Source organism: Hymenobacter lutimineralis (assembly GCF_008271285.1).
GTDB classification, from domain to species: domain Bacteria; phylum Bacteroidota; class Bacteroidia; order Cytophagales; family Hymenobacteraceae; genus Hymenobacter; species Hymenobacter lutimineralis.
In genome coordinates, this window is record NZ_VTHL01000014.1 from 57195 (window position 1) to 113721 (window position 56527).

The following is a 56527-nucleotide window of genomic DNA, read 5'->3' on the forward strand; positions in this document are numbered from 1 at the left end:
GTCATCCTGAGCGGAGCGAAGGACCTTATCACGTTGCAACGATTCATGCAGGCGTGATAAGGTCCTTCGCTCCGCTCAGGATGACAGTCCTTATATAGCACCAGCACCACAATCCATTTCCGCCCGACAAGCGGTAGCCATAATTCCTACGGCCTCTCCCGGTAAACTACTATTGTCATCGGCGGCTTTGGGCCTGCTTTACCTATGCTTTGGATAGAGGAACGATAGAGACACGATAGACGCAAGATAAAGACACCGTATAGCTAAAGTACAACTACCTGCTACCTGGAATAAGGGAAATAGCGGTGGAGTTGCCGGCCTGCCCGCGGGTTCCTTGTATCTTCGGCGTCCCGTTCTGCTGCTACCCTGTTGCCCCGCACTGCCTTGGCTCGTATCCCGAAAGAAACCGTTGATCAGATTATCCACCACGCCGACATTGTGGAAGTGGTGGGCGACTTTGTGAGCCTCAAGCGCAAGGGGCAGAACATGTGGGCCTGCTGCCCGTTTCACCACGAAAAGTCGCCGAGCTTCTCGGTGGCCCCGGCCAAGGGGTTGTACAAGTGCTTCGGGTGCGGCAAGGCCGGCGGGGTGGTACAGTTCATCATGGATATTGAGGGCACCAGCTACGTGGAGGCCCTGAAGTACCTGGCCAAGAAATACGGCATCGATGTAGAGGAGGAAGAAAAGACCCCCGAGCAGCAGCTGGCCCAAAACGATAAGGACTCCCAGTATATCGTCTCGAACTGGGCCAAGGACCACTACCACCGCCTCCTGCTCAACACCGACGAAGGCCAGGGCATCGGGCTGAGCTACCTGCGCCAGCGCGGCCTCAACCAGACCACCATCAAAACCTTTGAGCTGGGCTACTCGCTCGACCAGTGGGACGACCTGCTGAAATCGGCCACGGCGGCGGGCTTCGAGCAGAAATACCTGGAGAAGACCGGCCTCATCATCCGCCGCGACGACGACCAGGGCCAGGACACGGGCCGCCGCTACGACCGGTTTCGGGGCCGGGTGATGTTCCCGATTCACAACGTGTCGGGGCGCGTCATTGGTTTCGGGGCGCGCACGCTCAAGCCCAACGACAAGTCGGCCAAGTACCTGAACTCCCCGGAATCGGACATCTACCACAAGTCCGACGTGCTGTACGGTCTCTACCAGGGGCGGCAGGCCATTCGCACCGAGGAGCTCTGCTACCTGGTAGAAGGCTACCTCGACGTGCTGAGCCTGCACCAGGGCGACATCAAAAACGTGGTAGCCTCCTCGGGGACCTCCCTCACCGACGGCCAGATTCGCCTGCTCAAGCGCTATACCGACAACGTGACGGTGCTCTACGACGGCGACGCGGCCGGTATCCGGGCTTCGCTGCGGGGCATCGACATGCTGCTGGAAGGCGGCCTGAACGTGCGCGTGGTGCTGTTCCCCGATGGCGACGACCCCGACTCCTACATCCGCAAAGTAGGTGACCAGCGCTTCCGGGAACACCTGGAAGTCGCCAGCCAGGACTTTATTCAGTTCAAAACTGAGCTGGTAAGCCGCGAGGCCGCCCACGACCCGGTGAAGAAGGCCGAGGCCATCCGGGACGTGCTGCAGAGCATTGCCAAAGTGCCCGACCCCATTAAGCGGCAGGTGTTCCTGCAGCAGACATCCCAGTCGTTCGGCATCGACGAGCAGGTGCTCATCACCGAGTACAACAAGCTGGTGCGCAATGCCAGCCAGAAAGCTCCTACGGCGGGGGGGAGTTCGAGCGGGGCTGCGAGCAGCAGCGGGAGCAATACTGCGCAGCCAAGAGCCAGCAACCAATCAGCCTCCAGTCCTCGCCAGCTGAGCCCCGAGGAAGAGGCCGAAGCCCTTATGTACGGGGCCTCGCCGGACGACCTGATGGGCGGGGGCGGCGACCTGGCGACGCTAACCCGGGAAGACCTGGAGCCCGTACCCGATGTGCTGCAGCAGTGCGAACGGGAACTGGTGCGCCTGCTGGTGCTTTACGCCGCCCAGCCTTTGTCGCCGGACGTAGCGGTGGCCCAATACCTGCTGGCCCAGCTGGAGGAAACACCCTTGCGCACGCCCATCTACGCCGACGTGCTGCACGTGTGCCAGCAGGAGATGGAGCAGGGCCGCTGGCCCGAAGTGCGCACCCTCATCCAGCACAGCCGCTCCGATATCCGCGCCCTCATCGGCGACCTGGCCACGGAGCGCTACGAGCTCAGCCCAAACTGGACCACCCACCAGATTTACGTGCCCCGGGAGCTGGATCTGATTCAGGAAGCCTGCGACAACGCCATCCTGCGCCTGAAGAAGGAAATTGTGCAGCGCGAGCTGAACAGCTTGCAAAAGGAGCTGCGCGACGCCCGCGACCCGGCCGCCGTCGATAAAATTCTGGAAGCCCTCATGCTCTACAAGCGCCTCGACAACGAGCTGGCCGCTCACCTCGGTACCGTTATTCCGCGCAACGTGGGGTAAAGGTGAAGGAGTAATTTCAAGGAACAGCAGCCAACTTAGTGCGTCATGCTGAGCTTGTCGAAGCATCTCTACCGCTTCGTCTGAATACCATTGCAACGAAGCGGTAGAGATGCTTCGGCTCCGCTCAGCATGACACGGTTTCTTTAAAGTCTCTATTTCACCACCTCACCATTTCACCTTCATGTGGAAGCGCTTTAACCTGAGCCGATTTGTACTGGCAGTGACGCTGTCGATGTTCAGCCTGGCCAGCGGCGTGGTGGGTTTTATGCTGATTGAGGACTACGGGTTTCTCGATGCGGTGTACATGACGATGACCACCATTTCGACGGTGGGCTTTGGGGAAATACACCCTTTTTCGCCGGCAGGGCGGGCGTTTGTATCGGTTTACATTTTCTTCAACCTGCTGGTCATTGCCTACCTCGTATCGGTGCTGACAACCTATATCTTCGACGGCGAACTGCGCAACCTATTCAAGATGTTTAAAACCGACCAGGAAATCCGAAGCTACGCCGGCCACATCATCGTGTGCGGCTTTGGGCGCAACGGCAGCAAAGCTTACCACGATTTGCGGGCCAATGGGGCCCGGGTGGTCATTGTGGAGCAGGACGAGTCGTTGCTAAAAGCCGCCGCGGAAACCAGCCAGGAAGGCATTCCGGCCGTGTTTGGCGACGCCACCGCCGACGAAACCCTGCGCGCGGCGGGCATCAGCCGGGCCCGCGCCCTCATCACGGCCCTGCCCAAGGATGCCGACAACGTATTCGTGGCCCTCACGGCCCGGGAGTTGAACCCCAACATCAAAATCATTGCCCGCGCCTCCCTCAAAACCAGCGAGGCCAAGCTCCTGCGCGCCGGCGCCGACTCGGTGGTGATGCCCGACGAAATCGGGGGCTCGCACATGGCCAACCTGGTGGTGCGCCCCGAGGTTATCCGCTTCCTGGATATGATTTCGGGCCTCGGTCCCGACAAGCTGCGCCTGGAAGAAATGCGCTTCGACGAAATCCGGAGCGAGTTTCAGGGCCGCAGCATCCGGGAGCTGGACATTCGTTCCCGCAGCGGGGCCACCGTCATCGGCCTCAAGCAAAGCACCGGCGAGCTGCTGGTGAGCCCTAACGCCGACATCCGCCCTGCCCTGGGTGACGTGCTGCTCTTGCTAGGCACCGAGGAGCAAATTCACACGCTGATCGGGCAGTTCCGGGCGTAGGGCCTTAGGATATCCAGGTTCCTATAGCTTGCTTGATGTGCCAGCGCCCGCCTAATTTTTCAACGAACAAAACCTCCCCGTAACCGCACTTGCTACCACAATGCCAACCATAAGCTAATAAGGCTTGGTTTTGGGTTTTACTGAATACGATTTTGGAAATCGTAAGCACTCCAACTCCTTTCTCTGGGCGATAAGGACGGTGCTCTTCGTACGAGAGGATTCTGGCAGTACATAGCTGAAAATTATCTGGCTGTATACTATTCTGTACACTATTGAGGCTATCTAACGCAGCTTGTTCCTGCTGTGGCGCAATGGCTTTTATCCAATTGCCGATTCTACTGCCCGGTGCATAAGCAGAGAAACGGTTGGGTAAATCGGCTATCTGATAGATACTCTGGGATGACGTGTTCAGATAATAGGTTTTAAACCGAGCAGAGTCCTGGAAAAGCCGGTTATGAAAAATAGCCTCCTGGTTATGTAGCCAGACTGAATCATGATGAGAAGGCTCATTGGGCCAGTTTCCGGCGTAGACTTCCTGAAAATGCCGCCAAACAAATTTTCTATCTTCATCAGGGAGATACCCACGTCCGAGTTGTTTTTCTATTATTTCAATCAGCACATCATTGTACAGCTGCTTGATCGGGTCGGTGTGCGTGGTAGGGCACTGGCGGAACTTCGGTTCACAACCGGCAAAACTCAGCAGCGCGAATAGCAGGAGGGTAGTAACAGGCCGCATACCGTTTGATGGGATACAAGGGTGTGACGGACTGGTAACGGGCAGCCTGTTGATTCTGGTGTGGCAACTAGCAAAAGTCGACCGTTGCCGCATATCTGCTAGCTTTGCCAGCCCCTTACCTTTGCCCCGTGCGTATCCTGCAGCTCTGTCCGCGCGTCCCGTTTCCGCCCCACGATGGGGGCGCCATTGCCATGTACGACGTGGCCGCGGGCCTTTCTCAGGCCGGTCACGAGGTTACGGTGCTGGCCGCTAACACGCCCAAGCACCGTCAGCCGGCTACTGCTCTCAGCCACTTGCCCGCGGTGCGCCTCGTCACCGTGGACGTAGATACGCGCCTTTCGCCCTGGAAAGCCCTGCGCAACTTGGCAGTGGGCAAAGTGCCCTACAACGTGGAGCGGTTCATCAGCCCGGCCCTCACGGAGAAGCTGCGCGAGCTGCTCACCACGGAATCCTTCGACGTAGTGCAGATTGAGGGCACCTTCGTGGCCTGGTACGTGGACGTGGTGCGCCAGGCTGCCCCGCAGGTACCGGTGGTGCTCCGGGCCCACAACCTGGAATACAATATCTGGGAAATGCTGGCCGGGCGGGAGCGAAACCCACTGAAAAAGTGGTACCTGCACCACCTGGCCCGCGGCCTGCGTACCTTCGAGCACCGCTACCTTCCGCGCTTCACGGCTGTAGCAGCCATCACCGAGCCCGACCAGCAGCGTCTGCGGGCCGTAGGCTGCCCGGAGCCGGTGGCGTTCGTACCCGCCGGCGTCGACCTAACCCGCTTTCAGCCCGAGCCCGCCGTGCTGCCCCAGCCGCGCACGTTGTGCATGATTGGCTCCCTGAACTGGCTGCCCAACCTCGAAGGCCTCGATTGGTTTCTAACCCACGTGTGGCCCCGCCTGACGGAGCGCCTGCCCGAGCTGGAGCTGCACGTAGCGGGCACCGGCATGCCTGAGCGCCTGCGTCAGCTGCGCCTGCCCGGCGTGACCATGCACGGCTTCGTGGAGTCGGCGGCCGACTTTATGCGGGCCTATGAGCTGATGCTGGTGCCGCTGCTTTCGGGTGGGGGCATGCGGGTGAAGATTATTGAGGGTATGGCCCTAGGAAAAGGCATCCTGAGCACGGCCCTGGGGGCCGAGGGCATCCACTGCCGCCCCGGCCACGACATCCTGCTGGCCGACGACCCCGAGGAATGGGTGCGCCTGCTGGAAGACTACTACCACGGCCGCCTCGACGTGGCCGGCATTGGCGCCCGGGCGGCCCAGGCCGCGGCCGAACTGTACGATAACCGCCGGGTGGTAGCGCGGTTTGAGCAGCTGTACCAGCAAGTAGCCGCCCAGCGGCCGGTTTCATGCTAGACGCGGTGCTTATCGGTGCCTTCTGGCTGGCCCTGCTGCTGGTGGCCCATACCTACGTGCTGTTTCCGCTGCTGCTGAGCTGGCGGGCCCGGGGCCGGCACCACAACGTGCAGGTGTACACGCCCCACGACGAGGAACTGCCCCAGGTGGACATCCTACTGGCTGCCCACAACGAGGAGCAGGTTATCGAAGAGAAAATCCGCTCCACTTTCGCCACCACCTACCCGCTCGATAAGCTCACCCTGCACATCGGCTCCGATAACTCCACCGACCGTACCCACGCGCTGGTGGAAAGACTGCAGGCCCAATATTCCGGCGTGCATCTGCGCGTATTCGGGCAGCGCACCGGCAAGCCGGGCATTATCGAAGCGCTGGCCCTGGAAACCAGCGCGCCGGTGCTGGTGCTCACCGATGCCAACGTGTTCTTCGTGCCCGATACCATTTACCAGCTAGTAAAGCACTTTCGGGCACCGCAGGTAGGTTTGGTAGGCGGCAATATCCTGAACCCCGAGCACCGGCAGGAAGGCATATCGGGCCAGGAAAAAGCGTACCTGGAGCGTGAAAACCTCATCAAATACCAGGAAGGCGTGGTGTGGGGTGCTATGATTGGCGCCTTCGGGGGCTGCTTTGCAGTGCGCAGCAGGTGCTTTCATGCCGCCCCGGCCTCGTTTCTGGTGGATGACTTCTACACCTCCATGGCCGTGCTGCGCGACGGATACCAGGCCCTGAACGAGCTGGCCGCGGTGTGCTACGAAGATGTGTCGGACCGACTACCGGAGGAGTTCCGGCGTAAGGCCCGCATTTCCACCGGCAACTTCCAGAACCTGCGCGAGTTCTGGCAGCTGCTCTGGCCGCCGTGGCGGGGGCTGAGCTATGCTTTCTGGTCGCACAAGGTGCTGCGCTGGCTCACGCCGCTGCTGTTGTTGCTGATGCTGCTTGCCAGCGCGGCGCTGGTGCTGCGCGGGGCGGGCTGGTTTTACCAGTTGCTACTGCTGGGCCAGGTAGGGCTGCCGCTCCTGCTCCTGCTCGACGCAGGCCTGCGCCGCGGCAACCGTCATGCCCGCCTGCTGCGCTTTATCACGCACTTCTACAGCATGAATGCGGCCTTGCTGGTGGGCCTTTGGCGCTACCTGCGCGGGGCCGGCCCCGCTACCTGGCAGCCTACCCAACGCTTCCAGAAGGCGGGGGGGAAGTGAGTTATAAGGCGTAATCGGACGATGTAGAGACGCATACTTGCGTCTTGCCGTTGAACAACCCGAAACGCGCCAGATAAGAAGTTTCCTGAATTGGATTGTCAGCGGAGCTAACAATAAGACGCAAGTATGCGTCTCTACATCGTTCATCTATCATTCAACGGCGGAGAATCCAGCTGTTACGGCAGTGCAGGAATACGCCACAAAAAAGCGGGGCGCAGATGGGTTTCCCATCTGCGCCCCGCTTTTTGTTAGGCTTGGTCAGCCAGCTTTACATTTTAGCCAGTTTGTCCAGGGCAATCTGCTTGGCGACGGACTCTACCAGGGCCAAGTCTTTTTGCTTGTCGGCTTCAATCTTTACGAGGAAGCGCCCACCCAGCGTAAGCGTGAGCTCAGCCCGGCCATCTTTCTTGTGGAAGTTTTCCATGCCCGAAGCCCCCTCAATGCCCAGTGAGGTGGATTTAACCAGTTCTTCGTCGTTTTCGCTTTCCATGCCCAGCGCAAACATGGCCGCCGCGCCCTGGTACAGGTCGTGGGCGCCGTTGTAGTCCATCAGCTCGGTTTTGATGGTCACGCTGTCCTTGGTGAACTCGCGGCTGGCCGTTGAGAAAGCAATGCTGCCCATCTTCGTCGACTGGCCTTCAGGGTTGCCGGCGGTAAAGCCGCTGATGCTGGTGGGCAGGTAGGTTTGCAGCTCTTTGTAGGGCAGGGAAAGGGTGTCGCCGCGCTTTTCGCGCTCCTCGCGTTGGGCCTTGGCTGCATCCAGGGTGTTTTCGATGTTTTCGCCGGCGTCCTTGAGCTTGGCCAGGTTGTCGTAGGTTTCCTTGGTTTTCTGGGCCTGTTCGCAGGCCGAAGTCAGCAGGGCCCCGCCGAGCACGAGGTAGGTAAGTTTTTTCATAGGGGAAAGAAAGAGAAATCAGTACGGCTCAAAAGTAGCTGGTATTTCCAAACTATAGCGGGGCATGAATATACAGTTCAGCTCCGGCAGCCTGCTGCTTGGAAATCGTAGGGGCCGACCGGGCAAGGAGGGTGCTTTCCGGTTTCCTGCTTATGTTGTCGGCCGCAGCAGGGGCACATAGGCCGCTGCTTTATCCTAGTTCGAGCTTCATGAAAAACCTGCGAATAGCCATTCTGGGCTGTGGCAATATGGGCCTGGCCTTCGCCAAGTCGTTTCTCCACTACAACCTGGTGGAGCGCCAGGATTTACTGCTGCTGGGCCGGCACGCCGACCACTGCCAGCGCCTGCGCGAAGCCCACCCCGGCCTGCCCACCGGGGAGCTGGATGCTCAGGTAGGTACCTACGACATGGTGCTGGTAGCCGTGAAGCCCCAGGATTTTGGCCGGGTGGCCGAGGCGCTACAGGCCGTGCTGCAACCCCAGCAGGTGGTGCTGTCCATCATGGCCGGTATTCCCATTGCCCGCCTGCAGCGCCAGCTCCGGCACCAGGCCGTGATGCGCGCCATGCCCAACACGCCGGCGCTGCTGGGCATGGGCATTACTGGTTTTTCGGCTGCCCCGGAAATCGACCGGCTCCGCCTGCACCAGGTGGAGAACCTGCTGAACGCCACCGGCCGCTCCCTGTTTCTGGAAGATGAGAGCATGCTCGACGCTGTAACGGCCGTGAGCGGCAGCGGCCCGGCCTACTTCTTCTACATCGTGCAGGCCATGATTGACGCGGGCCGCCAGCTGGGCTTTTCCGATTCGGTGGCCTCGCTGCTGGTCAAGCAAACCATGCTGGGCGCCTACCACCTGCTCAACAACTCCGAAAAAAGCCTGCCCGAACTTATTGCCAACGTAGCGTCGAAGGGTGGGACCACCGAGGCTGCCCTCCGGGCCTTCCAGGCGGGAAACCTCACCGAAACCCTGGCCGCCGGCATTCAGGCTGCCCAGGTGCGCGCCACCGAGCTGGCCCGGGAGTAAGCCGCGAAGGAACGAATTATAGAGGGCACCCATGTCACCCGTGCGCCATTTCGTAACTTCGCGGCGCCGATGCGGTTTGTAGCGGCAGCAGGCGTTTAGCGGGGCGCCGCGCGGTTCTACACCATCCGTAGAATCCGTTTAAAAAATCCGTAAAATCCGAGTTCCATGCTGGATTCTATTGAAGATGCCATTGCCGATATCCGGGCCGGCAAAGTAGTCGTGGTCGTTGACGACGAGGACCGCGAAAACGAAGGCGACTTTATTTGCGCAGCCCGCTGCGCCACGCCCGAGGTTATCAACTTCATGGCCACCCACGGCCGCGGCCTCGTATGCGCTCCGCTCATCGAGCAGCGTTGCGAAGAGCTGGGCCTGGAACTGATGGTAGGCCGCAACACGGCCCTGCACGCCACGCCCTTCACCGTGAGCATCGACCTGCTGAAAAACGGCGTAACCACCGGCATTTCGGCCTCCGACCGCAGCAAAACCATTCTGGCCCTCATCGACCCCGAAACCAAGCCCGAGGAGCTGGGCAAGCCCGGCCACATTTTTCCGCTGAAAGCCCGCAAAGAAGGCGTGCTGCGCCGCGCCGGCCACACCGAAGCCGCCATCGACCTGGCCCGGCTGGCGGGCTTCGAGCCGGCCGGCGTGCTAGTCGAGATTCTGAAAGAAGACGGCGAAATGGCCCGCCTGCCCGAGCTGCGCGAAGTAGCCAAGCGATGGGACCTGAAGCTGATTTCGGTGCAGGACCTGATCAAATACCGCCTCGAAAAGGAAAGCCTCATTCAGCGCGAGCTGTCCGTGAAGCTGCCCACCGAGCACGGCGACTTCGACTTGGTAGCCTACACCCAGCAGTCGACCAACGCCCAGCACCTGGCCCTGGTGAAGGGTGACATCTCAGGCCCCGAGCCGGTGCTGGTGCGCGTGCACAGCTCCTGCGTGACGGGCGACATCTTCGGCTCCTGCCGCTGCGACTGTGGCCCCCAGCTGCACCAAGCCATGGAGCAGATTGAGCGCGAAGGCCGCGGCGTGCTGGTGTACATGAACCAGGAAGGCCGGGGCATTGGCCTGCTCAACAAGCTGCGCGCCTACCAGCTACAGGAACAGGGCCGCGACACTGTGGAAGCCAACCTGGACCTGGGCTTCCAGATGGATGAGCGCGACTACGGAGTAGGTGCCCAGATCCTGCGCGACCTGGGCGTGAGCAAGATGCGCCTGCTTACTAACAACCCCCGCAAGCGCACTGGCCTCATCGGCTACGGCCTCGAAATTGTGGAAACGGTGCCCATTGAAATTGAAGCCAACGAACACAACGAGCGGTACCTGACCACCAAGCGCGACAAGCTGGGTCACACCATCCTCAGCAAGCTGCGTCCGGCCTAGTGCTTCGCTAAATCCTGGGCCGACGTGTAGCATGCCGACGGCAAAGCTTGGTTGGCAGCTTACAGATAGGAACAGCCTGTTGAACCATATAAAAAGAGGGTTGCCCCATGCGGGCAACCCTCTTTTTATGCTTTTTGAATTAATTCTTTCGTCTAAGAACGGTTGCTTACAAGTCGCGGCGCAGCAGCAGGTAGCTCAGGCCCCAGAATAAGGCTACGTAAGCTAGGGCAAAGGGCAGGGCCTGCGTGGGAAGCAAAGTGCCGCTGGGGCCGGCTACGGTGTCCAGCAGCTCCTGCCCGGGGGTAGGCGTGAGGCTGCCGAGCAGCTTGCCCGGAAAATAGCGGTCCAGTGAGTCCGGAACCTGGGAGCGTACCAGGGGCTCGACTACCCAGCTATACAGCAGAAAGGCAATGATGGCCAAACCACTTTTGCGCAGGGCAAAGGCCAGCAGCGCGGCCAGGCTCAGGTAGCCCAGGGCCTGCACCCCGTAGAGCCCCACGGCCCCCAGCTCGGCCGTGACGGCACCCGCGGCGGCCTCCGGTCCGCGGGTTAGGCCGAAAAACAAGCCCACGCCTAACACCACCAGCGTGGCGTAGCCCGTCAGCCCTAGCGCCACGCCTAGCTTGCTTTGCACCAGCTCGGCCCGGGAGGCTCCGTTGAGCACCTGCTGGCGAAACGTGCGGAACTGAAACTCGTCGGCAATGAGAATGATGAGCAGAATGCCCAGCAGCAGGTTGAAGTAGCTGGCCACGTACGTGAGCTTGCCCCACACGCCCGGAAACGCATACAGCGTATTGCCCAGGGCCTGCCCATTGATGACGGTACCGCTGCTCATACCCACAAAGCCCGCCAGCAGCACGGCGTAAAGTGCCAGCAGAATCCAGACGGTGCGGTAGGGCAGGAGCTTGCGAAGTTCAGCGCGGAAAAGCATAAGGGAAAGAGAAAAACAGAAGAGCTGACGGGCCTGCTGGCTGAACAAACGGCAGCAGCTGTGCCTTAGCCGAAATGGTGTGTGGGAGTTGGTCTGCTAGCTCGTTAGAGCCAGGAACTGACTTTCCAGGCTGCGGTGGCGGAGTTCCAGCCCCGCCAGCACGATGCCCTGCCGGAAAAGGGCCTCATTCAGGGCCGCCGGGTCGTGGGCCGAATCCAGGACGACACTCACCCGGCCTTCGGCTTCGGCCTGCACATCCGATATCCAGGGTAGTTGGGCCAGGGCTTCGCGGAGAGCTTGCAGAGAACTGGCGGGGCCGGGGCGCAGCACTACCCGGTCGGCGCTGGTGAGAATGTCACGCACGGCCCCGGCGGCACGTAGCTGTCCGCGTTGCAGCACCGCCACGTGGGTGCACACTTTTTCTATCTCATCGAGCAGGTGGCTGGCCAGAATGATGGTTTTGCCCTCGGCGGCCAGGCGTTGCACCAGCGTCCGTACCTCGGCAATGCCCTGCGGGTCGAGGCCGTTGGTGGGTTCATCCAGCACCAGTACTTCGGGCTGGCCCAGGAGCGTGGAAGCCAGAGCCAGGCGCTGCTTCATGCCCAGGGAAAACCCCTGAAAAGCGTCGTGCTGGCGGTTGCGCAGCCCAACGGTTTCGAGCACTTCGTCTAGCTGGCTGGTTGGGGCACGCTTTACTTCAGCCACCACTTGCAGGTTCTGGCGGGCCGAGAGGTAGGGATAAAAATTGGGCGTTTCGAGCAGCACGCCCACGCGGCGCTTACTGGCCGCCGACAGCGCCTGCCCAAACCACCGTACCGCGCCGGCCGTGGGGTTCAGCACTCCCAGGGCCAACCCCAGCGTGGTAGTTTTACCCGAGCCATTGGGCCCCAGCAGGCCATACACGCTGCCCGCCGGTACGTGCAGGGTCAGGTCACGCAGGGCTTCGGTGCCGCCGTAGCGCTTGGAAAGGTGGTCGAGTTCAAGTACCATAAGGCTAATGGGTGGCGCTTCGCTAACGTGGAAAAGGTTCTGAAGCCCGCCTACATGCCCAGCCGCCGCTTCAGGGCCGGCAGCAAATGAGCCGGCCGGAAGCGCTGCGCCAGCTCGGCTATCAGCACCTGGTAAGGTAGCTTGGCTGCCTGGTCCTGGGGGGTAAGCTCTGCCGGCAAAAAAGGCGAGGAAGGAATGGACTGGTAAGTAATGGTGGCCGGTTGGGCTGGATTAGGCTGCGCCCGTCGGCCGCTGGCTAGGATAGCCTTGCGCGAAGGCCATTCAGGAGCGGGAACCGGAAAGCGCAGCAGCTCCAGGTGCTCGAAGTGGGGCGCCATGAGGCGCAGCAAGTGGTCAGGATGAGGGGAAATCAGCTGCTTGTGCAGCTGCCCGGTTTCGTACTCGTGCCAGTCCCATACGGAGGCAACCATCCGCGTCAGCCCGCCAAAGCCGATAACCACCTCCTCGTATTTGGGCATCGGCCGGCTCATGTCCTCCCCATCGATGACGGGCAGGTAGACGTGCCCACCGGGCTGGGTCCAGGCAATGAGGTTGGCCACTACCTGCTCGACTTCCGCCACGGAGTCGACGTAGATGTAGGCGCCCCACATGCAGGACACCAGGGACCAAGCCTCCCGCCATTCGGGGTGGGCATCACGAAAGTCGCCTTCTTGCAGAAACAGCGCGTCGGGGTTGGCGCGCTGGGCCTCGCCGAGCATCCCCGGCGACTTGTCGAGGCCCGCTCGGGGTACACCGGGAAACTGGCTGAGCATATTGCATACGCAGCATCGTATACTTCCAGGAGGGCTTCAGGTTTCATGGGCAAGGAGAAACGTACAGGTTAAACAACGCGAAAGAGCGTCCAATACCGGATAGCGCTGGTTTGGCCAAGGTAGCGCCTTTCCTTGATGTTGTTGTCTGACCGGGCCGGTAAGCCAACCGGAAATGGCCGGTACAAGAAAAGCGGCCTGGCAAAGTCCGGCAGGCCGGGCGCCGGTAAGCGCGGGGGCCAGGCGGCTTAATCGCCCGTCGTGTTCAGGGCGCCGCCCTGCCAGCGCACCACCGGGTAGCGCAGGTGGGAAGGCTCGCAGTAGGGCGAGTGGCGATATACAAACTCCAACTGGGCACTGGCGCTTTTGGCGAAGGCCGGGTCAGCTTTCTTCCGCTCCTCCAGCTGCTGGCGCAGCTTAGGGTCGCGGCGGAGCAGGTCGGCGGCCACATCTTCGAATACGTAGTCGGAGAAGTGTTCTTTTTGCTGCAGCACGCTGTCGAAGAAGCCCCAGGCAAAAAACGAGTCGGTGGCCTGGGGCTCCAGCGTTTCGATGGCAAACCGGCGGTGGGGCTGGTCGAGGCTCACCACGTAGTCGCCGCGGTAAAAGCGCTGCTTCTGCTGCTCTTGGCGCACCTGTAGGCGGCTGTGCAGGTAGTGGCCCTCGTAGGGGCGGGGCACGGTGGCAAAGTCGCCTAAGTAATATACTTCGGCTGTAAGGGTGGTGTCGCGCGACAGGCGGCGCAGTTGCACGCCCCCGCGCCGCAGCCGCTCGGCTACTTCCCCCCAGGCCTGGGGCAGCACGTAGGCTTGCGGGGCCTGCACCTGCACGGCGGGCCGGAAGGTATTAAAGTACTTTACCGGTTTGGTGTACGGGGCCTTCTGGTCGTAGTAGAGGCGGGGCAGGCCGCTGACCTCACTGGCTTTGGTGCGGCCCTCATAGCCGCGGAACTGGAGGGTCTCGGCGCGGGTGGTGTCCAGCTGCCACACCAGCGGGAAGGTTTGCTGGGCGGCAGTCTGGCGGTTGGCCTCGGCCCGGGCCTTGCCCAGCTCCTCCGCGCTCAGGTGCAGCTGCTGGAGCAGCAGATACAGAAAGTCGTAGGTGGCTTTTACGCGGGGCCGGTAGGCCTTCAGCATATGGGTTTCGGTGATAAACCCAATGGTGTTGAACAGGGCCGCGTAGCCGGAGGAGTAGCGTGGCGTTTCCAGAAAGCCCTGCAGGCCCCGGGCATCGGGGGTGCGGCCCTCAAAGTCTACGTAGGGCGTCAGGGGCCATTGGCGCTGCTCCATGCCCTGGTAGAGGGAGGGCAGCAGGCGGCCGGTGAGGTAGGCACTCAAGGCCGGGTGCAGCTTGTCTTTCTGCGTGGCAATGAGCGTCATGGTATACTGGTAGTCGGCGCCGTTGGAGGTATGGGTATCCACAAACACCTCGGGCTGCCATTTCTGAAACAGGTCGGCAAACGACTGCGCATTGCGCGAGTCTTGCTTTACGTAGTCGCGGTTCAGGTCGAGGTTGCGGGCATTGCCCCGGAAACCGAAGCTTTCCGGCCCGTTCTGGTTGGCGCGGGAAGTGGAGTTGCGGTTCAGGGCCCCATCCACGTTGTAAATAGGAATGATGACGACCGTGAGGTGGTCGAGCAGGGGCCGCAGCGCCGGCTCCCGCACCAGGTCGCGGGCCAGCATCATGGAAGCATCAATACCTTCTGGCTCGCCGGGGTGAATACCATTCTGAATAAGCACCACCTGGCGCTTGGCCGCCCGGGTGCCCACGGGGTCATTCTGGCCGTCGGCCGAAATAACGACTTCGTGCAGGGGCCGGCCCGAGTCAGTGGTGCCTGCCCGGCGCATGGTTACTTCCGCGTACCTGGTATCCAGGCGCTGGTAATAGTCGATGCACTCCTGGTAAGTAGCGGTGGTGTTGCCATTACCTTTCTCAAAAGGTGTAAGCCAGTCAGCAGCTGCTACGGAACTAGTTGGTTGAGGAAAGGGAACGGTGGCAGTCGGGGAGCCCGCCAGCAGGGCGGCAAGTAATACTGAAAACATAGTGGAAGGGAAAGCGCCGAAAAAATTGAGCTTCGGCGCACAGCGGGGCAAAATACCCGGATAGGCTAGTAGCGGCGGCGGGGTGCCGGAAACAGGGCTTGGTCGAGGCTGTAGCGGCCGGGGCCCACAAAGAGCAGCCCCGCAAACACAAACGCCGACTCGAGGGCGTGGGAGTAGCCGGAAAACCCTTCGCCCTGGCTGAGGTGGCTAATGGTGGCCATGATCATGGTGCAGAGTAAGAGCAGGCAGGCCACCCGGAAAAACAACCCCAGCGCCAGCAGCTGCCCGCCCACGGCCTCCGCAACGGCCGCCAGGAAGCCCCAGAAAGCCGGCGCGAAATGGATACCCAACGTCCCCATGGTTTCGCCCAGTGAAGTCCAGTTTTCCGGACCGCCGATGAGCTTGGGGTAGCCGTGGATGGTGAACATTACGCCCAGTCCTACCCGCAGCAGCAACAGCCCAAAATCCTGTAAGCGGTAGATGTTGGAAAAGAATTTCATAGGGAAATACGACCGGCGGAACGGTGGGAAGAGCGAGGTGGGAAGCCGGCGCGGCCAAAGTACACGTTTTAGGGCGGAATGCCGCGCCGTGCCCCACAAGCCTAGCGGAAAAGTAATACCCCGCGGATGGGCGTGGCGGGGGGCAGGTCGCGGGGCTGTCGGGGCACGCGGTCCAGGTCCTTGCCATCCAACTGCCAGGACATGCGCACCTCGTCGGAAACGGCTACCAGCCCGGCGTCGGCCAGCTCCACCGTGTTGATACCGTAGCGGGAGCGGGCCAACCCAACCGGGGAGCCCACGCCCACGCCCTCGGCCGTACGGTAGTGGGGGCTGGTTACCTGCACGCGCCAGAGGCGGTAGCCTTCTTCCTCGTCGCCGACCAGCTCCAGCAGCAGGGGCGGGGCCGTGGGGTGCTCGGGGTCCTGCAGCTCATACCCGGGGTAATCGATGCCTTCCAGCTGCCGGGTAGTGCGGCGCAGCAGGTGGGCCGGAACCAACTCCCGCAGCGCACTTTCCCGCATGTTGAGGCGCAACATACCCACCCGGCCGGGAGCCAGCAGGTGCAGAGAGTCGGGCGCGGGGGGCAGGGCGGCGGGGGCTGGGGTAGGCGTCGGCGGCATCTGCTGGGGCGTGGCAACGCCGGGCTGGGTTGCCGGGGAGGCGGGGCGGCGGGAGGCAGATTCTTCGCAGCCGATGAGCAGCGCGCCCACCGCCAGCGCCGCGGCCAGGAAGGTCAGGGTAGATTTCACGCCCCAACATACGCACCGGTTGGCACGTTGTTGATACCAGGGTAGCGGACCAGGTCTGCCTGCGTTCTACCTTTGCTTCGTCTTTTTTGCCTTATCTACTGATGCTCATGCCTGACTCCGCCGCTAAGCCCCTGATTCTGATAACCAACGACGACGGCATCACGGCCCCCGGCATTGCCACCCTGGTGCGCGTGATGCGCCGCCTGGGCGAAGTGGTGGTGGTAGCGCCTAACTCCCCGCAGTCGGGCATGGGCCACGCCATCACCATCGGCCACCCGCTGCGCCTCGACCGCAGCACCATTTTTGCCGATATCGAGGCCTATGAATGCAGCGGCACTCCCGCCGACTGCGTAAAGCTGGCCAAGCACCACGTCCTCAAAGACCGGCGCCCCGACCTAGTGGTATCCGGCATCAACCACGGCTCCAACTCCTCGGTAAATGTGCTCTACTCGGGTACGATGTCGGCCGCCATTGAAGCCGCTATTGAGGGGCTGCCGGCCATTGGCTTTTCGCTGTGTGAGTACGGGCACAACGCCCGGTTTGCCCACACCGAGGAGTGGGTAGAGCACATAGCCCGGCAGGCGCTGGCCCAGGGCATTCCGGCGGGCGTGGCCCTGAACGTGAATATTCCCAAGGTTTCCGACACGCCCATTGCAGGTATCCGCCTTTGCCGGCAGGCCCGGGCCAAGTGGCAGGAAGAGTTTGACCTGCGCCACGACCCATATAACCGCCCCTACTACTGGCTGCGCGGGGCCTTCGTCAACCACGATCAGGGCGAAGACACCGATGAGTGGGCGCTGGCGCACAACTTCGTATCGGTGGTGCCCTGCCAGTTCGACCTGACGGCCTATCGGGGCCTGGCGCAGCTGGAGGAGCAGTGGCAGCTGCACCTGCCCGGTCACCCCGAGCCTGCTTCGTTGCCGCCGGCCCGGCCCATTCAGCCCGAGGACTACGGCGTGGTGAACCCCTGACACTGCCGGCCCGGGGCCGGTGGTTAGGAGGTGTGATGCGGCCGACCTACGTGCTTGCGGGGGTGGAGCGGGCCCGGGTGCTTGCGCACCACGGGAATATGGCGCACGAGGGGGCGCGGGAGATGCCCGGCCGTGGGGCGGGCGTATTCCAGGCTCAGGGCCAGCCCCAGCAGTGCTAGCAGGAGCAGGGCCGGGGCCAGCAGCAGGAAAGAAGATTTGGGGAAACGCGCCACGGGTGGGAGGCAGGAAAAGGCCAGAGACCCGAATATGCAAGGGGCTCTATGAAATCAGCATGAAGCTGGTTTATAGCTCTTCCGAACCAAACGTCAGGACAAACGTGGTACCCTGGTCTACCGTTGATTCTACGGTGAGCGTGGCTTCGTGGAAAGCCGCAATGGTGCGGGCAATGGGCAGCCCCAGGCCGTAGCCTTCGGGGGCTCCGGTACCGCCGGCAAAGCGCCGGAACCGGTCAAACAAGTGAGGCAGGTTTTCGGGCGCAATGCCCGGCCCCGTATCCTGCACGCGTACCGCGTAGCCCCCGTTGGCCGTGGGGCGCCCCAGCACCGCAATGCTACCACCGGTACGGTTGTACTTCACGGCGTTGCTGAGCAGGTTGAGCAACAGCGTGAAAAGCAAGGTGCGGTTGGCCCGCGGCACTACGTACTCGGGCTGCAGGTCCACCGTCAGGCTGATGTCGCGCTGCTGCAGCCGGTCGTCCAGCTCTTCGGCTACTTCGGCCAGCACCGAGGCCAGGGGCACGGCCTCGTCGCGCAGGTAGCGGGCATTTTCAATGTTGGCAATCAGCAGCAGGGTTTTTACCGTGTTACGCAGTCGGTACAACGTCCGCTGCGACTCCACAATCTTGAGCGAGTGAGCCTCAGGCAGCGTGGCGTCCTGCAGCATGTTCTCGAAGCGTGACTGCAGCACGCTCACCGGGGTGAGCAGCTCGTGGGAGACGTTCGACATAAACTCGCGCTCCTTGGCAAAGGCCGATTCCAGGGCCCGCATCATGGTGTTCAAGCTGTCGTCGAGCCGCCGGAAGTCGGTGGTGGATGTCGTAACCGGCTCAAATGTGAAAGCCGATGGATGACGTACCCCGCGTAGCTTTCGGGTTATCAGGTAGCGCAGGGGGCGCAGCAGGTAATGGGCAAATACCGCGTCGGTGCCAATGGTAAGCGCGGCCCCTACTACCAGCACCCACAGGGCCATGCGGCGCAGGGTGGCCGTGAGCAGCTCCACCGTAGCCAGGCTGCTGCCTATTTCAAGGCGGTAGGTGCGCTGGTCCGGCCCCAGAAAAGTGTAGCTCAGAATCCGGAAATCCTCGATTTCCTTTTCCACCTGGCGGGGCTCATCAAAAATTCGCTCGTTGGGTACGGCGGCCGTGGTTGTTTCGGGGGTGATGGAAATGTACTCCTGCTTCAGGATGTTGTAGTCGGCGTAGGCTTCGCTCTGCTTTTCGCGCACGAAGGCTACCAGCCCGTCGCGGCGGATAAGGGCCAGCATTTCCTCTTTTTTCTGGTGCAGGTGCTGGTCGGTATGCGCATTGGCCACACGCCCCACAATGGGCGGAATCACCAGGGCGCCCAGCACCACCAGCAGCAGCTTGGAGAGGGCATTGAACAGGGCCAGCTTGGCTTCTAAGCGCACGGGAAAGAGAAAGTGAAGAGGTAGTGCTTTTTATTAGGCCGTCCTGCGGAGCGGAGTCGAAGCATTTCTCCCGCTTCGTTGTAGCGCTGTTTGATTTGCCAGAGCTAGCGCTGCTTCGACTTCGCTCAGCAGGACAGTGCACGGAGGAAATCAATCCAAAACTTCTACGGTTGCGTGGTAGCTTCCACGCGCTGCAGATCCAGGTCTTGGAAATCGTAGCTGAAATCGGTGAGCGGGGAAATGGGCTTCATCTTGAAGCCGGTGGCCCGGCCCTGCTCGTCGAAGGTAAAGGAGGCAAAGGCATCGGCGTTGAAGCTGCGCTCCTTCCAGCGCACCACGTAGGTATTGCCGCGGTAGGGCAGCACTTGGCCCAGCAGGCGCGGGGCGCGCACGGAGCGCAGCCACAGCTGGGGGCCCTGGGCCGTGAGGGTCACGTCGCCCAGCCAGGCATCGTGGTAGCGGCCGGCCAGCGGGGCGTAGTCGGGGCGCTTGGGGGCGGCTTTCTGGGCGGCGGCTACCTGCTTCCACACGGCGGCAGTAGCCAGCATGTCGGCGCCCTGCGCCTTGCTCATGCGGTCTGCCATTTCCTGCACGCGGTCCAGGCCCTGCACGCCCAGGTAGTGGTCTTCGATGTGGTTGCTGACGGCGGTGAAGGCCGCGCCGCTTTCCTGGTTGGTCAGCACAATGATGCCCAGCCGCAGCTCCGGAATCAGCAGCACTTTCGTTACCATCCCAATCTCGCCACCGGTGTGCGATACTTCCTTGTAGCCGCGCACGTCGCGCAGAAACCAGCCCAGGCCGTAAGCTGCGAAGTGCGTATTGTAGGGCGAAGGCGCCGCGCTGACGGGCAGAATTGTCTGGGGCGTCCACAGCTCGCGCTGGGTGGTGGGCTTGAGCAGCGAAGCTGGGGCGCCAGGGCCGCCGAGCAGCATCAGGGCCCACTTGCTCAGGTCATTTACGCTGCTGTACATGCCCCCGGCGGGCCCGATGAGCGTGTTCAGGTCGCGCCGCACTACCTGCACCTTGCCATCCACCGGCCCATGCCCGTCGATGACGTTGGTGCGGTCGGGCAGTCGGGCGTACAGGGTGGCGCTGCGGCTCATACCCAGGGGCTTGAGCAGGCGCGTTTCCACGAAATCGGCCCAGGGCTGCCCGGCTACGCGCGCCACAATCTCGCCGGCTACCAGATAGAGGTTGTTGTCGTAGTCATACTTGCTGCGAAACGACGACACTGGCTTGAAGTAGCGCAGGTTATGAATCACGTCCTTGATGGTGAAGTCGGCCGAGTCGGGAAACATCATCAAATCCCCGGCACCCAGGCCCAGGCCGCTGCGGTGCGTGAGCAGGTCGCGCACCGTAAACTCGGCCGTCACGTAGGGGTCGTACATGCGGAACTCCGGGATGTGGTCGGTCACCTTGTCATCCCAGCGCAGCTTGCCTTCCTCCACCAGCAGCCCCAGGGCCGCCGCCGTGAAGGCCTTGGTATTAGAGGCAATGCCGAACAGCGTGTTGGCATCCATAGGCGCTTTGGTAGCCAGGGAGCTGACGCCGTAGCCCTTGGCCAGCACCACCTGCCCGTCTTTCACTACCGCCACGGCAATGCCGGGCACATCGAAGGCCTTAAGCGTGCGGTTGACCACGGCATCCAGGGCAGCCTGGTCGAGAGGCGGGGAAGTGACAGGCGAAGCAGGCGCCTGGGCGGCAACGGGCTGCGCAAGCAGGAGCAGGCCCAGCAAACTGCCGAGCAAGGAAAGTCGATACATCAGGAAAAGCAAAAAGGATGGGCAAGACTCCGGCAGACCGGTCCGGCAAAGTAGCGGGTTTTTCGCCAGCGCAACAGTTTCCCGCACGATGTAGAGACGCGACATTTCGCGTCTCCACGTTGAACGGTAATCATTGGAACTGCGCGGCCGACGAGACGCGACACTTCGCGTCTCTACATCAACCTGGCTGAACTCGCCTATTCGCTCATTCACTCTTGGCCCGGTAACCGATGCCGCGCACGGTTTCGAGGAAGTCGGCGGGGGAGTACTGGGCCAGCTTTTTGCGCAGGTTTTTGATATGCACGTCGATGTAGTTGGAGTCGGAATCGTCTTCCAGCACGTTGCCCCACAGATGCTCCCCCAGCTGCAGGCGCGTGAGCACGCGGCCCCGGTGCAGCAGCAGGTAGTGCAGCAGGTCGAATTCCTTTTTGGTTAGGTTGATTTCCTGGTCCTGGTAGCGCAGGGTGCGCCCGGTGGCATCGAGCACGAAGCCGGGGCCGAAGGTCAGCTCTTGGCGCTTGAGCCCGAACTTGCGGCGCACAATGGCCTGCATGCGGCTGGTGAGCTCCAGCAAAGAAAAGGGCTTGGGCAGGTAGTCGTCGGCGCCCAGGTCGAGGCCCCGGATCCGGTCGTCGAGGGCACCACGGGCCGTGAGGATGATGAAGGCCGCTTCCTGCCGCTCGTTCTGGCGGGCTTCGCGCAGCAGCTGCAGCCCGTCGCCGTCGGGCAGGCCCAGGTCCAGCAGCACGAAGTCGTAGCTGTTGACGTAGATTTTCTCCGAGGCCTCGGCGTAGGTGTAGGCCGAATCGACCAGGTATTGGGCCTCGCGCAAAAACTGGCGCACTTCGTTGTGGAGGCTTTTTTCGTCTTCGACGAGCAGAACGTGCATGGGGTACAGGCTAGGTGGGTGGGCGGGTAGCGGCCGGGCTACCCTTGCAACATACGCACCCCGTGCGTGAAATGTAGATGAAGCCCCCGGCCGAAAGTGCCGCCGAAGGCTTTATCTTCCCGCCGCACATTTATCTCTGTAAAGCTTATGCGCTTTTTTCGATGGGTTCTGGCCGCGGCCTTGCTGACCGGACCAGCAGCTTTCTGGCCCGCGGCCGCCCAGGTGTACACCCAATCCGACCCGCTGGCCCACACGTTTTCCATCGTGGCCCGCGACCCGAAAACCGGCGACCTGGCCGTGGCCGTGCAAAGCCACTGGTTTTCCGTGGGCACCAGCGTATCCTGGGCCGAGGCCGGGGTGGGGGCCATTGCCACCCAGTCGTTCACCAACAAATCCTTCGGCCCGCGCGGACTGGCGCTGCTGAAAAGCGGCAAAACGGCCCAGCAAACCCTGGATGAGCTGCTGCGCACCGACGAAGGCCGCGACGTGCGCCAGGTAGCCGTAGTGGATAGCAAAGGCAACGTAGCCGTGCACACCGGCGCCAAGTGCATTGATATGGCCGGGCAGCAAACCGGGGCGCAGTTCTCGGTACAGGCCAATATGATGCTCACCGACAAAGTGCCCGGCGCCATGGCCCGCGCCTACGAGCAGGGCGCCGCGCTGCCCTTTCCCGAGCGGGTGCTGGCGGCCCTCGACGCGGCCCAGGCCGCGGGCGGCGACGTGCGGGGGCGGCAGTCCGCGGCGTTGCTGGTGGTACGTGCCCAGGCCAGCACCGCGCCCTGGGACGACCGGCTTATCGACCTTCGCGTGGACGATGCCGCCGAGCCCCTGAAGGAGCTGCGCCGCCTTTTGCAGCTGCACCGCGCCTACGAGCACATGAATGCCGGCGACCTGGCCGTAGAGAAAAACGACGTGCCCGGCGCTATTCGCGAGTACGAAGCCGCCGAAAAGCTTTTCCCCGACAACCTGGAAATGCGCTACTGGCACGCCATCAGCCTGGCCAACAAGCAGCAGGTGCCGGCCGCCCTGAAGCTGCTGCGCCCCATTTTCAAGCAGGACCCCAACTGGCGCACCCTCACCCAGCGCCTGCCCAAAGTAGGCCTGCTGACCGTGAGCGAGGCGGAGCTCCAGCAAATCCTGACCTTAAAATAGCCCCCGAATGCTACCCAAGAACGTTCTGACTTTGCTGGCGAGTCTGCTGATGCTGGCCGGCTGCGCCACCTCACACACCTCGCCTACCGTGGTGTACATCGTGCGCCACGCCGAAAAAGAACTTGCGCCCGGCCTCACCAACCCACCGCTGTCCCCCGCCGGCCAGCAGCGCGCCCAGGCCCTGCGCGACACGCTGGGCAAGCTGCCGTTCGCGGGCATCTTCTCCACGAACACCATGCGCACCTACACCACGGCCGAGCCACTGGCCGTTCTAAAGAAACAGCCGATTCTGCCCTACGATGCCAAACAGCTGCCCGCTCTGGCCGCCCGCATCCGGCGCGACTACCGGGGGCGTACCGTGCTGGTGGTTGGCCACTCCAATACCATTCTCGAAACTGCCGAAGCTCTGGGGGCCCGTCGCCCCGTACCCACCATCGGTAACGATGAGTACCACTACTTGCTGCAAGTCACCCTCCCCGCCGATACCACCCAAACTCCCAGCGCCGTAGCCCGTCGGTACGGGGCGGGCAGGCCCTAAAGCGTATGCCAGGTTGCCTTTTACGTGCAACAGTTGCCCTCGGCTGGTTACTTTAGGGCCACGACCTTAACTTCTCTTACTTCTCCTTTGATGCAATTTTTACGCGCTACCCTGGCCGCTGGCCTACTGCTGGCAGGCCTCGCGCTGCCCGCCGCCGCTCAGTCCAGCACCGCCAAAACCGACTCCCTCAACATCCGCAAGCTCTACGATGAAGCCCTGCTGCGCGGGCAGAGCTACGAGAACCTGCGCTACCTCACCGGGCAGATTGGCGGCCGTCTGAGCGGCTCACCCCAGGCCGAGCAGGCCGTACAGTGGGGCAAGCAGGTGATGGAAAAAATGGGCCTCGACCGGGTATACCTGCAGGAGGTGATGGTGCCGCACTGGGAGCGGGGCGCCAAAGAAAAGGCCGAAGCCAAACCCGGCAAGGGCAAGCCCGTGAGCTTTAACGTGTGCGCCCTGGGCGGCTCGGTGGGCGGCAAGCTGAAGGCGCAGGTGGTGGAAGTGCAGAGCCTACCGGAGCTGCGCGCCTTGCCGGCCGAGCAGGTGAAGGGCAAAATCGTGTTCTTCAACCGGCCCATGAACCCCACCTACATCGAAACGGGCCGGGCCTACGGGGAAGCCGGCGACCAGCGCCGCAGCGGGGCCGCCGAAGCGGCCAAGCGCGGGGCCATTGGGGCGCTGGTGCGCAGCCTCTCCCTGGCCCACGACGACTTCCCGCACACGGGCACCATGCGCTACGAAGACGGCGTGACCCGCGTGCCCGCCGCTGCCCTCAGCACCAACGGCGCCGACCAGCTAAGTGCTCTGCTGAAAGCCAACCCTACGCTCACCTTCGAGCTGGAAATGAGCTGCCGCGAGCTGCCCGACGTGAAAAGCTACAATGTGGTAGGCGAAATCAAAGGCTCGAAGTACCCCAACGAAATCATTACCGTAGGCGGCCACCTCGACTCCTGGGACCTGGCCCAGGGCGCCCACGACGACGGCACGGGCTGCGTGCAAAGCATGGAAGTGCTGCGCCTGCTGAAAGCCACCGGCCTGCGACCCGAGCGCACGGTGCGCGCCGTACTCTTCATGAACGAGGAGAATGGCAACCGCGGCGGCCTGAAATACGCCGAGCTGGCCAAAGCCGCCGGGGAGCAGCACCTGGCCGCTATGGAGTCGGATGGGGGAGGGTTTACCCCGCGTGGCTTCGGCATTGAGGGGCCGGCAGCCACCGTGCGCCAACTGCAGCAGTGGCAGCCGTTGTTTCAACCCTACGGCAGCGGCGAAATTGCTCCCGGCCACGGTGGTACGGACATCGGCCCCCTGAAAGACCAGGCCAAAGTGCTGATTGGCTACGAGTGCGACTCCCAACGCTACTTCGACATCCACCACACCGCCGCCGATACCTTCGATAAAGTAAACCGTCGGGAGCTGGAGCTCGGCAATGCCAGCATGGCGGCTTTGGTGTACCTGCTCAGCAAGTACGGGCTGTAAAAGGCAAAAAGTCCGCCGTCCGAAAGGCCCGGTTCCCAACTATCCTTGCAACAGGACGTTGGCAACCGGGCCTGTCTCTTTTTTCATTACAACGTAACAAGCTGCTATGCCAGCAACGGTCCTGTATTTATTGGTTATTGTGCCGCCCGAGCCAGTGCTGGGGCAGGTGTGGGCGCTCAAGCAGGAACTACACCACCTGACCGGGAGCCGCAATGCCATTCGGTTACGCCCGCACATTACGCTCTGGCCGCCGCTGCACCGGCCCGCCACCTTTGCCCAGGAGGTGTACCCCGTCCTCAGCGCTTTTGCGGCGCAGCAGAAAGAATTTGCCGTGACGCTCAGAAACTTCGATTGGTTTGAAAACCGCACGCTGTTTGTCCGGGTTGAAACGAAAATTATTCTGCAGGAATTTAATGCGCGCCTGTCGAAATGGTGTCGAGACAAGGGCGTTGAAATTCCGCCGGAGAAACGACCGTTTACCCCGCACATGACCCTGGCTACCCGCGACCTGCCGGCGGATCAGATAAATACGCTCCGGCAACTTTTTGCCGCACGGGTTTATTCAGCTACGTTTCCGGTAGCTGGTCTCACGCTATTCCGGCATTCAGGTACTGCCTGGGAAATTGCGGCAGAGTTTTCACTTACTCCCCAAAACTAATTTTGCCACGCAGCTTATCCGGTCAAATTGCGGCGCTTAGCGCCATTTATATTCCTGCTGCGTTGCAGTGTAAACATGAAAAAACCTCGTACGGCTAGAGCAGTACGAGGTTTTTTCTATGGGAGGCGTAAACTAAGCCGCTGCTTCCGACTTACGTGGGCGGCCTGGGCGCTTGCCCGTGCCCGTAGAAGCCGCGCGGGGCTTACGCTCCTTCGTAGCGGGCTTGAAGCCGGGTTCCAGCATCGTATTGATTTCCGCAATCAGGTCCGCCACCTTGGCCATGTTCTTACGAATCTGGCCAAGTACAGCTTGGTTTTCCTCGGCGTTAGCCAGAATCTGTTGCAGCTTATTGAGGTCGGCAGTTGCCATGTGCTAGGGAGTTTTAAGAAGTAAACAAGGAAATGAAGAATTCTGGCTCAAAGGTGATGCAAAAATAACCATGAGACAACTACCTATTCGATAATACGGAAATTTGGTTTTGATTAAATCCTTTTTAATGCAAATAAAACGTTGACTGTCTGAAATACCGCTCAAAACTGCTAGTAAGTAGCTGCAACGCAGGCTTACAAATGTTCGGGTGGTTATGGAGGGTAAGAATAGATTATTGCTCGGATAATTTCCCGGGGTTACCCGACGGGCTATTTTATTTTGCGGAAAATTTAGCGGGGAAATACGGCGCATAGTCCGGCCGTTTTTGTTTTCGTACATACAAAATCTAACCCAGCTTGGTCGGGCCGGCGGCGCAAATTGCGGTGCTGTCTACCGGTTGCGCTGCCCACCCCTAACGCGTACCTTCGCGGCCCCGCACTCTACCAGGAGGCGGTAGGTCTTCCCGCTGATGCACCATTATCAGGCGTTTATCAGAAACGTAAAAAGAATAGCTGTTGCGCTGTGCCTGGCGTTAGTTGCGCGGCCCGCCAGCGCGCAACGCACTTCGGCGGCTGCCGAGCCCTATTGGGTGTTGCTGGGTGATAAAAAAGGGACTACCCTCGATGCCCGGCGTTATTTTACCCCGGCTGCCCAACGTCGGCGCCAGCGCCAGCACCTACCCGCCGCCGACAGTACCGACTTTCCCGTGCGGGCTGATTATGTGCAAGCCATCCGGCAGCGCGCAGATACCCTCACCTTTGTGAGCCGGTGGTTTAATGCCGTAGCGTGCCGGGCTACGCCGGCCCAGGTAGCCGCCCTGCAGCGGCTGCCCGGCGTACGGGCCGTTGTTCGTCGCACGGTAAGCAATACCCCCGACGCTCAGCCTGCCGTGGCGGCCCCCGCTCCCCTGACCGGTCTCGACCTGCAGCTGGCCCGGCAGCAGACGGCTGCTCTGGGCCTGGGGGCCCTGCACCAGGCCCAGCTGACGGGCAAAGGCCTGCGCATTGCCATTTTCGACGTAGGCTTTTCCGGCACCGATACCCATGCGGCCTTTGCCCACCTGCGCAACAGCCAGAGGGTGGTAAGCACTTGGGATTTTATCCGGCAACGCCCTTTTGTGTATGACTACGGCACGCACGGTACGCAGGTGCTATCGTGCCTGGCGGGGCAGCTGCCCGATGGCACCGGGCTGGGCGTCGCGCAGGATGCCGAGTTTCTGCTGGCCCGCACGGAACGTGAGTACAGTGAGCGGTACAGTGAGGAGGAAGCCTGGCTGGCCGCCGTAGAGTGGGCCGACCGGAACGGGGCCGATATCATCAATTCGTCGTTGGGCTACACGGAGCGGCGCTATTTTCGGGAGCAGATGAATGGTCGAACCAGCCTGGTAGCCCGCGCCGCCGCGCTGGCCGTGCGCAAGGGCATGCTGGTGGTATGCGCCGCCGGCAACGACGGCGACGACCTCCGCTGGGGCATCGTAGGTACCCCGGCCGACCAGGACTCAGTGCTTTCCGTGGGCGGTATCGACCCGGCTACCTGGCTGCCCGAGTCCTTTTCTTCGCGGGGCCCCACCGCCAACCGGCACCTGAAGCCCAACGTGGTAGCCTTCGGGGAGGCCATTACGGCGGTACCGGGCGGCTACGAGCGCACCGAAGGTACCTCTTTTGCCAGCCCGTTGGTAGCCGGGCTGGCCGCCTGCCTTTGGCAGCAGCAGCGTCAGCTCTCGGTGATGCAGCTTTTTCAGGCCCTGCAGCAGGCCGGTAGCCTATATCCGTACTTCGACTACGCCCAGGGCTACGGCTGCCCAACCGCTGCCCGCGCGTTGGCGCCGGCAGCCTCAGCCCCCAGCCCCACCTTTGACTTTGTGCGCACCGACTCAACGTTGCGGGTGGTGATACGGGAACAGCCAGCCGCCGGGCCGCTGCCCTATGAGGAAATAGCCGCCGCAGTGACTAGCACAGCAGTAGACGAAGAGCCGCTTTTGCCGGCTCAGGCAAAGGCACCTGCTTACCTCTACCTACACGTAGCCGATGCCCGCGGCGTGCTGCGCACCTATGAGGTGCGGGAGGTTACCCAGCGCGTAGTGGCGCAGGTACAGCTGTCGGCACTGCTTCCTCAAGACGTGGTGCGCGTTGCCTTCAACGGCTACACTCATTCGTATACCGTGCAGCCATGAGAAGTATCTTTTTGCTGGCCCTTGGCTTGGGCCTGTGGAGTGCCCTGCCGGTGGCCGCTCAGCGGGTGCTGCTGCAGGGGAATGTGGCGGCGGATACGGCTGTTCAGCGCACGGGGCCTAACCGGGCCCGCTACGGACACCTGTACGTGGGCTACGCCGTGGCACTGGGCAGTAGTTCGGCCGCGGCGCCCGTTAGCCGGGCAAAATCCGGGGAGCTTTTTCTGGGCTGGCGGCAGAAATGGCGTTTCAGCCAAACGGCAGCCGTCGGTTTGGGCACTCAGTACAGCCGCCTGGCCTATCGGCTCACTCAGCAAGCCAGCAAGCAGGTGCCCACGGCTACCCTGCACAGCCGGGAAAGCCTAGTGTGGCAACAACTGCAGGCCGAGCCCTTCGTGCGGCTGAACTTCGGGGCGCGGGGCAACGTCATTGGGCGCTACCTCGACCTGGGAGGCTGGGGAAGCTGGGCGTTTGCTACCCTGCATACTTACAAAGACAAACCCGGCGCTGCGGCCAAAACCGTGAAGGTGACCGAACAAGGCCTGCCTTATACTGCGCGGTGGGCTTATGGCGCCAGCCTGCGCCTGGGTTCGGGGCGCTACGCCCTCGTGGCCCGGCGCCGCTTTTCCGAGCCGTGGCGCGGGACGGCCGTAGCTGCCTGGTCCGATCTTCCCCGCTGGACGGTAGGATTGGATTTTGGCTGGCTATGATGCCAGGTACTTAGGTTAACTTCCCGCCCTCTTTACCGTATGTGCCCCTAGAATGCAGCGGGCGGGCTACTCTGCCGGCTGTTCAACTAGCTGCAGTCAGCACTTCCCGGGGCAAATTCCCCACATAGTACATTACCCGGTTATTCTTTGCCCGACGCCGTTTCGCTCTTCCCATGAAAAAACTGCTCCTTCCCGTGTCCTTCATCCTGTTGCTGCTGCAGGCTTCCTGCATCACCACGGAGCGTGAGTCGGCCACGTCTAAAAATGCCGACCGGGTGTTTTCGCCTACGCCCGAAGGCCAGCGCGCCCGCCTGACGCCTACCAGCGTGCTCAACTCCGTGCGCACTGCCCACGAGTTTTCCGACCCTAAAGCCAAGGACCGGTTTGTGCTGCTCCTGCAGGGTACCAAAATTATCAGCAGCAAAGCCCGCTTTCTGATCATTTCCAGCAAAGGCGACACCCTCCGCAATGAGGTGATGCCGGCCCTGGCCCTACTCAATGAGCGGGATTTGGAAGACCCACAGGCTGCTACCGTGCGTGACAAGGAAATTGCCATTCTCAAATCGATGAACAATTTCTTTAGCGAGGACAAATTTACATCCCCGGCCGTGCCCCGCACCATGGAAGCCGCCGCAGTAGACGACCAGGAAGCCTGGCAGGCCGTGCGCGAAGACAACCGCTCCGTGGGGTTCGATTACACGGCAGCCGGTGGCCGGGAACGTCGCTTGGCGTATGCTCGCAAGCTGAACAAAACGGTGATAGTAGCGGAGTAACAGCTGCCTTCGGAACCTGAGAAAAAAGAAAAGCTCCAGCTGTAAGGCTGGAGCTTCTGTATGAAATAGGGAGAGGCCACGGGGAGGCGAGGGCAGGAATAGGGGCAGCTTTTACCAACTAAAGCTGCCCCATACTTCTCCAGTTCACCGCAGCCAAGGTAACTGGCCGTAAGTGAAGATGCGGTGAAGAAAAAGGGCTATGACTTTCGTTGGTTCTGAGGGAGCCAGCCGAGTAGGCCGGCCTCGTTGCGCACCAGCCAGTAGCCTCCAAACGCACCCAACACAGCCAAGGCACTACGGGCGGGTAAGGCACTGAGTGCCGGAGCCCCAGCTTTGGGCCAAGCTAACAAATCGGCGGCCGCAGGTACGGTTTCGCGGCGCAGGGGCTCGGCGGCCGGTGTTACCGCACGGGTGGGAAGGTAGCCAACTTGGCCGTCAGGCTGTTCCACGCGGTACCAGTCGGCCTGGGCGCCCAGTACGTAAAGGGCAGTAGCGCGGGGCAACGAGGTTAGCTTTTCGGCTTTGGCAGTGGGGCTACGGCGCAGGTCGGTGGCTTGGTCGCGCACGCGCACCCACTGGCCCAGCCGTGCGGGCAGGCTGCGGGGAGCAGCGGGAGATGCATCGGCGCGGCGCACGAAGGGGTAGGGGTCCACGGCCCCGCGGCCGGCGCGGTACACGCCAAAGTGCAGGTGGGGCTGGGTGGTGCGGGCATTGCCGGTGTTGCCCACCAGCCCCAGCGTGTCGCCCATGCGTACCTGCTGGCCGGGCTGCACCAGTTGCCGGTCGAGGTGGGCATAGTAGAGGTGCAGGCCCTGGGCAGCATCGGCCAGCCACACCACTTTGCCGCCCCGTGGCGTTTCATTTACGCGGGTGATATAGCCGGGCACGGCCGCCACCACGGGGGTACCACGCTTGGCAAAGATGTCGATGCCCTCGTGCAGGCGGGCACCCTGGTCGCGTTCGGCCCCCCAGAAGGAACCCACGGCCACATCGTTTTTGCCCTGCACCGGGAAGGAAAGGGAAGGAGTGCGCTGAATGCGCAGGGTGTAGCGGCCGGTGCGCAGCAGCTCGGGCTGCACGCGCAGCAGGTGCTGCCGGTCGTCTTCCACCACGTAGCTAAAGGAAAGGGGCGTCGTGTCGGCCGATGCCAGGTGAGTAGGTGCGGCACGGTCGGGCTGCAGCTCGAAGGCGTCCAGAAACACGTGGGCCTGGGTGCCGGGCGCAACGGCCAGACTTACGCGCACGGTTTCGCCGGCGCGCACGGCGTAGCGGTAGGAGGCGGCAGTGGCGCGCTCGGCCCGGAAGTAACCGGTTTCCTCAAAAGGCAGCGTCACAACCAGCGAGTCACGCAGGACCTGATCGGCGGCGGCCAGCCAGTCGCGACCGAGCGCAGTACCATCGAGGCCGGCCTGCCGCAGGCGGCGGGCGTAGGTTTCGTGAGGGGTGGTGGGCTGGTGAAAGATGCCCTGCAGGGTTTGCTGCTTGCCGCAGGCCGCCAGCACAAGGAAAACAAACAAATAGAGCGCGGAGCGCAGAGAAAACGGCATAGACGAAGTTCGATTCTACTTAAAACCCCGATTTGTGCCGGGTAGTTCGCCGGGAGGCTGAACTAGGAAAAGCAGCCGTGCACACGCAGTTCTCAGGCACGCCGGTGAAACGCGGGTGCGGAAAACCGTATTATTGCCTTGTTTTCGCTGTTCTGATTTTACCTATGTTTTCTCCTGCCCGCATTGTTGCCATCCGCAAAAGCAAAGGTTTCTCACAGGAAATGCTGGCGGAGCAGGCGGGGGTAGGCCTGCGCACTATTCAGCGGGTAGAGCAAGGTGAAACCGTACCCCGGGGGCACACGCTGCAGGCCCTGGCGACGGCGCTGGGTGTGTCATTGGAGGACTTTCGTGCGGAGCCGGAGCGTGTAGCAACCCCTGCAGTTGAAGTTCCTTCGGCTGAATGCACACCCAGAATAACTGCACCGAAACTGCCCGAGCCTCTGGCCGGGCTAAATCAGGAGCTGAGCCAGACGGATGCGCAGGCGCTGGTGAGTGCCTCGGAGCCAACTCCGCAAACTGCGCTGGTAACTACACCGCCCGGGCCGGTTGTCACGCACTACAGTCCGCTGCGGCCCGACCTGGAGTTTCTGCAGCTCCTCAACCTAAGTGCCCTGAGCTTGCTGGTGCTGCCCTTGCTCAACATCATCGTCCCATTTGTGCTCTGGCGAAAAAGACGGCATACCATCCTGCACGCGGCGGAAGTGGGGCGGCGGGTGCTGGGCTTTCAGATTCTGTGGCAAGTGGGCTGCTTCTTCGCTTATATCTTACTGATGGTGGGCTACCAGGTAGCGCATGCGCTGGACCTGCCGCTGTGGCGCGGCGGGTATTTGGCGGTGTTCATCGGGTCGTATCTGCTCAATGTACTGACCGTGGTGTACTGCGCCGGGCGGCTGCGGCGGGGTGATTTAGCTATTTATCGAGTCAGGATCTAGACGTAAAGCTCTGCTAGAAAGCGGGTTGTGGCAAGTGGCGGGAAAATGACGCAGGGGCTGGCAACGAATCGAGCTAGGTTTGCCTCCGTCTTCTAACTCTCTCTTTTTCCCGCTATGAAAACGCTTGCCAAAATCCTGCTCTCCGTTGTCGTGCTGCTCGTCGTGAGCGGTATTGGTGGCTACTTCTACATGAAGCAGAAGTTTGCCCCGCCCGCCAACCAGCTCACCGTAGCGGGCCTGCCCGCCTCCGGCGACCTGCGCTGGTGGGCCGATACCACGGCCAAGCCGGCCATTCCGCACGCTGGGCTGCTGGTGCCCGTTCGGCTGCCCAACTGTCCCCGCACGTGCTTTTTGCAGGTCGATACCGGCGCCCCCTACACCGTGCTCTACGCTAACCAGCTGGATACCCTCACCCGGCGCTACCCCAGCCTGGGGACCAGCCTGAAGCTCCAGGGAAACGTGGTGCCCGAATTCCGCTTTTCCCTCGGCGGCGCCCAAGTGAAGGTTGGCAACACCAAGGTGCTCATCCAGGGAGCCGGTACTATGCCCGCCGACTCCCTCGCGCCGTATATCATTGGCTCCCTCGGTACCGATGCCCTGGATGGCCGCGTGCTGGTACTCGACTACGCCGCTAACCGCTTCACGCTGAGCAACGAAGTACCGGCTCCGCTGGCCACCCGCGCCACCTTTGCGCCGCTGGCCTTCAAAGAGCGCCGTGTGCTGCTGGATGCTACCCTCGACGACAAACCCCGGCAGCTGCTATTTGACTCGGGCACCAGCGCCTACAACTTGCTCACCAGCCAGGACAACTGGCAGGCAATGGCCACGCCCGGCGCCTCTACCCGCACCGACACCACCAACTCCTGGGGTAAAAAGCTGCTGATTTACACTGCGCCCACGGCTTCCCGCTTCCGCTTCGGCCAAAAGGAAGTACCCCTGGGCACTGTCAGCTACATGACCGGCATGAACCTGATGCAGGAAACCCTGATGCGCTTTTCCGGAATGGACGGCATGCTCGGCAACGCGCCTTTTGAGGGTGGCGTCCTGATTCTGGACGTGAAGGGCGGCCGCTACGGAATTGTGCGCAGCTAACTTTTGTGCGCCTCGGGTGGTTACGCCTGCGACCCTGCGCAGAAAGCCCGAACTGGAAAGTTTGGGCTTTCCCGGCTGCGTTGTTGGGGTAGATTCTACCTTTGCGCTCCACCCACCTTCCGCTGCTTATGAAACTCGTTGAATGCCCCCGCGACGCCATGCAGGGCTGGACTACGTTTATTCCCACCACCCAGAAAACCGCCTACCTCAACGCCCTGCTGCGGGTAGGGTTCGATACCCTGGACTTCGGCTCGTTCGTTTCGCCCAAGGCCATTCCGCAGCTGGCCGACACGGCGGAAGTATTGGAGGGATTGGACCTAAGCCAGTCAGGCACGCGGCTGCTGGCTATTGTGGCTAACCTGCGCGGGGCCGAAACCGCTGCTCAGCACCCGCAGATCCGCTACATCGGCTTTCCGCTCTCGGTTTCCGAAACATTTCAACAGCGCAACACCAATAAAAGCATCGCCCAGGCCCTCGACGACGTGGCACGCATGCAGGAGCTGTGCGCCCGCACCGGGCAGGAGCAGGTAGTGTACCTAAGCATGGGCTTCGGCAACCCCTACGGCGACGCCTGGAGCCCCGCCGTGCTGGGCGAGTTCACGCAAAAGCTCGATGCCCTGGGCGTGGGCATTGTGGCCTTGTCGGATACCATTGGGGCCAGCACGCCCGCCACCATTGCCCCGCCGTTCCGGGAGCTGTCGGCTGCGTTTCCACACATCGAGTTTGGGGCCCACCTGCATACCACTCCCGATACCTGGCGCGAGAAAGTGCAGGCCGCCTACGAGGCCGGCTGCCGCCGCTTCGACGGGGCCCTGGGCGGCTACGGCGGCTGCCCTATGGCTACCGATGCCCTCACCGGAAACATGCCCACTGAGCGGCTCATCGAATATTCTCAGCAAGCTGGGGAGGAATTGCCCCTGAACCGCGAGGCACTGGCTGAGGCAGAAGCGCTAAACCAGCAGATTTTCGCGGCCCATTGATGAACGGACAACCCGCAAAGCCAGCGTACCAGCAGCGACAGCAGGAACGCCGCCAGCGCCTCGCAGCCGCCCAGAAAGCGCAGCCTAAAGTAGGCCAGGCGCTTATCTGGATACTCGTGCTGGTAGTGGGAATGCTGGCCGGCGCAGGTTTGCTTTGGTACCGGTCTGCCCGCCCGATGGCCGATCTGACGCGCCTTGATGGCGTACTGGAACAAGTAGCAGTGCAGCGCGCCAGCAGCCGTACCGAGCCGTACACGCTACGGTTCACCCTGGCCGGTCAGCCTGAGCCGTTGGAAGTTTACCTGGGCCAGAGCGAGGAGCTGGCAGCCGATTACCGCCGGTTGTTGCACGTGGGCGACTCGGTGCGCGTGTACTACAACCGCGAGTCGGCGCCGGACCGGGCGCAAGTGTATCAGCTGGAAAAGCAAGGGCAGGTCCTGCTTTCCTACGACCATACCCGCACGGAAAACCAAGTGGGCGCGGTGGCTTTTGGGTTGTTGGGGTTGCTGCCCATTGCCCTGCTGCTTGCCAACCGGCACGTACGAACGGCGCTGAAGCCGTACTTTCGCCGGCGCACTGCCTAATCTGTTTCGCGCTTTCCGCCGCCTGCCATGCCCATTGCCGTCGACCTGTTCATTCCCTGCTTTGTAGACCAGATTTTCCCGCACACGGCCATGAACATGGTGAAAGTGCTGGAGGCCGTAGGCTGCGAGGTGCATTACAACGCCAACCAAACCTGCTGCGGGCAGCCCGCCTACAACGCGGGCTATAAAGCCGAAGCCTGCACCGTAGCCCGCAAGTTTCTGCACGACTTCCCGGCCGGCGCATCCGACCGCTACGTGGTGAGCCCCTCGGCTTCGTGCGTGGGGATGGTGCGCAACGCCTACGCCGAGCTGTTTGAGGGCACCGACGATCAACCCCGCTACTACGGCCTGCAGCGCCGCATTTTTGAGCTAACCGAATTCCTGGTGGACGTGCTGGGCATTACTGAAATACCCGGCTCTGCGCTGACGGGCCAGTACACCTACCACGACTCTTGCTCGGCCCTGCGCGAGTGCGGTATCAAGGAAGCGCCACGGCTGTTGCTGGATGCTGTAACTGGTTTGGAGCGGCTGGAAATGGCCGAAAATGAAACCTGCTGCGGCTTCGGTGGCACCTTTGCCGTCAAGTTCGAGGCTATTTCGGTGGCCATGGCCCAGCAGAAGGTGGAGCATGCCCTGGCTACCGGTGCCCAATACATCATCAGCACCGACACGAGCTGCCTCATGCACCTCGACGCCTATATCCGCCGCGAAAACAAGCCCATCAAAACCCTGCACGTAGCCGACGCCCTGGCCAGCGGATGGTAAAATTGTCTTGCTTCGGCTTGCTTGAAAAGTATCCGGGAAGACCAAACACAACAACGCCTCGGCTAGATAACCGAGGCGTTGTTGTGTTTACAAACTCATGCAATACGGGCATACACCCCATTAGTGACTAGAGCAGCTTCTGCACACGCTCCTTTAGGCCTTCTGTGGCTTCTACTAGTGGCAGGCGCACGGCGGGGGAGCAAAGGCCTAGGCTGGCCAGCGCGGCCTTCACGCCTACGGGGTTACTCTCCTCGTACATCAGTGGGTTGATTTCGAGGAAGTCGAAGAGCAGCTTGCTGGCTTTGGGGAAGTCACCGGCCAGGGCAGCGCGGGTCATATCGCAGAACCGTTTGGGAAAGGCATTAGCCAGTACCGAAATCACGCCAACGGCCCCGAAAGAAACCAAGGCGGTGGTCATCAGGTCGTCGCCGCTGATGAGCAGGAAGCCGTGAGGCTTGCCCTTGGCAATGGCCATACACTGCTCCAGGTTGCCGCTGGCCTCCTTGATACCTAGGATGTTGGGGTGTTGGGCCAGGCGCAGGGTGGTAGCCGCCGTCATGTTGGACATGGTGCGGCCCGGCACGTTGTAGAGAATGATGGGCAGGGGAGAGGCTTCGGCTAAGCGCAGGTAGTGCTGAATGATGCCCGCCTGACTGGGCTTGTTGTAAGCCGGACTCACCGACAGGATAGCCGAAACGCCGGCCAGATCGGTGGTGCGCAGTTGCTGCTCCACGGCCGCCGTATCGTTGCCCCCAATGCCGTAGACCAGCGGCACGCGGCCCTTGGTTTGCTGGCGCACCACGTCCAGAATGCCGCGGCGCTCATCGGCCGTGAGCGTGGGCGACTCGGCCGTGGTGCCGTTGATGACCAGGTATTCGGCTCCGCCCTCAATAATAAAATCCACCAGCCGGCGCAGGGCCGGGTAGTCGATGGCGTGGTCGGAGGCGGTGAACGGGGTAACCAGGGCCACGCCGGTACCGTGTAGTTTGTCCATGCGGAGAATAAGCTGTTGTTTTGTAGAGGGGGACGAGCCGCCGCGAAGGTACGCAAAGCCCGGCTTCCCGCCATTTCTCCCTTTTCGCCTGACGTCCGGCCAAGCCCTGCCGCTCGTCGAACTTTGTCCATGATTCGCTTCCGCACCCCGCTTACCCTGGCTTCGGCCTCCCTGGCCGCCGGCCTGTTGCTTTCCAGCTGCGAAACCAAGCCCGCCACTACTTCGGAAAACCCCACGGCCGTGGCAGTGCCCGCCGACTCCGCCGCCACGGCTGCTCCCGCCCCACCGATTGACGCCACTGCCAAGGCCCCCAGCCCCAGCGAAATTCCGGCGGCCCAGCGCGCCGATGCTGCCGCTATTCTAGCCCGGCCGCAGGTACCCATCCTGTGCTACCACCAGATCCGCGACTGGCGCGCCAAAGACTCAAAAGGTGCTAAGGATTACATTGTTCCAGTAGCCCAGTTCAAGGCGCAGATGAAGATGCTGGCCGACTCCGGCTACCACACCATCTTGCCCGATCAGCTCTACGCCTACCTCACCACCGGGGCCAAGCTGCCGAGCAAGCCCATCATGCTCACCTTCGATGATACCGACCTCGACCAGTTCACGGTAGCCCGGCCCACGCTGGAGCAATACGGCTATAAGGCGGTGTACTTTGTGATGACGGTGAGCCTGGGCCGCCCTAACTACATGAGCAAGGCGCAGGTAAAACAGCTTTCCGACGAAGGCAACGTCATCGGCTCCCACACCTGGGACCACCACAACGTGAAGAAGTACGAAGGCCAGGACTGGGTGACCCAGATCGAGAAGCCTACCAAAACTCTGGAGGAAATTACCGGCAAAAAGATCAACTACTTCGCTTATCCCTTCGGCTTGTGGCGCCCCGAGTCCATTCCCGAGCTGAAAAAGCGGGGTATGGACGCCGCCTTCATTCTGGCTGAGAAGCGCGACCAGCAGGACCCGCTCTATACCATCCGCCGCATTATTGCCAGCGGGTACTGGAGTCCCCGCACGCTGCACAACAGCATCGTGCAGAGTTTCTAAACCACGGATTCGCGCGGATTAGTCGGATTGCACGGATTTTGTGGACGATTCGCGCTACTCTGTTTGTCATCCTGAACGAAGGGAAGGACCTTCTCACGTTACAGCAAGATGCGCTGGTGTGAGAAGGTCCTTCCCTGCGTTCAGGATGACAGATAGTAAAAAAAGCCTCGCTGCGTGCAAGGCTTTTTTTAGTGTTTATACAGCAGAAGGAGCCGTCCGCAAAATCCGTGCAATCCGACTAATCCGCGCGAATCCGTGGTTTCGTCGTTTGCAAGTCTTTCAGCGCACCGGCATTCACCACTTTCCGTACCCCCTGCTGGCGCATGAGGGCAGCCGCTTTGCTGCTGCGGTTGCCGCTGGCGCAATACAAAAGGTAGGTCTGCGTAGTATCGAGTTGAGCTACCTGCTGGGCAAAGTCGGCGGCTTTGAAGTTAACATTTCGGGCCCCCGCGAGGTGGCCGGCAGCATACTCCTCGGGGGTGCGCACGTCCAGGACTACCACCTGGCGTTTGCGGATAAGTTTAGCCGCCTTGGCCGGGGTAACGTCGGGTGGAGGCGGAGTGGGTGCCTGCGCCAGTGCTACTTTACCCGTGAGAAGGGCCACCAGCGCCCAGAGTAATCCGGCACGAAGAAGTTTCATAAGGAAGGGTGAAGTGGAAGGAGTCTACCAGCGGTGCTGCCTGAGTAAAGTCTAAAACAGCGAAGTCTGCCCGTTGGTGCCAACCGGGGGCTGCGGCCCACGTTGCGGCGCTGCCGCCGCGCCGGACGTGAGGCTGTCAGTAGGCTCGGACGCTGAAGCCGCGGGTTCCTCGCCCGTGGGCAGCATGGCCAGCAGCTCGGCTTCCGAAATGATAGGTACTTTCAGCTCAGTGGCTTTTTCGCGCTTGGCAGGACCCATTTTGTCGCCGGCTACCAGGAAAGAAAGCTTCTTGCTGATGGAGCCCGTTATTTTGCCGCCGTGCAGCTGAATGAGTTCCTGCAGCTCCTCCCGGCTGTGCTCGGCAAATACGCCCGAAAGCACAAAGGTTTGCCCGGCCAGCCGGTCACTTTTTGCCTGGGGAGCTTCGCCGGTGAGGGCCAACTGGACGCCTGCCGCCCGCAGCCGCTCAATCAGGTCGCGGTTTTCGGGCTGCCCAAACCACGCGGCCACCGACTCAGCAATGACGCCACCCACTTCTGGCACGGCCGCCAGCTCGGCCCCCGAGGCTGCCGCCAGCGCGTCGATGGTGCGGTAGTGGTAGGCTAGCTTCTCGGCTACGGTTTCGCCCACGTAGCGGATACCCAGCCCATAGAGCACTCTATCAAACGGCACCTGCTGGCTTTGCGCCAGCCCGGCCACCAGCCGCTGCACCGATTTTTCGCCCAGGCGCTCCAGCTGGGCCAGCTCGGCGGCCTTGGCGGGCAGGTCGTAGAGGGAAGCTGCGTCCGTCACCAACCCTAAGTCAAAGAAACGACCGACGGTTTCGGCGCCCAGGCCGTCGATGTTCAGCGCCTTGCGCGAGACGTAGTGCTCCAGCTTGGCTTTCAGCTGGGGCGGGCAGCCCCGGTCATTGGGGCAGCGGAAGTGTGCTTCACCCTCGGGCCGCACCAGCGGCGTGCCACAGGCCGGGCACTCGGTGGGGTAAACAATGGGTTCGGCCTGGGCGGGCCGGGCGGCTACATCCACGCCCGTAATCTTGGGAATGATTTCCCCGCCTTTTTCCACAAAAACGGTGTCGCCCACGCGCAGGTCGAGGGCGGCAATCTGGTTGGCGTTGTGCACCGAAGCGCGCTTGACGATGGTGCCGGCCAGGGGCACGGGCGTGAGTAAGGCCACCGGCGTGACGGCCCCGGTGCGCCCTACCTGGTACTGAATGCCCAGGAGTTGGGAGCGGGCAGCCTCGGCCGGGTACTTGTACGCAATGGCCCAGCGTGGACTTTTAGCCGTGAAGCCCAGCACTTCCTGCTGCTGCAGGTCGTCTACTTTTATCACGATGCCATCGGTAGCTACCGGCAACTCGAACCGCGCTTTCTCCCACTGATGAATGAAGTTTAGTACTTCTTCGATGGACCCGCACAAGCGCCAGGTATCGGATACTGGCAGGCCCCACTGCTTCAGGGCGGCGAGGGCGGCGCTGTGGGTGGGAAAATCGGTGCGGCGCGGGCTAAGGTAGCTGTAGGCGTAGAAGCGCAGCCGGCGGTTGGCCACCTGAGCCGAGTCCTGGAGCTTGAGCGTGCCCGAGGCGGCGTTGCGCGGGTTGGCCAGCAGGGCTTCGCCATTTTGCTCACGCTCCTGGTTCAGGTCGTTGAAAACGGAAAGCGGCATGAAGATTTCACCGCGCACCTCAAAATCCTGGGGTTGGCCGGGTGCCGGGCGCAGGTGCAAAGGCAGGGTTTTGATGGTGCGCACGTTGCTGGTTACCACGTCGCCGCGGGTACCGTCGCCGCGCGTGACGCCGCGCGTGAGCTGGCCATTCTCGTAGGTCAGGCTCATGGCTACCCCATCGAACTTCAGCTCGCACACATACTGGTAGGAGGCACCTTCGAGGCCCCGGCGGACCCGCTCATCAAACTCCCGCAAGTCGGCCTCAGAATAGGTGTTGGCCAGGCTGAGCATGGGAAAGCGGTGCTCTACCGTAGGAAACTGCTTGGTGATGGTGCCGCCCACGCGCTGGGTAGGCGAGTTGGCTAAGGCCAGTTCGGGGTACTGCCGCTCCAGCTCCTGCAGCTCCCGCAGCAGGGCATCAAACTCCTGGTCCGATACCTCGGAAATATCGTTCTGGTAATACTGGTAGTTGAGGTGGTGCAGCTGCTCGGTGAGGCGCTGGATTTTCTGCTGTATGGCGCTCAAGTCGGACATAGAAATGAAAGGCAAGGGGGCGGCGGGATAAGTCTGCAAGTACGGCAACCACGCGGTTACGGCCCAAAAAAAGAAGGGCCCACCAAAGCGGTGGGCCCTTCTTTTAGAAAAACAGAGTAGCAAGCGTTAACGCACCAGCACGCCGTCGGCCATAAAGCTGAGCTGAGTTTCGGGCTTGGTAATGGCGGCAATTTCCTTGGCCGATTTGCCCCCGTCCTTGGCGTAGTGCTGGAGCTCATCCACGGGCACTTCGCGGCGGTGCGCCCAGCCTTCTACCACCACGGTTTTGCCGGCTATGTCCTTGGGCACAAAGAAGGCGTAGTCGCGAAACCGCACGCGCATGGTTTGCTTTTCGGGCAGCTGCATGGTCAGCCAGCAGCCCTTGGCCTGGCACACGGCGTCAGTGGTGCCTACCAGCTTCACGCGGGCCGAGTCGCGAGAACCCAGCAGCTTGGGCAGCTCAGCCACGGCTACGGCACCATCCGCGGTAATGGTTTCCCCAAAAGTGTTGGCGGGCTTTTCGGGCTGGGGTGCGGTGGCCGCATCAGGTTTGGTGGTTTCCTGGGTAGTAGTCGGGCCCGACTGGCAGGCAGCCAGGAAGAGTCCCAGCAGGTAAATGGGCAGGCGTTTCATATCGACGGGCAAGAAGCAGGTGCAGCCAGCAAGTTAAGATAAAACCCGGTTGCGCTCAATACCCCTGCTTAGAGCGTATTAAAGCGTACGGCGGGCCAGTACGCTGGTGCTCTGGAGCTTGTTGTTCTTATCGTACACCTCCGTGCGGATCAAACCCACGCTCGGGTTGTAAAAATCCACGACGCGTTGCGTAGTCCGGCGGACGATGTCGGGTTTGGGCTGCACGGCGGCTTCCCGCTCCGATTCTACTTTATAGCAGGCAAAGGAGCCCGCCGGCACCGTTATCGTCTCCTGAGCGCCCACCACGCGCCGGTTCTGTACCCGCGTGTACACCTTGGCAATGTCTACCGCCGAGCTGCGTACTTCCGTTACGATACCGCCCGTAGGCAGACGGGTACCGGCGGCGGGCTGGTGCGGCCAAGCAATAGGCGTAGGCGCATCCGTGAAATACCGGTCGCGAAAGGAGCGGAGGTTGTCGAACTCCAGCTCGGCGGTGCCATCCGTAAAGGCCGTATCCTGGCGGCAGCGGAAGGTGAGGTCCTGCTGGTGAAGCAGCTTGCCGTCGGCATCATAGCGGCCGCTCTTCAGGAGTACCGTAGTGGTTTTTACCGTGCCTTTTTTATTGGTTTCCTCCCCAAACCCAACCACGCGCTGGCGCAGCTCACCCAGGGCCTTGCCGTTGGCGTCAGTAAGCGCATAAAGCAGCTCGCTGGAGCTGGTCAGCCCAAAGGGGTGAGCACAGTCGGGGGCCGCGCCCGAAGCCACGGGGGCCGCAGAAGCTGGGGCGGCAGCGACCGGGCTGGCTTGCGCAGGCGTGCCGGCTTCGGGCCGGGTAGCGGAGGAACTAGCGGAAGAGCAGGCGGCACCAAAGAGCAAAAAAGCCGGTGCAAGCAGGGAGAAACGAGCGTACATGGGTAGCAGGATAAAGCGCAGCTTTGCTGGCATTGCCCCACATACGCAAATCCCGCTATTTAGATAAAGCTCCTCGGTAGAGAGTAACTTCCCCGGGGTGGGTTGCGTTTGCTGCTGGCAGGCCGTAGTTTGCACCCCCGCGGCACAGGGCCGCCTTTCCACCCGATTTACCTCCCTCTTGTATGGCTGACTCTTCCGCTGCCTCCGCTAACTGGGCCGACATGGCCGCTTCCCTGCTTTCGAAACTCTCCGGGGGCGTGGAACTGGGGTGCACCTTCGACCAAATGGAAGTGCAAGTGCCCAACGCCCAGAACCCCCAGGGGGCCCCCAGCACCTGGCGCATCAACGGCTCGGTGCGCATCCGTACCCGTGGCGAAAACCCGCCCGCCGCTACCCCGCCCGCCGCTCCAAAACCCGCACAACTTGGCTAAGGGCCTTGATATCGAAGCCCGGCTGGTCATTTCCCGTGGCCGCGACGATATTCAGATTGCGGCCTCAGGAACCTACCTCATCGTGAATATTCCCAGCCAGCGGGTGCTTGATGAGTTGACGGCCGGCGACAAAACGGCGGCACCCAAAGCGCCCAAGCCCCCCGGCACGCCCAACGCCTTACAGCAACTGAACATGCTGGCGCTACGCCTCGGCTTGGTGCTGGACTTGCGGGTGGCCGGCAAAACCTACGTGACCTTCGGGACGGGACGTAGCCCCAAGATTACGTTCAACGCTGTGCTGGGCAAAATAGGCTCTTTTTTTCGTAGTGAATAACCGAAAAATACCATAGCCCCGGCCTGGTTTTTACGTATCTTGGCAGGTAAGCCCACGCTGGAAAAAAAAGGTTTTGGTCCGAATCAAAATGCTGGTCGGCAGGGTTACGAGTAAGTACGCCTTTTGCTGCGTTTCCCATGAGCCCCGAACAACCCGACAAGCATCGTCCCAACACCGTAGGCGCCGGACAGCCCGCCTCTACTTTTTCCCGTATGGAGCGCGTCCCGCCGCTGCTCCTTATTCTGTATCTGAGCATTGGCGCGGTAGGCGTCCTGTTTGCCGTGCTGCTTGGGGCCTACCTGTACACGCGTCTGCGCAGTGGTATTCCACTTGGGCTTTATGCGCTGCCGCGGGTGTTTTCCCTGAGCACCATTGCCCTGCTGCTCAGTAGCTATACCCTCAGCCAGGCTCCGCGCCTTTACCAGGCTGATAACCTGCCTGGGTTGGTGCGCTGCCTTGGCGCCACGCTGCTGCTCGGGCTTCTTTTCACGGGCTTGCAGGCCCTGGGCTGGCAGCAGTTGTTGGTGGGCGGCGCAACGTTCACCGGGGAAGCCAGTGCCACGTACATCTACCTGCTTTCGGCCCTGCACGTGGTGCACTTGCTGGGCGGGGTGCTGTTTCTTATGTCGTTGCTCTGGCGTGCCCACCATGCCAGCCGGGATGGGGTGCGCACCCTGTTTTTTATCCGGAACCCGTACCGCCGTTTGCAGCTTCGGATGCTGGGAATTTACTGGCACTTCATTGATGGTCTCTGGCTGGTGATGTTCGGGCTCTTCCTGTTTTTTTACTAATTGGCCAGCATTAAAACAATGCCTCTCCACCCAAGCTGCCAGCTGAGTGGGGAGGCATTGTTTTAATCATAGGTTGGCGCTTACCGGGCAATGGTGATGGTGCCCTTAAACCGCGTCTTGTTGGTAAACTCGATGAGGTAATAGTACACGCCTTCCGGCAGGCCGCCGCCGTCCCAACTGAAGCTGCGGTTTTGGGAGCGGTACACCTGGGTACCCCAGCGGTTGAAGATTTTGATGTCGCCAAACCGGTTATTGCAGAGGTCGGGCGGCAGCACGTTGCCGAGTTCAAACCGGTTGTTTTTACCGTCGGCGTTGGGGGTGAAAATATTGGGCGGTAGGAAAGCCGGGGAAGCCGGCCGCAACACTTCAAAGCGTACCGTCTGTTGCCGCGGCTGGGGCCGGCAGGTGCTTTCCTGCAAGGTAAACGTCACCTCCAGAGGCTGGTTCTCCAGGGCGGCGCAGGTGGCCTCCCAGCGGAAGGTGCCGGTCGCTTTGCCCCGGCCATCCTGGTGCGTAAACTGCATGCCCATGCTGGCCAGGTCCATGTTCTTACCGGCGGCCGTCATGGTCAGGTCATTGGGGTCGGCGTCGGTGCCCAGTAGGGTAGCCTCGTAGATGCCGCCCAGGGGCAGCGTAACAACTACCGGCGGCGCCTCCGGCACCGGGGAGGAAGTCGGGAAGGTAGAAGTGAGTTCCGGGGCCTCGTTTTCGTATTCTACCACAATGGGTATGACAAGCCGCTGAGTCTGGACGGCGTAACATTCCGAGGTGGACGTGAGCAGGAATTCAAATTCGTGCAGGCCCCGGTCGATGGCGGCGCACGGAACCGTCCAGGAAAAGTCTCCACGCACTTCTCCGGCGGACGTTGTAAGGCCGAGCGTGGCGCCCAGCGGAGCGGCCTCAAAGCCCAAGCCCCGCATGGTAAGGCTAAGCTGGTCCTGATCCGGGTCCTGGCCGATGGCGGCAAATTTCACCACGTCGCCGGGGTGCACCCGCAGCGGCAACTGCGCCGTAGTCAGTAAGGTGGGCGGCTGATCGGGCGGCGCGGCGGCGGAGAAGGCTACGCGGACAGTATCCAGCTTAGGCAGACTGCAGCCGTTGTCTGCTACAATAAATTCGAGCTGGTAGACTTTGCCCTGGGTATTGAAACACTTGGGAAAGCACACCGTGGAAACCAGCACATCGGGGTTGCCCGGCGAGCGGACAGTACCCGTCGTGACGGTGGGCGTGGGCAGCTTCTCGGAAAAGTTGACGGCCCGCATGCTTAACTTGAGGCGGGAGGCGGCATCCGGGTCGGTAAAACGCAGCTGAAAGCACCGGGCTTCGCCGGCTGCAAATGCCAGGGTGCCCGTGGGCGTGTGCGGCAGCACCTGGCCCTGGGCCTCTACCTGCAGCTGGGGTGCCTGGTTACGCGGACAATTGATGATGAGCATCTGAAAATCCCGGCGCACTTCCCCGATTTTCACCCCGTTGCGGTATTCCGAGCATTTGATGCCAAAAACGAACAGCCCCAGCTCCGTGGGGAGTACTTCCAGCCGGCCCGTCTGGGCATCGATGCGCAGGTTGGGCGTGCCGGGAATCTGCTTATCCTCGCTCAGGCCAGTTCGCCACCGCACGAGGGAGTAAGGGGCGGAGGCCGGCCGGTCGGGTTTGGGGTCCCCGGAGGTGCTGTGCCCATTCAGCGGCGTCACCATCTCATATACCAGCTGGTCGCCATCCGGGTCCTGGCCACCAAAATCATAGTAGAACAGTTCCCCTTTGCAAGCGTAGTCGCTCAGAGGGGGAAATAAACTGGGGCTGGAATTGCGGAAGGCTTCGCCGTTCGCCTGCACCACGCCCGGAAACTCTACGAGAAACGCTTGCCCGGCGGCGCCGGGGTTCTGAATGTTGGCAATTACCCGGTTGCGGCAGCACCGCTCCACGGTAGCATAGTAGCCATTGAGGCTGCGATACTGCTTGCGGTGCAGCACCAGCTCACGGGCGTATATCAGCCGCCGCGTGGTTAGGCTGGCATTTGAGCACGCAGGGTCTGAGTAATCAACCAGGGTATTCTGCAGCAGGGGCAGGGGCAACTCCTCCACGAAGCGGTTAGTGCCTTTCTCGTAGATAGCGGCCGTCAGGCTCTGATCCAGCGCCCCGGGGTCCCCATTCACGGCATCGAAATACACGACTAGGTTGAGCACGTACGTACTGTCCCGCAAGTGCTGCATTCCCATTTCGCCCCCCACAATATGTGTTGCGTAGCTGCGGCCCGGAAGTAGCAGCAGGCAGCAAGCCCACACCAGCAGTATCAGTCGAATCATGCCCTTGCAGTTGGTAGAATACAAAGCAAGATAAGAGGTTCCGCTGCTGGGTACACCATTGGTTTTTCAGAACCCAGAAAGTTTAGTGCGTATTTTGGCGGCACATATCCTGGATGTAATTCCCCTGCCCACCCATGAAACAAACCCTACTGTATTTGCTGGCCCTGCTGCTGCCTGCTCCCTTGGCCCAGGCGCAGCTGGCTACGCCCGCCCCCGCCACTGCCAATCTGAACGTTAGTACCGCCGACCTCTGCGCCGCTTCCCACGTGCGCCAGGCTCTGCGCCAGCCCGCCACCACGATTGCGCACCGCCAGCAAATGGACCGCTACGATGTGAAATACTACAAGCTGGATCTGAGCCTGGAAAACAACTCCCGCAACGTGGCGGGCCATACGTGGATGCGGGCGCGCAACGGCAACACCACGCTGGAGACCATGGCTTTCGAGCTTTTCTCTACTTACGTCATCGACTCGGTGGTAGTGAACAAGCAGAAGGCCACCAGTATCCAGCGGGCCAGCGGCGACGTAACGGCCACCCTGAAAACGGCTGTAGCCCCCAATACGCTCTTCGACGCGCGCATTTACTACCATGGTACGGCGCCTAATACCGCCAACCAAGTGCTGGCCGGCAATGCCCTGGATACCAGCCTGACCCCAGCCGGGACCAGCGTGACGTGGAGCCTGAGTGAGCCGTTCAACGCCTACGAGTGGTTTCCCTGCAAGCAGGTGCTCACCGACAAAGCCGACTCCTCGGATGTGTGGGTAACTACCTCCAAGGTGAATAAAGTGGGCTCGAACGGCATACTGGAGCGAGTTACGCCTATCTCCGCCACTAAGCACCGCTACGAGTGGAAGTCGCGTCACCCCATTGCCTACTACCTCATTTCGGTGGCCGTATCGCCCTACGTGGAGTACGTGAACTACGCCCAGCTGGCCAGTGGCCGTAAAGTGCCGGTGCTGCACTATGTGTATAACCAGAGCACGCTTGACGCCAATAAAACGGAAATAGACCGCACCCCCGGCTTTATCGAAAATTTCTCCAGCCTGATCATCGACTATCCCTTCGCCGACGAGAAGTATGGCCACTCCATGGCCCCGATTGGGGGAGGCATGGAGCACCAGACCATGACCACCCAGGACCGGTTCACCTTCACGCTCACGGCCCACGAGCTGTTTCACCAGTGGTTTGGCGACAACGTGACGTGTGCTTCCTGGGAAGATATCTGGCTGAACGAAGGCTTTGCTTCTTATGGGGAGTACCTGTCCCTGGCCCGGTTTTCCTCGCCGGCCGCCGCCCGCCTCTGGATGGACGATGCGCACACGCGCGCCATGGCCAGCGCCGGGGGCTCCGTACGGGTGCCCGATACCACCAGCGTGGGTCGTATCTTCAGCTCCCGGCTAAGCTATAAGAAAGGGGCCGCCGTTGTGCATATGCTGCGCTACCTCGTGCAGGACGACGCCAAGTTCTTCGGCGCCCTGCGCACCTACCAGACTACCTTCGCCGACAGTACCGCCCGCACCTCCGACCTGCAGAAAATATTTGAGGAGGCCACGGGCCGCTCCCTGACGGACTTCTTTGCCCAATGGTACGCTGGGGAAGGCTACCCCACGTTTGCGGCCGAGTGGAAGCAGGCCGGTGGCAACCTGCAGATTCGTACCACGGAAACCGTTTCAGCCCCGTTCATCACGCCCTTCTTCGATACCGAGTTGGACTACCGCATCACTACCAGTGCGGGCAGCCAGACCATCCGGCTGCGCCAAAGCAAGGCCGTAAGTGAGTTTGTGGTGCCCATCACTGGCACCGTAGTAAGCATAGAGCTGGACCCCAACCAGTGGGTACTGAACGGGGCGGGCTCCGTAGTGCGCAACGACAACCTGGTGCTGGCTACCCGGGGCCACGCGGCCACGCGGCCGGTGCTGGTGTACCCCAACCCGTGCGAGGAGTCACTGGCGGTGCAAGACCTGCCGGCAGGCCAGTGGCGGGCCGAAGTAACCGACGCGCTTGGCCGGGTAGTGGTGCGACAAGGAATATCGGCTACCCGGGCCCAGGTAACTACCCAGGCGCTGGCGCCTGGTCTCTACCACCTCACGCTCACGGCCGAGAAGGGGGATGAGGTACGCCGGGCTCGGTTTGTGCGCCGCTAGCACGCACAACTGCGCGCATGAAAAAGCCCGGCCTGTTAGGGGCCGGGCTTTTTTATGCGCGGTAGTAGCTTTTGATTCTTGCCTGGGTAGCCTCGGTGGGGGGCGGCTGGTTGAACACGGTATCCAGCAGTTCGGCAAAGGGACGGGGCGTAGTAAAAATTTCGTCCTGAAAGGGGTTGCTGAAAAAACGGATAAACCCCGGCTGCCCGTTGATGAGTACCAGGTCGACGACGACGTTGCCGAAATGCTGCTGGCAGCGCCCCGTGTGAGTGCAGCTGCGGGGCTTCGGCTTCAGAAAGTGCTTAAGAACCGTTTCCGTGTACTCCGGATGATGGCGCACACGCTGGTCGGAGGTAGAGGCATTGTAGCCCAGGGGCAGGGTTTGCTCGGCAATGTAATCGAAGAAGTGCCGGAAGTTGCCAGGCCCGATAGACGGGTCGTAAAACAGGATGGCGCCTTCCCGGCTATCCTCCTGCAGCAGCTGGACCCGCAGGCCCGCCCGCGAGAGGTGGGCTTTGCGAAAGTGGTAAGCTTTATAGTAGGGCTCCAGCCAGTTTAAGTACATCTGGTCCCGTACCCACTGCACATGGCGTTGCTCCTCCTTGGCCGTGCGAACCAGGGGGCGCCAGCTGTCGGTAGCCGGAGAAGGAAATAAACGTTGAAGGAAAGAAGACAAGGAGTAGCGTGTTTCCGGAAAAAACATGGAGTAGCTAAAATAGTTTCTATAATGTCAGTGTAACCTCGTGCACTTGCCCCCGTTTTACATTCTTCAACCTTTCCTGAGGAAGTAGTTATGGCAACAACAGTACGCTCCCGTCAGCAGCTAAAACGGGCCTTGCTGGCAGAATGTGTGCACCTGCAGCAGCAAAAAGTGCATCATGCCCAGCAGGCAATGGAACAAGCGCAGGAAAGTGCCAATGAGCAGCCCAGCGCCAGCGAAGACAAGTTTGAGTCGTTTCGGGAGGCCTGCCACATCCAGCGGGAGCTGTTTGCCCGCCACTGGCAGGAGGCGCAGCGCAACTTGCAGGTGCTGCAGCGCCTGCCCGACATAGCGGTGCCGGCTGGCAGCATCGGCCTGGGTGCCGTGGTGGTAACCAACCGGTACACGTATTTCATTGCCGTCAGTCTGGGCGAAATTCAGCTTGAGGGGGAGAAATACTGCGTGATGTCGCCTTTTTCCCCGTTGTTTCTGGCCATGGCCCCCCATGCCGTGGGCGACACCTTCTCGTTTCGGGGGCAGAGCTACTCCATCCAGGAGGTATTCTAGCGCGGCCGCCTCAGGGCAGGCGTTTCCAGCGGTGGGCACTACCGATGAAAGAGAAGCCGATGTAGCCTTTCACTTCCAGCACATCTTTCTGCAGCATGCGCAGGTTGCAGGAGTACGTGCGCCCATTCGTGGGGTCGTAGATACTGCCATTGGTCCAGCGCTCCTCGCCATCGTAGCGAAAATGCTGCATAATCACGAGGCCTTGCAGAGGTTTGCTGCGCCGCTCGGGGTCGGGGTTGTGGGCATCGGTGAGGGGCTGGCCCGTGGGTGTAGCCGCAGTGCGCAGCCACACCAGCTTACCGCATATTTCTTCTCCGCAGCGGTAAAGCTCCACGTGGGTTTCGCCTTGGTCATCGGCCCAGACACCGAGCGGGGAATACTGCTGCGAAGCAGCCGGCACCGCCGCCGCCACCCATAAGAGCAGAGAGAACAAAAGCGTTTTCACAAGCTGGCCGATAAAACGTGAGCAGACACCGGGTGGGCCCGCCAAGATAAAAAAATAGCGACGCCCGGGCAGAGCGTCGCTACGAAAATGGGGAAGGGAAGGTTCCCGGACTATTTCACCCGCGTCCAGTTCTGGGAGCGGCCAATCAGCGAAAAGCCAATGTAGCCTTTTACCTCCATGCTGTTGGCGCTATTCATTTTCATGTAGCAGGAGTACGTTTTGCCGCTTTCCGGGTCGTAAATTTTACCGTCGTCCCATTTGTTGTCATCATCGTACTCGAAGCCCTGCATGAACACGAGGCCTAAGCGAGGACGGTTCCGCAGCTTGGGGTCGGGGTTCTGGGAGTCGGTTTTGGGTTTGCCGGTTTTAGGGTCGTTAGGCACGGTTAGCGTTACAATCTTGCCACATAGCTTATTACCGCACTGATAGATTTCAAACGTGGCTTTTTTGTCCTCGTTGGTCCAAATACCTAGTGGGGACAGTTTCTGGGCTGAAGCCAGCGAAGAAAGACCTAACACCAGGGCCAGACAGAAGAAGAGTACTTTTTTCATGAAGAGGGGGAAGATGGGTTTTGGGGAAAATATAAGGAAACTCTACTACAACGTAAGCAAAAACCAGTGCTTTGCTGGGTGGGGTGTTTGCAAGTTTGGGACCAACCCTGCGCGCAGAGTCACTAGCCAAAAAAAAAGCTGCTGATCCTCAGGTGACTGTCCTTAAAATTGCATTAAGACCCTAAAAAAAGGCTATTTCGTTTTGAACCTTCGGGTGGGTTTTTAACTTTACCAATCAGTAGTGAGTACTACGGCTCCGGCCAAGCAGCCCTAAGGTGCTGGGAAGCGCGGTCGGGGAGATGTCGAACGTAAAGAAAGGAGGTACACAATGTCTAGTAGTCCCAAACAAATCCTGCCAAGCCTGTCGAATGTAGTCCGCCTCACCGCCGGACGCGCTTAACAACAGCTTTCGCGCGGAAAACAGCCCTATTTGGCTTTTTCCCGCATTCTGGCAAGGTCTTACACAAAGATGACGGGGCTGTACCCCAGACTCGCCGCTTGGTAAGATTTGAAGGATTAGATGCCCGGTTCGCCCAGCAGCCCTTTTGAAGGAACTGCATAGGCGGCCGGGCATCGTTCGTTTGTGCCAGGCTGCGAACTAGTGGCAGCTAATGGGAAAACCAAGTATCCAAGCCCTACAACACGCGCCGGATGGCCATGAAGCGCCGCTCATAGTCGGTGTTTTCCACTTCGCTGATTTTCACTCCCGACTCCCGGCGCGCCGATGACGAGTGAATAAAGCGAATAGGCTCCCCCTTTTTAGAAAGCACGATGCCCGCGTGCCCCGGGGTAATGGAGGTGCTTGCTGTGCCCGTAAACACCACAATATCCCCGCGCTGGGCTTCGGTGCGGGGTACTTCCCGGCCCGTAGCAATAAGTAAGGCGGTAGAATGGGGCACTATAATGCCGTAGCGGGCATACACATAGCTCACAAACCCGGAGCAGTCGAAACCCGTTTCGGGTTTGATGCCGGCGTATAGATAAGGCGTGCCCAGCTGCTGCAGGGCAAAGCGCACAATACTATCGGCTTTGGCCGGAGCCCCGGCGGGTAGGCTGGCGCGCCGCTTAGGGGGCGTAGCGAAGAAAAAGGCCGTATCAGTAGCCGCCCGGCGCTCAGCTACAACCTGTATCGGGGTAGCTTCCTGCAGCTGCTTTGGTGCTGACGTACGCCCCCGGAACAGCCAGGTGCCCAGAATGGCGGCAGCCAGGACGAAGAAAGCACTCCATACAATACGCATTGGGAAAAGGCCGCCGAGATATGACCGACTGCCTGCGTAACTAACGGCGCAGCTTTGCTGCGGGTTCGTAAAATGCCCTGCGGGGCAGGCATCAGGCGCGTAGGAGCTAAAAAAACCGCCTAATTTGCAACCCTGGCGTTCTGGTTCCGTCCGCTAGCCAATCTTCTCTCTTACCCTTTTTTCATGCTCCACCGTTTTCGCTTTAGCTTTTTCCTGCTCTTTGGGTTGCTGGTGCCCGCAGTAGCCGCGCTGGCGGCACCCACGCTGCGCTACACGCTGGCGATGCCGGCGCCCCAAACCCACTACTTCGAAGTTGATGTTCAGCTAAGTGGCTTCAGCAAAGCCTACACCGATGTGAAGCTGCCCGTATGGGCGCCCGGCTCTTATCTGGTGCGCGAATTTGCCAAGAACGTAGAAGGCTTTGAGGCCCGCGCCGGTGCCAATAAGCTGACCGTCGAGAAAATCAACAAGAACACTTGGCGCGTTTTTCACCCCAAAGCCAAGGACTTCAAGGTGCACTACCGCGTGTATGCCTACGAACTGTCGGTGCGGACCAGCTTCCTGGACGCCTCGCACGGGTACGTCAATGGCACCAGCGTATTCATGTACCCTGCTGAAAACAAAGACTTGGCCAGCACCCTCACCGTGCAACCCGCTCCGGGTTGGACGCAGGTGAGTACTAGCTTGCTGCCGGCCGCTGGGGGCGTACCTCTCACGTTCCGGTCTTCGTCCTACGATGAACTGGCCGATTCTCCCATCGAAATCGGTAACCAAAAGGTGCTGCAGTTTACGGCTAACGGTACCCCACATACCGTAGCCATGTACGGCGCCGCCCAATACGACGAGGGCCGCCTGCTGGCCGATTTGCAGCGGGTATGCGAGGAAGCGCACCGCGTGGTGGGCCAGAACCCGCTGGACCGTTACGTGTTCATCGTGCATAACATTGAGCGGGGCACGGGTGGTCTGGAGCATTTGTACTCGACCACGCTGTCGGTTTCGCGCAATGCCTATAGCACGGAAGCCGGCTACAAGGGCTTCCTGGGCCTCGTTGCCCACGAGTACTTTCACCTCTGGAACGTCAAGCGTATCCGCCCCGTGGCCCTCGGCCCGTTTGATTATGACCGCGAGAACTACACGCACATGCTGTGGGTGAGTGAAGGCTTCACGGAGTATTTCTCGAACCTGATAGTGCAGCGCGCCGGCTACAATACACCCCAAGGCTACCTGGCCGATTTGTCGAACAGCATTACGCGTGTGGAAAATACTCCGGGCAACAAGGTGCAGCCCGTATCTGAATCCAGCTTCGATGCCTGGATCAAGTACTACCGCCGGACCGAAAACTCCAACAACTCCGAAATCAGCTACTATGACAAAGGCGAACTGGTAGGTGCCATGCTGGACCTGATGATCATTCACGAAACCAAGGCCCAGAAAAGCCTCGACGACGTGATGCGCTACCTGTATACGCGCTATTACCAGCAGCTAAAGCGCGGGTTTACCGATGCTGAGTTCCAGGATGCCGTGGCGAAAGTGGCGGGCCGTCGTTTCGACGAGTTCTTCCGCACCCGCGTGTACGATGTGCAGACTCTGGACTATCAGACTACCCTCGGTTATGCCGGACTGAAGCTGGTGACCACGCCCGTGACGCAAGACGCAGCCCTGGGTGCCGAGTTTGGCACTACCGGCGGAAAAATCACCGTGCGCACCGTAGCCCGCGACGGCAGCGCCTGGCAAGGCGGCCTGAACGTAAACGACGAAGTGCTGGCTCTGGATGGCGGCCGTATCTCCGACGACCCCAACAAGCTGCTCACGGGCCGCGCCCCTGGCAGTGTGGTACGCATGCTGGTCGTGCGCGAAGGACGCGTGCAGGAAATTACTTTTCCCTTGCTGCCCAGCGCCGCCCAGCGCTACCGCATTGAGTCGGCTGGGAATGCCACGGCCGAGCAGCAAGCGGTATTAAACAAATGGCTGCCCGTACGGAATTAACGAACCACAGTCAATAAGCAAAAAGGCCGACTACGTAAGTAGCCGGCCTTTTTCGTGCCGCTTGGGAACCAATGGAGGAGCGGTTAAAGCGGCTGCGCGCCCAGGGCTGCGGCTACATTTACCCGGCCCCAGCCGAAGGAGGAGCTGCGGGCCGCGCGGTTGCTGCTGGCCGCTACCAGTCGTCCCATAATTTGTGTCCGGGTTTCGTTGGGGTACTGGGCCCACACCAGCGCGGCCATGCCCGCCATGCTGGCCGTAGCCACCGATGAGCCGCCCACGGTGGAAGGAGCATCACCACTCTGAGCCAGCGTTAAAGCGCGCAGGTTGTTGCTGCGGCGCTGCATCACCACGGTGAATTCCACGTCGGAGCCCACGTGGCACTCATCACAGCGCGTAGCCAGGTCGTCTTTTACGCCCGTTACGGCTACGGCCTCAGTAAGTGAGGCCGGGTAGATGACCCCAACCCAGCCCGCCGACCAATCAAAGGAAGTGCCCGCGGCGCAGAAAATAAGTTTTCCCTTGCCGTAGGCGTAGCGGATGGCTTCCGTCATCTGGGAAGAGGACGTTAGGCGCCCCATGCTCATGCTGATGATGCGAACATCCGCGCGGTTGGCGGCCAGCAGAAAGGCGTTGGCAACGCCTTGCACCTCGCGGCTGGCATCCAGGAAGACGTCCTCGGCGGCCCGGATGGTTATCAGGTTGGCATTGTAGGCTACCCCCACAGCGTTGCCATCCGTACCGCGCGGAGCCGCGGCTGCCCCGGCCATGCTGGTGCCATGTCCGCAGCCGTCGTTCGGGGTTTCGGCGCTGCCATAGGGAATGCCGAAGATGGAGTTGCGGGGCAGCGTAACGAGGCGTTCCACGGTGCGCCCCGAACTCAGGCCCTGGTTGAAGGGCGAGCCCAGGTTTTCCTGCGCATCGGAAGAGCCCGTATCAATGACCACCAGCTTGATGCCGCTGCCCGTGCTTTGGCTCCAGGCACTCCGGATACCGTGGTACTGGTCGGCCTGGTGCCAGGAGGACTTGCTGCCATTGCTCAACACAGTGTAGTCGGCGCCTTCCAGCAGCCCGGCCGTTGCTGTGTTGCTACCACAGCCGGAGGAGCTGAGGGTGGAGGCGGTGCCGCGCGCGGCGGCCCGGGTGCTGCCGGGCTCATAGCCCATGGGCTCGGCGTAGCGCACCAGCCCCGAGGCCCGCAACCGGCGGATGGTGCCAAGCTCCTGCACACGGACCGTGACAACGGGCAAGGCATTCGGCTCAAACACCAGCAGCTTTTCCAGGGTCAGGTCCGGCTGGGTTTTGCGTTCCTCGGCCAGAATAAGATCCAGCACCTGCTGACGGGCCGCCTCCCAGCGGGGGAGAAGGCGGGCATCGGCGGGCAGGCTGTGCGCCCCTTCCCGGCCCAGGGGCTGGTACCCCACGGAAAGCACGTGGTCGGAGCGCAGCAGGGCACTCCACACCACGTTGGCCGGGGCTTGGTTCCAGTTGTAGGATCCTGTTTTCCGGAGCTGCGTCCAAATTTCGTTGTCCAGCTGCTGGCTGGTCAGGGCCGTGGTGGGCTCGGCAGTGGGTTGGGGCTCGAGCCGGGCTTGGTCGGCCTCGTGCTGACAGCCGGTAAGCAGCAGCGCTACAAGCGCCGCAGGAGCTAGGGTAAGACTACGCATCATGGGGGTGGGTTTGGTTGAGAAGAGCGTTGAAAGAATAAGGGAAACAAAATCTTGCTTAAATTCAACTATAAACCGGTGTAACACTTTGGCATTTACGCCGGATACGCCCTGCCCAGCAGCCGAAAAAGCCCCGCTGACGCTCAGCGGGGCTTTTTCGGCATGCCTACTATGTATGGTTTGGGTACTACTGCACGCGCTGCAGCGACACTTCCCGCACCGGCGTAATCACCAGCGGCACCTTTTCTACTTTCACGGAGGAAGTGTCCAGCCCAAAGTACTTGTCTTCGGAGGCAATAAACTGCTTGATGTAGAAGTACGCCTGCATCACCAGCTTTTCCACCCAGGGAAAGTCATTTTCTACCGACAGGAATTTCTCCAGCACCACAAAGCGGAAGTCGCCGGTAACGTGCTGCTTGCTCAGGGATTCGTAGCGGGAGGTAATATCCACTTCCTTGTTGCGCACCAGGTCTTCCACCACTTTGCGGAAGTACAGGTTGATGCGCTGCTCCACCCGGAAACCCAGCCGGAAGGTGATGCGGAATACGTCGTCGGGAGCCAGCTCCGTCACTTTGTACTCCATGGTATACGGCTCATCCGTGGTATCCACGTGCACGAACCAGTAGATATCGGCCCGCTTGGGGCGCTTCTGGAAGATGGAGTAGATGATCTTCGACTCGATTTCCGACTGTCGCTCGGCCGAGGACATAAATACCAGGTGGGTGGCGTACTTGGAAATGGATTCGTCGTTGCTGAGCTCCTTCAGGGCGTCGATATACGGCTCAATCTTCACGAACTCCGTGAGGCGGCGCTTGATGAAGTAGGCACGCAGCCACACGTACATCACCAAAATCAAGCACAGGCTGATGGCTACCGACACCCAGCCCCCGTGCGGGAACTTGATCAGGTTGGCAATCAGGAACGAACCTTCAATCAGCCCGTACACCATTAGAAACAGCCCCACCAGGGGCAGGGGCACCCGCTTGGCCCGCAGCCACATGGACAGCAGCAGCGTGGTCATGAGCATGGTGATGGTAATGGCCAGGCCGTAGGCGGCTTCCATGTGCTCGGAGCGCTGGAAGTATAGCACCACGGCAATGCACCCGAGCAGGAGCAGGCGGTTCATACTGGGCACGTACAACTGGCCTTTTACATTGGTGGGGTAGTTGAGGCGCACCTTGGGCCACATGTTCAGGCGAATAGCCTCGGCCACCAGTGTAAACGAGCCCGTGATAAGGGCCTGGGAGGCAATGATGGCCGCAATAGTGGCAATGCCAATGCCGATGAGCAGAAACCACTCGGGCATGAGGGAGTAGAAGGGGTTGCGGCCGGCCAGCTTTTCACCGGCGTGGGCCATTAGCCAGCCGCCCTGCCCAAAGTAGTTGAGCAGCAGGCAAAGCTTCACAAACATCCAGCTGATGCGGATATTGCCCTTGCCGCAGTGGCCCAGGTCGGAGTATAGCGCCTCGGCCCCGGTGGTACACAGGAACACCGCGCCCAGCAGCCAGAACCCGCCGGGCGTATTTACCAGCAGGTTGTAGGCATAATAGGGGTTGGCGGCTTTCAGGATTTCCGGGTGATGCACAATACCGTATACGCCCAGCACGGCCAGCATCGAAAACCACAGAAACATGATGGGCCCGAAGGCTTTGCCCACAATCTGGGTGCCGAAGCTCTGCAGCAGAAACAGGCCGCACAGGATGGCAATAAC

52 protein-coding genes (1 of these 52 running past the window's edge) are annotated in these 56527 nt (G+C 61.2%); 26 read left to right on the forward strand and 26 right to left on the reverse strand.

Features of this window, described 5'->3' with window-relative positions; genetic code table 11:
- Positions 1 to 384 precede the first annotated feature (384 nt).
- On the forward strand, positions 385 to 2463 hold the full coding sequence (gene dnaG / locus FY528_RS13570; protein ID WP_149071631.1) for a DNA primase: 2079 nt from the start codon (positions 385 to 387) through the stop codon (positions 2461 to 2463).
- A 181-nt stretch (positions 2464 to 2644) separates the two neighbouring features.
- The gene (locus FY528_RS13575) at positions 2645 to 3664 is read left to right on the forward strand and encodes a potassium channel family protein (RefSeq protein WP_149071566.1); all 1020 of its coding nucleotides are present in this window, start codon (positions 2645 to 2647) and stop codon (positions 3662 to 3664) included.
- A 4-nt stretch (positions 3665 to 3668) separates the two neighbouring features.
- Here FY528_RS13575 and FY528_RS13580 read toward each other — a convergent pair whose 3' ends face one another.
- The gene (locus tag FY528_RS13580) at positions 3669 to 4400 is read right to left on the reverse strand and encodes a hypothetical protein (protein ID WP_149071567.1); all 732 of its coding nucleotides are present in this window, start codon (positions 4398 to 4400) and stop codon (positions 3669 to 3671) included.
- A 128-nt stretch (positions 4401 to 4528) separates the two neighbouring features.
- On the opposite strand from FY528_RS13580, the gene FY528_RS13585 reads away from it, so the two are divergent.
- Together FY528_RS13585 and FY528_RS13590 are read left to right on the forward strand one after the other, a co-directional pair.
- Entirely contained in the window at positions 4529 to 5749 is a 1221-nt protein-coding gene (locus FY528_RS13585) for a glycosyltransferase family 4 protein (protein ID WP_149071568.1), read from the forward strand.
- Entirely contained in the window at positions 5743 to 6945 is a 1203-nt protein-coding gene (locus FY528_RS13590) for a glycosyltransferase (RefSeq protein ID WP_149071569.1), read from the forward strand. Before FY528_RS13585 ends, FY528_RS13590 begins: the two co-directional genes overlap by 7 nt.
- Positions 6946 to 7213: 268 nt before the next feature.
- Here FY528_RS13590 and FY528_RS13595 read toward each other — a convergent pair whose 3' ends face one another.
- Positions 7214 to 7840 carry a hypothetical protein gene (locus tag FY528_RS13595; RefSeq protein ID WP_149071570.1) on the reverse strand — a complete coding sequence of 209 codons (627 nt, stop codon included), beginning with the start codon at positions 7838 to 7840 and terminating at the stop codon, positions 7214 to 7216.
- A gap of 218 nt (positions 7841 to 8058) precedes the next feature.
- On the opposite strand from FY528_RS13595, the gene proC reads away from it, so the two are divergent.
- A complete protein-coding gene (proC, locus tag FY528_RS13600; RefSeq protein ID WP_149071632.1) occupies positions 8059 to 8862 on the forward strand; it encodes a pyrroline-5-carboxylate reductase in 804 nt (267 codons plus the stop codon).
- A 165-nt stretch (positions 8863 to 9027) separates the two neighbouring features.
- A complete protein-coding gene (locus tag FY528_RS13605; RefSeq protein WP_149071571.1) occupies positions 9028 to 10242 on the forward strand; it encodes a bifunctional 3,4-dihydroxy-2-butanone-4-phosphate synthase/GTP cyclohydrolase II in 1215 nt (404 codons plus the stop codon).
- Between the two features lie 166 nt (positions 10243 to 10408).
- Here FY528_RS13605 and FY528_RS13610 read toward each other — a convergent pair whose 3' ends face one another.
- The 6 genes from FY528_RS13610 to FY528_RS13635 form a co-directional block, all read right to left on the reverse strand.
- On the reverse strand, positions 10409 to 11173 hold the full coding sequence (locus tag FY528_RS13610; RefSeq protein WP_149071572.1) for an ABC transporter permease: 765 nt from the start codon (positions 11171 to 11173) through the stop codon (positions 10409 to 10411).
- A gap of 96 nt (positions 11174 to 11269) precedes the next feature.
- Entirely contained in the window at positions 11270 to 12163 is an 894-nt protein-coding gene (locus tag FY528_RS13615; protein ID WP_149071573.1) for an ABC transporter ATP-binding protein, read from the reverse strand.
- A gap of 50 nt (positions 12164 to 12213) precedes the next feature.
- The gene (locus tag FY528_RS13620) at positions 12214 to 12936 is read right to left on the reverse strand and encodes a class I SAM-dependent methyltransferase (protein WP_149071574.1); all 723 of its coding nucleotides are present in this window, start codon (positions 12934 to 12936) and stop codon (positions 12214 to 12216) included.
- A gap of 245 nt (positions 12937 to 13181) precedes the next feature.
- Entirely contained in the window at positions 13182 to 14975 is a 1794-nt protein-coding gene (locus FY528_RS13625) for a M14 family metallopeptidase (protein WP_149071575.1), read from the reverse strand.
- A 65-nt stretch (positions 14976 to 15040) separates the two neighbouring features.
- Entirely contained in the window at positions 15041 to 15475 is a 435-nt protein-coding gene (locus FY528_RS13630) for a DoxX family protein (RefSeq protein ID WP_149071576.1), read from the reverse strand.
- 101 nt (positions 15476 to 15576) lie between these two features.
- Positions 15577 to 16224, reverse strand: a complete 648-nt coding sequence (locus FY528_RS13635; protein WP_149071577.1) for a hypothetical protein — start codon at positions 16222 to 16224, stop codon at positions 15577 to 15579.
- Between the two features lie 107 nt (positions 16225 to 16331).
- Here FY528_RS13635 and surE point away from each other — a divergent pair, with 107 nt between their 5' ends.
- Positions 16332 to 17195 carry a 5'/3'-nucleotidase SurE gene (gene surE / locus FY528_RS13640; protein WP_373281620.1) on the forward strand — a complete coding sequence of 288 codons (864 nt, stop codon included), beginning with the start codon at positions 16332 to 16334 and terminating at the stop codon, positions 17193 to 17195.
- A 23-nt stretch (positions 17196 to 17218) separates the two neighbouring features.
- On the opposite strand, the gene FY528_RS13645 is transcribed toward surE, so the two are convergent.
- The 4 genes from FY528_RS13645 to FY528_RS13660 all read right to left on the reverse strand — a co-directional run bounded on the left by FY528_RS13645 (position 17219) and on the right by FY528_RS13660 (position 21494).
- Positions 17219 to 17428, reverse strand: coding sequence for a hypothetical protein (locus FY528_RS13645; protein WP_149071579.1), 210 nt, complete (start codon positions 17426 to 17428; stop codon positions 17219 to 17221).
- A 70-nt stretch (positions 17429 to 17498) separates the two neighbouring features.
- Positions 17499 to 18842 carry a sensor histidine kinase gene (locus FY528_RS13650; protein ID WP_149071580.1) on the reverse strand — a complete coding sequence of 448 codons (1344 nt, stop codon included), beginning with the start codon at positions 18840 to 18842 and terminating at the stop codon, positions 17499 to 17501.
- 164 nt (positions 18843 to 19006) lie between these two features.
- Positions 19007 to 20605, reverse strand: a complete 1599-nt coding sequence (locus FY528_RS13655) for a serine hydrolase (protein ID WP_149071581.1) — start codon at positions 20603 to 20605, stop codon at positions 19007 to 19009.
- 205 nt (positions 20606 to 20810) lie between these two features.
- Entirely contained in the window at positions 20811 to 21494 is a 684-nt protein-coding gene (locus tag FY528_RS13660; protein ID WP_149071582.1) for a response regulator transcription factor, read from the reverse strand.
- A 147-nt stretch (positions 21495 to 21641) separates the two neighbouring features.
- Here FY528_RS13660 and FY528_RS13665 point away from each other — a divergent pair, with 147 nt between their 5' ends.
- The 4 genes from FY528_RS13665 (at position 21642) to FY528_RS13680 (ending at position 25318) form a co-directional block, all read left to right on the forward strand.
- Positions 21642 to 22646, forward strand: a complete 1005-nt coding sequence (locus FY528_RS13665) for a DUF1028 domain-containing protein (RefSeq protein WP_149071583.1) — start codon at positions 21642 to 21644, stop codon at positions 22644 to 22646.
- A 7-nt stretch (positions 22647 to 22653) separates the two neighbouring features.
- Complete coding sequence (locus FY528_RS13670; RefSeq protein WP_149071584.1) at positions 22654 to 23184, forward strand: histidine phosphatase family protein; 531 nt, start codon at positions 22654 to 22656, stop codon at positions 23182 to 23184.
- Positions 23185 to 23274: 90 nt separating this feature from the next.
- A complete protein-coding gene (locus FY528_RS13675) occupies positions 23275 to 24660 on the forward strand; it encodes a M28 family peptidase (RefSeq protein WP_149071633.1) in 1386 nt (461 codons plus the stop codon).
- A 106-nt stretch (positions 24661 to 24766) separates the two neighbouring features.
- Positions 24767 to 25318 (forward strand): 2'-5' RNA ligase family protein, encoded by a 552-nt coding sequence (locus FY528_RS13680; RefSeq protein ID WP_149071585.1) that lies wholly within the window; start codon positions 24767 to 24769, stop codon positions 25316 to 25318.
- Between the two features lie 132 nt (positions 25319 to 25450).
- Here FY528_RS13680 and FY528_RS13685 read toward each other — a convergent pair whose 3' ends face one another.
- Positions 25451 to 25687, reverse strand: coding sequence for a hypothetical protein (locus tag FY528_RS13685; protein ID WP_149071586.1), 237 nt, complete (start codon positions 25685 to 25687; stop codon positions 25451 to 25453).
- A 469-nt stretch (positions 25688 to 26156) separates the two neighbouring features.
- On the opposite strand from FY528_RS13685, the gene FY528_RS13690 reads away from it, so the two are divergent.
- From FY528_RS13690 to FY528_RS13700, 3 genes are all read left to right on the forward strand, one after another.
- Entirely contained in the window at positions 26157 to 27860 is a 1704-nt protein-coding gene (locus FY528_RS13690) for a S8 family serine peptidase (protein ID WP_149071587.1), read from the forward strand.
- On the forward strand, positions 27857 to 28567 hold the full coding sequence (locus FY528_RS13695) for a hypothetical protein (RefSeq protein ID WP_149071588.1): 711 nt from the start codon (positions 27857 to 27859) through the stop codon (positions 28565 to 28567). Before FY528_RS13690 ends, FY528_RS13695 begins: the two co-directional genes overlap by 4 nt.
- A gap of 173 nt (positions 28568 to 28740) precedes the next feature.
- Positions 28741 to 29340, forward strand: coding sequence for a hypothetical protein (locus FY528_RS13700; RefSeq protein WP_149071589.1), 600 nt, complete (start codon positions 28741 to 28743; stop codon positions 29338 to 29340).
- Between the two features lie 197 nt (positions 29341 to 29537).
- Here FY528_RS13700 and FY528_RS13705 read toward each other — a convergent pair whose 3' ends face one another.
- On the reverse strand, positions 29538 to 30887 hold the full coding sequence (locus FY528_RS13705; RefSeq protein ID WP_149071590.1) for a M23 family metallopeptidase: 1350 nt from the start codon (positions 30885 to 30887) through the stop codon (positions 29538 to 29540).
- A 164-nt stretch (positions 30888 to 31051) separates the two neighbouring features.
- Here FY528_RS13705 and FY528_RS21270 point away from each other — a divergent pair, with 164 nt between their 5' ends.
- From FY528_RS21270 to FY528_RS13730, 5 genes are all read left to right on the forward strand, one after another.
- Positions 31052 to 31819: a helix-turn-helix domain-containing protein gene (locus FY528_RS21270; RefSeq protein ID WP_187632119.1), complete on the forward strand. Its 768-nt coding sequence runs from the start codon at positions 31052 to 31054 to the stop codon at positions 31817 to 31819.
- A gap of 114 nt (positions 31820 to 31933) precedes the next feature.
- Positions 31934 to 32911 carry a hypothetical protein gene (locus tag FY528_RS13715; RefSeq protein ID WP_149071591.1) on the forward strand — a complete coding sequence of 326 codons (978 nt, stop codon included), beginning with the start codon at positions 31934 to 31936 and terminating at the stop codon, positions 32909 to 32911.
- Positions 32912 to 33039: 128 nt separating this feature from the next.
- Positions 33040 to 33891 (forward strand): hydroxymethylglutaryl-CoA lyase, encoded by an 852-nt coding sequence (locus FY528_RS13720; protein WP_149071592.1) that lies wholly within the window; start codon positions 33040 to 33042, stop codon positions 33889 to 33891.
- Entirely contained in the window at positions 33891 to 34475 is a 585-nt protein-coding gene (locus tag FY528_RS13725) for a DUF3592 domain-containing protein (protein ID WP_149071593.1), read from the forward strand. The genes FY528_RS13720 and FY528_RS13725 overlap by 1 nt, the downstream gene beginning before the upstream one ends.
- 27 nt (positions 34476 to 34502) lie before the next feature.
- Entirely contained in the window at positions 34503 to 35240 is a 738-nt protein-coding gene (locus tag FY528_RS13730) for a (Fe-S)-binding protein (RefSeq protein ID WP_187632120.1), read from the forward strand.
- 127 nt (positions 35241 to 35367) lie between these two features.
- Here the strand turns inward: FY528_RS13730 and dapA are convergent, their stop codons facing one another.
- Positions 35368 to 36234 (reverse strand): 4-hydroxy-tetrahydrodipicolinate synthase, encoded by an 867-nt coding sequence (gene dapA, locus FY528_RS13735; protein ID WP_149071594.1) that lies wholly within the window; start codon positions 36232 to 36234, stop codon positions 35368 to 35370.
- 129 nt (positions 36235 to 36363) lie between these two features.
- Between dapA and FY528_RS13740 the strand changes: the two genes are divergently transcribed.
- A complete protein-coding gene (locus FY528_RS13740; RefSeq protein ID WP_149071595.1) occupies positions 36364 to 37278 on the forward strand; it encodes a polysaccharide deacetylase family protein in 915 nt (304 codons plus the stop codon).
- A 238-nt stretch (positions 37279 to 37516) separates the two neighbouring features.
- Here the strand turns inward: FY528_RS13740 and FY528_RS13745 are convergent, their stop codons facing one another.
- From FY528_RS13745 to FY528_RS13760, 4 genes are all read right to left on the reverse strand, one after another.
- On the reverse strand, positions 37517 to 37918 hold the full coding sequence (locus tag FY528_RS13745) for a rhodanese-like domain-containing protein (RefSeq protein ID WP_149071596.1): 402 nt from the start codon (positions 37916 to 37918) through the stop codon (positions 37517 to 37519).
- A gap of 51 nt (positions 37919 to 37969) precedes the next feature.
- On the reverse strand, positions 37970 to 40117 hold the full coding sequence (ligA, locus tag FY528_RS13750; RefSeq protein WP_149071597.1) for an NAD-dependent DNA ligase LigA: 2148 nt from the start codon (positions 40115 to 40117) through the stop codon (positions 37970 to 37972).
- Between the two features lie 126 nt (positions 40118 to 40243).
- Positions 40244 to 40750 carry a DUF4920 domain-containing protein gene (locus FY528_RS13755; protein WP_149071598.1) on the reverse strand — a complete coding sequence of 169 codons (507 nt, stop codon included), beginning with the start codon at positions 40748 to 40750 and terminating at the stop codon, positions 40244 to 40246.
- A gap of 78 nt (positions 40751 to 40828) precedes the next feature.
- Positions 40829 to 41662: a TapB family protein gene (locus tag FY528_RS13760; RefSeq protein WP_149071599.1), complete on the reverse strand. Its 834-nt coding sequence runs from the start codon at positions 41660 to 41662 to the stop codon at positions 40829 to 40831.
- 182 nt (positions 41663 to 41844) lie between these two features.
- On the opposite strand from FY528_RS13760, the gene FY528_RS13765 reads away from it, so the two are divergent.
- The 3 genes from FY528_RS13765 (at position 41845) to FY528_RS13775 (ending at position 43218) form a co-directional block, all read left to right on the forward strand.
- Complete coding sequence (locus FY528_RS13765; protein ID WP_149071600.1) at positions 41845 to 42093, forward strand: hypothetical protein; 249 nt, start codon at positions 41845 to 41847, stop codon at positions 42091 to 42093.
- Positions 42086 to 42427 carry a hypothetical protein gene (locus tag FY528_RS13770; protein WP_149071601.1) on the forward strand — a complete coding sequence of 114 codons (342 nt, stop codon included), beginning with the start codon at positions 42086 to 42088 and terminating at the stop codon, positions 42425 to 42427. Before FY528_RS13765 ends, FY528_RS13770 begins: the two co-directional genes overlap by 8 nt.
- A gap of 137 nt (positions 42428 to 42564) precedes the next feature.
- Positions 42565 to 43218, forward strand: a complete 654-nt coding sequence (locus tag FY528_RS13775; RefSeq protein ID WP_232066321.1) for a cytochrome c oxidase subunit 3 — start codon at positions 42565 to 42567, stop codon at positions 43216 to 43218.
- Positions 43219 to 43298: 80 nt separating this feature from the next.
- Here the strand turns inward: FY528_RS13775 and FY528_RS13780 are convergent, their stop codons facing one another.
- A complete protein-coding gene (locus FY528_RS13780) occupies positions 43299 to 45521 on the reverse strand; it encodes a T9SS type B sorting domain-containing protein (RefSeq protein ID WP_149071602.1) in 2223 nt (740 codons plus the stop codon).
- A 134-nt stretch (positions 45522 to 45655) separates the two neighbouring features.
- Here FY528_RS13780 and FY528_RS13785 point away from each other — a divergent pair, with 134 nt between their 5' ends.
- On the forward strand, positions 45656 to 47665 hold the full coding sequence (locus FY528_RS13785) for a M1 family aminopeptidase (protein ID WP_149071603.1): 2010 nt from the start codon (positions 45656 to 45658) through the stop codon (positions 47663 to 47665).
- Positions 47666 to 47717: 52 nt separating this feature from the next.
- On the opposite strand, the gene FY528_RS13790 is transcribed toward FY528_RS13785, so the two are convergent.
- The gene (locus tag FY528_RS13790; protein ID WP_149071604.1) at positions 47718 to 48341 is read right to left on the reverse strand and encodes a hypothetical protein; all 624 of its coding nucleotides are present in this window, start codon (positions 48339 to 48341) and stop codon (positions 47718 to 47720) included.
- Between the two features lie 117 nt (positions 48342 to 48458).
- Between FY528_RS13790 and FY528_RS13795 the strand changes: the two genes are divergently transcribed.
- Positions 48459 to 48932 carry an ATP synthase subunit B family protein gene (locus tag FY528_RS13795; protein ID WP_149071605.1) on the forward strand — a complete coding sequence of 158 codons (474 nt, stop codon included), beginning with the start codon at positions 48459 to 48461 and terminating at the stop codon, positions 48930 to 48932.
- Positions 48933 to 48942: 10 nt separating this feature from the next.
- On the opposite strand, the gene FY528_RS13800 is transcribed toward FY528_RS13795, so the two are convergent.
- From FY528_RS13800 to FY528_RS13810, 3 genes are all read right to left on the reverse strand, one after another.
- The gene (locus FY528_RS13800; RefSeq protein WP_187632121.1) at positions 48943 to 49377 is read right to left on the reverse strand and encodes a DUF2147 domain-containing protein; all 435 of its coding nucleotides are present in this window, start codon (positions 49375 to 49377) and stop codon (positions 48943 to 48945) included.
- A 110-nt stretch (positions 49378 to 49487) separates the two neighbouring features.
- Positions 49488 to 49928: a DUF2147 domain-containing protein gene (locus tag FY528_RS13805; RefSeq protein WP_149071607.1), complete on the reverse strand. Its 441-nt coding sequence runs from the start codon at positions 49926 to 49928 to the stop codon at positions 49488 to 49490.
- Between the two features lie 635 nt (positions 49929 to 50563).
- Complete coding sequence (locus tag FY528_RS13810) at positions 50564 to 51166, reverse strand: C40 family peptidase (RefSeq protein WP_149071608.1); 603 nt, start codon at positions 51164 to 51166, stop codon at positions 50564 to 50566.
- Positions 51167 to 51349: 183 nt separating this feature from the next.
- On the opposite strand from FY528_RS13810, the gene FY528_RS13815 reads away from it, so the two are divergent.
- The gene (locus FY528_RS13815; RefSeq protein ID WP_262383998.1) at positions 51350 to 53152 is read left to right on the forward strand and encodes a M61 family metallopeptidase; all 1803 of its coding nucleotides are present in this window, start codon (positions 51350 to 51352) and stop codon (positions 53150 to 53152) included.
- Positions 53153 to 53235: 83 nt separating this feature from the next.
- Here the strand turns inward: FY528_RS13815 and FY528_RS13820 are convergent, their stop codons facing one another.
- Positions 53236 to 54819 (reverse strand): S8 family peptidase, encoded by a 1584-nt coding sequence (locus FY528_RS13820; RefSeq protein WP_149071609.1) that lies wholly within the window; start codon positions 54817 to 54819, stop codon positions 53236 to 53238.
- Between the two features lie 184 nt (positions 54820 to 55003).
- Positions 55004 to 56527: the 3' portion of a KUP/HAK/KT family potassium transporter gene (locus tag FY528_RS13825; RefSeq protein ID WP_149071610.1), read on the reverse strand. The gene runs 411 nt beyond the window's last position; the window shows 1524 of its 1935 coding nt (coding positions 412-1935); its start codon lies off the right edge, out of view — the gene reads right to left on this strand; the stop codon is at positions 55004 to 55006.

Excerpts from the sequence above, each read along its gene's own strand:
- FY528_RS13810 (WP_149071608.1), bottom strand. The coding sequence starts at position 51,166 with ATGCGTATTGTATGGAGTGCTTTCTTCGTCCTGGCTGCCGCCATTCTG.
- FY528_RS13630 (WP_149071576.1), bottom strand. The coding sequence starts at position 15,475 with ATGAAATTCTTTTCCAACATCTACCGCTTACAGGATTTTGGGCTGTTG.
- FY528_RS13815 (WP_262383998.1), top strand. The coding sequence starts at position 51,350 with ATGCTCCACCGTTTTCGCTTTAGCTTTTTCCTGCTCTTTGGGTTGCTG.
- FY528_RS13705 (WP_149071590.1), bottom strand. The coding sequence starts at position 30,887 with ATGCCGTTTTCTCTGCGCTCCGCGCTCTATTTGTTTGTTTTCCTTGTG.
- FY528_RS13605 (WP_149071571.1), top strand. The coding sequence starts at position 9,028 with ATGCTGGATTCTATTGAAGATGCCATTGCCGATATCCGGGCCGGCAAA.
- FY528_RS13805 (WP_149071607.1), bottom strand. The coding sequence starts at position 49,928 with ATGAAAAAAGTACTCTTCTTCTGTCTGGCCCTGGTGTTAGGTCTTTCT.
- FY528_RS13720 (WP_149071592.1), top strand. The coding sequence starts at position 33,040 with ATGAAACTCGTTGAATGCCCCCGCGACGCCATGCAGGGCTGGACTACG.
- FY528_RS13785 (WP_149071603.1), top strand. The coding sequence starts at position 45,656 with ATGAAACAAACCCTACTGTATTTGCTGGCCCTGCTGCTGCCTGCTCCC.
- FY528_RS13725 (WP_149071593.1), top strand. The coding sequence starts at position 33,891 with ATGAACGGACAACCCGCAAAGCCAGCGTACCAGCAGCGACAGCAGGAA.
- FY528_RS13740 (WP_149071595.1), top strand. The coding sequence starts at position 36,364 with ATGATTCGCTTCCGCACCCCGCTTACCCTGGCTTCGGCCTCCCTGGCC.
- FY528_RS13580 (WP_149071567.1), bottom strand. The coding sequence starts at position 4,400 with ATGCGGCCTGTTACTACCCTCCTGCTATTCGCGCTGCTGAGTTTTGCC.
- FY528_RS13575 (WP_149071566.1), top strand. The coding sequence starts at position 2,645 with ATGTGGAAGCGCTTTAACCTGAGCCGATTTGTACTGGCAGTGACGCTG.
- FY528_RS13615 (WP_149071573.1), bottom strand. The coding sequence starts at position 12,163 with ATGGTACTTGAACTCGACCACCTTTCCAAGCGCTACGGCGGCACCGAA.
- FY528_RS13700 (WP_149071589.1), top strand. The coding sequence starts at position 28,741 with ATGAAAAAACTGCTCCTTCCCGTGTCCTTCATCCTGTTGCTGCTGCAG.
- FY528_RS13730 (WP_187632120.1), top strand. The coding sequence starts at position 34,503 with ATGCCCATTGCCGTCGACCTGTTCATTCCCTGCTTTGTAGACCAGATT.
- FY528_RS13625 (WP_149071575.1), bottom strand. The coding sequence starts at position 14,975 with ATGTTTTCAGTATTACTTGCCGCCCTGCTGGCGGGCTCCCCGACTGCC.
- FY528_RS21270 (WP_187632119.1), top strand. The coding sequence starts at position 31,052 with ATGTTTTCTCCTGCCCGCATTGTTGCCATCCGCAAAAGCAAAGGTTTC.
- FY528_RS13760 (WP_149071599.1), bottom strand. The coding sequence starts at position 41,662 with ATGTACGCTCGTTTCTCCCTGCTTGCACCGGCTTTTTTGCTCTTTGGT.
- FY528_RS13590 (WP_149071569.1), top strand. The coding sequence starts at position 5,743 with ATGCTAGACGCGGTGCTTATCGGTGCCTTCTGGCTGGCCCTGCTGCTG.
- FY528_RS13665 (WP_149071583.1), top strand. The coding sequence starts at position 21,642 with ATGCGCTTTTTTCGATGGGTTCTGGCCGCGGCCTTGCTGACCGGACCA.
- FY528_RS13675 (WP_149071633.1), top strand. The coding sequence starts at position 23,275 with ATGCAATTTTTACGCGCTACCCTGGCCGCTGGCCTACTGCTGGCAGGC.
- FY528_RS13690 (WP_149071587.1), top strand. The coding sequence starts at position 26,157 with ATGCACCATTATCAGGCGTTTATCAGAAACGTAAAAAGAATAGCTGTT.
- FY528_RS13765 (WP_149071600.1), top strand. The coding sequence starts at position 41,845 with ATGGCTGACTCTTCCGCTGCCTCCGCTAACTGGGCCGACATGGCCGCT.
- FY528_RS13610 (WP_149071572.1), bottom strand. The coding sequence starts at position 11,173 with ATGCTTTTCCGCGCTGAACTTCGCAAGCTCCTGCCCTACCGCACCGTC.
- FY528_RS13715 (WP_149071591.1), top strand. The coding sequence starts at position 31,934 with ATGAAAACGCTTGCCAAAATCCTGCTCTCCGTTGTCGTGCTGCTCGTC.
- FY528_RS13820 (WP_149071609.1), bottom strand. The coding sequence starts at position 54,819 with ATGATGCGTAGTCTTACCCTAGCTCCTGCGGCGCTTGTAGCGCTGCTG.
- FY528_RS13755 (WP_149071598.1), bottom strand. The coding sequence starts at position 40,750 with ATGAAACGCCTGCCCATTTACCTGCTGGGACTCTTCCTGGCTGCCTGC.
- FY528_RS13795 (WP_149071605.1), top strand. The coding sequence starts at position 48,459 with ATGGCAACAACAGTACGCTCCCGTCAGCAGCTAAAACGGGCCTTGCTG.
- FY528_RS13685 (WP_149071586.1), bottom strand. The coding sequence starts at position 25,687 with ATGGCAACTGCCGACCTCAATAAGCTGCAACAGATTCTGGCTAACGCC.
- FY528_RS13745 (WP_149071596.1), bottom strand. The coding sequence starts at position 37,918 with ATGAAACTTCTTCGTGCCGGATTACTCTGGGCGCTGGTGGCCCTTCTC.
- dapA (WP_149071594.1), bottom strand. The coding sequence starts at position 36,234 with ATGGACAAACTACACGGTACCGGCGTGGCCCTGGTTACCCCGTTCACC.
- ligA (WP_149071597.1), bottom strand. The coding sequence starts at position 40,117 with ATGTCCGACTTGAGCGCCATACAGCAGAAAATCCAGCGCCTCACCGAG.
- FY528_RS13660 (WP_149071582.1), bottom strand. The coding sequence starts at position 21,494 with ATGCACGTTCTGCTCGTCGAAGACGAAAAAAGCCTCCACAACGAAGTG.
- FY528_RS13695 (WP_149071588.1), top strand. The coding sequence starts at position 27,857 with ATGAGAAGTATCTTTTTGCTGGCCCTTGGCTTGGGCCTGTGGAGTGCC.
- FY528_RS13680 (WP_149071585.1), top strand. The coding sequence starts at position 24,767 with ATGCCAGCAACGGTCCTGTATTTATTGGTTATTGTGCCGCCCGAGCCA.
- FY528_RS13670 (WP_149071584.1), top strand. The coding sequence starts at position 22,654 with ATGCTACCCAAGAACGTTCTGACTTTGCTGGCGAGTCTGCTGATGCTG.
- FY528_RS13655 (WP_149071581.1), bottom strand. The coding sequence starts at position 20,605 with ATGTATCGACTTTCCTTGCTCGGCAGTTTGCTGGGCCTGCTCCTGCTT.
- FY528_RS13780 (WP_149071602.1), bottom strand. The coding sequence starts at position 45,521 with ATGATTCGACTGATACTGCTGGTGTGGGCTTGCTGCCTGCTGCTACTT.
- surE (WP_373281620.1), top strand. The coding sequence starts at position 16,332 with ATGCCTGACTCCGCCGCTAAGCCCCTGATTCTGATAACCAACGACGAC.
- FY528_RS13775 (WP_232066321.1), top strand. The coding sequence starts at position 42,565 with ATGAGCCCCGAACAACCCGACAAGCATCGTCCCAACACCGTAGGCGCC.
- FY528_RS13595 (WP_149071570.1), bottom strand. The coding sequence starts at position 7,840 with ATGAAAAAACTTACCTACCTCGTGCTCGGCGGGGCCCTGCTGACTTCG.
- FY528_RS13620 (WP_149071574.1), bottom strand. The coding sequence starts at position 12,936 with ATGCTCAGCCAGTTTCCCGGTGTACCCCGAGCGGGCCTCGACAAGTCG.